Origin of the sequence: Streptosporangium sp. NPDC006930, assembly GCF_040635605.1 — a bacterium.
In the GTDB taxonomy this organism is placed as follows: Bacteria; Actinomycetota; Actinomycetes; order Streptosporangiales; family Streptosporangiaceae; genus Streptosporangium.
The window spans coordinates 1-41008 of the sequence record NZ_JBEYID010000040.1 but is presented as its reverse complement, the minus strand read 5'-3'; the positions used below and the strand labels follow the sequence as shown (position 1 = coordinate 41008).

General features: G+C 68.5%; 41 protein-coding genes, 1 tRNA gene and 1 riboswitch. Of the genes, 18 read left to right on the top strand and 24 right to left on the bottom strand.

Going from position 1 to position 41008, the window contains the following annotated elements; genetic code table 11:
• Both ABZ664_RS38325 and ABZ664_RS38320 read left to right on the top strand, forming a co-directional pair.
• A partial coding sequence (locus tag ABZ664_RS38325; protein WP_362521961.1) for a VCBS repeat-containing protein occupies positions 1-679 on the top strand: 679 nt, incomplete at its 5' end.
• 154 nt (positions 680-833) lie between these two features.
• Complete coding sequence (locus ABZ664_RS38320) at positions 834-2417, top strand: VCBS repeat-containing protein (protein ID WP_362521959.1); 1584 nt, start codon at positions 834-836, stop codon at positions 2415-2417.
• A gap of 144 nt (positions 2418-2561) precedes the next feature.
• Here the strand turns inward: ABZ664_RS38320 and ABZ664_RS38315 are convergent, their stop codons facing one another.
• Both ABZ664_RS38315 and ABZ664_RS38310 read right to left on the bottom strand, forming a co-directional pair.
• Complete coding sequence (locus tag ABZ664_RS38315; RefSeq protein ID WP_362521957.1) at positions 2562-2945, bottom strand: DUF427 domain-containing protein; 384 nt, start codon at positions 2943-2945, stop codon at positions 2562-2564.
• Positions 2946-3041: 96 nt separating this feature from the next.
• A complete protein-coding gene (locus ABZ664_RS38310; RefSeq protein WP_362521955.1) occupies positions 3042-3326 on the bottom strand; it encodes an antibiotic biosynthesis monooxygenase family protein in 285 nt (94 codons plus the stop codon).
• A 296-nt stretch (positions 3327-3622) separates the two neighbouring features.
• Between ABZ664_RS38310 and ABZ664_RS38305 the strand changes: the two genes are divergently transcribed.
• From ABZ664_RS38305 to ABZ664_RS38295, 3 genes are all read left to right on the top strand, one after another.
• Complete coding sequence (locus ABZ664_RS38305; RefSeq protein ID WP_350945225.1) at positions 3623-3940, top strand: hypothetical protein; 318 nt, start codon at positions 3623-3625, stop codon at positions 3938-3940.
• Positions 3941-4267: 327 nt separating this feature from the next.
• On the top strand, positions 4268-5014 hold the full coding sequence (locus ABZ664_RS38300) for a DUF4253 domain-containing protein (RefSeq protein ID WP_362521953.1): 747 nt from the start codon (positions 4268-4270) through the stop codon (positions 5012-5014).
• Between the two features lie 310 nt (positions 5015-5324).
• Positions 5325-5474: riboswitch (cyclic di-AMP (ydaO/yuaA leader) on the top strand.
• A 245-nt stretch (positions 5475-5719) separates the two neighbouring features.
• Positions 5720-6535: a hypothetical protein gene (locus ABZ664_RS38295; RefSeq protein WP_362521951.1), complete on the top strand. Its 816-nt coding sequence runs from the start codon at positions 5720-5722 to the stop codon at positions 6533-6535.
• Between the two features lie 159 nt (positions 6536-6694).
• Here ABZ664_RS38295 and ABZ664_RS38290 read toward each other — a convergent pair whose 3' ends face one another.
• From ABZ664_RS38290 to ABZ664_RS38265, 6 genes are all read right to left on the bottom strand, one after another.
• Positions 6695-7066 carry a hypothetical protein gene (locus ABZ664_RS38290; protein ID WP_362521949.1) on the bottom strand — a complete coding sequence of 124 codons (372 nt, stop codon included), beginning with the start codon at positions 7064-7066 and terminating at the stop codon, positions 6695-6697.
• A 12-nt stretch (positions 7067-7078) separates the two neighbouring features.
• Positions 7079-7465, bottom strand: coding sequence for a roadblock/LC7 domain-containing protein (locus ABZ664_RS38285; protein ID WP_362521947.1), 387 nt, complete (start codon positions 7463-7465; stop codon positions 7079-7081).
• Between the two features lie 52 nt (positions 7466-7517).
• Positions 7518-8411 (bottom strand): hypothetical protein, encoded by an 894-nt coding sequence (locus ABZ664_RS38280; RefSeq protein WP_362521945.1) that lies wholly within the window; start codon positions 8409-8411, stop codon positions 7518-7520.
• Positions 8412-8415: 4 nt separating this feature from the next.
• Positions 8416-8796 (bottom strand): roadblock/LC7 domain-containing protein, encoded by a 381-nt coding sequence (locus ABZ664_RS38275; RefSeq protein ID WP_362521943.1) that lies wholly within the window; start codon positions 8794-8796, stop codon positions 8416-8418.
• 152 nt (positions 8797-8948) lie between these two features.
• Complete coding sequence (locus tag ABZ664_RS38270; protein ID WP_362521941.1) at positions 8949-10160, bottom strand: DUF4032 domain-containing protein; 1212 nt, start codon at positions 10158-10160, stop codon at positions 8949-8951.
• A gap of 63 nt (positions 10161-10223) precedes the next feature.
• On the bottom strand, positions 10224-10871 hold the full coding sequence (locus ABZ664_RS38265) for a class II aldolase/adducin family protein (protein WP_362521939.1): 648 nt from the start codon (positions 10869-10871) through the stop codon (positions 10224-10226).
• Between the two features lie 331 nt (positions 10872-11202).
• Here ABZ664_RS38265 and ngcE point away from each other — a divergent pair, with 331 nt between their 5' ends.
• The 6 genes from ngcE to ABZ664_RS38235 all read left to right on the top strand — a co-directional run bounded on the left by ngcE (position 11203) and on the right by ABZ664_RS38235 (position 16184).
• Positions 11203-12654, top strand: a complete 1452-nt coding sequence (gene ngcE / locus ABZ664_RS38260) for an N-acetylglucosamine/diacetylchitobiose ABC transporter substrate-binding protein (RefSeq protein WP_362521937.1) — start codon at positions 11203-11205, stop codon at positions 12652-12654.
• A gap of 6 nt (positions 12655-12660) precedes the next feature.
• Positions 12661-13572 carry a sugar ABC transporter permease gene (locus tag ABZ664_RS38255; RefSeq protein ID WP_362521935.1) on the top strand — a complete coding sequence of 304 codons (912 nt, stop codon included), beginning with the start codon at positions 12661-12663 and terminating at the stop codon, positions 13570-13572.
• Complete coding sequence (locus ABZ664_RS38250) at positions 13572-14489, top strand: carbohydrate ABC transporter permease (protein WP_362521933.1); 918 nt, start codon at positions 13572-13574, stop codon at positions 14487-14489. The genes ABZ664_RS38255 and ABZ664_RS38250 overlap by 1 nt, the downstream gene beginning before the upstream one ends.
• A 108-nt stretch (positions 14490-14597) precedes the next feature.
• Complete coding sequence (locus ABZ664_RS38245; protein ID WP_362521931.1) at positions 14598-15200, top strand: hypothetical protein; 603 nt, start codon at positions 14598-14600, stop codon at positions 15198-15200.
• Entirely contained in the window at positions 15187-15477 is a 291-nt protein-coding gene (locus ABZ664_RS38240; protein ID WP_350945238.1) for a 4a-hydroxytetrahydrobiopterin dehydratase, read from the top strand. Before ABZ664_RS38245 ends, ABZ664_RS38240 begins: the two co-directional genes overlap by 14 nt.
• A 131-nt stretch (positions 15478-15608) precedes the next feature.
• Positions 15609-16184 (top strand): superoxide dismutase family protein, encoded by a 576-nt coding sequence (locus ABZ664_RS38235; RefSeq protein WP_362521928.1) that lies wholly within the window; start codon positions 15609-15611, stop codon positions 16182-16184.
• Between the two features lie 311 nt (positions 16185-16495).
• On the opposite strand, the gene ABZ664_RS38230 is transcribed toward ABZ664_RS38235, so the two are convergent.
• Both ABZ664_RS38230 and ABZ664_RS38225 read right to left on the bottom strand, forming a co-directional pair.
• Positions 16496-17626 carry an RNA-guided endonuclease TnpB family protein gene (locus ABZ664_RS38230; RefSeq protein ID WP_362521926.1) on the bottom strand — a complete coding sequence of 377 codons (1131 nt, stop codon included), beginning with the start codon at positions 17624-17626 and terminating at the stop codon, positions 16496-16498.
• A 147-nt stretch (positions 17627-17773) separates the two neighbouring features.
• Positions 17774-19222, bottom strand: coding sequence for a serine hydrolase (locus ABZ664_RS38225; protein WP_362521924.1), 1449 nt, complete (start codon positions 19220-19222; stop codon positions 17774-17776).
• A gap of 183 nt (positions 19223-19405) precedes the next feature.
• Here ABZ664_RS38225 and ABZ664_RS38220 point away from each other — a divergent pair, with 183 nt between their 5' ends.
• Complete coding sequence (locus ABZ664_RS38220; protein WP_362521921.1) at positions 19406-21232, top strand: histidine kinase; 1827 nt, start codon at positions 19406-19408, stop codon at positions 21230-21232.
• 127 nt (positions 21233-21359) lie between these two features.
• Here the strand turns inward: ABZ664_RS38220 and ABZ664_RS38215 are convergent, their stop codons facing one another.
• Complete coding sequence (locus ABZ664_RS38215; RefSeq protein ID WP_362521919.1) at positions 21360-22208, bottom strand: fused MFS/spermidine synthase; 849 nt, start codon at positions 22206-22208, stop codon at positions 21360-21362.
• 212 nt (positions 22209-22420) lie between these two features.
• Between ABZ664_RS38215 and ABZ664_RS38210 the strand changes: the two genes are divergently transcribed.
• The 3 genes from ABZ664_RS38210 (at position 22421) to lat (ending at position 25156) form a co-directional block, all read left to right on the top strand.
• The gene (locus ABZ664_RS38210) at positions 22421-23089 is read left to right on the top strand and encodes a hemolysin III family protein (RefSeq protein WP_362521917.1); all 669 of its coding nucleotides are present in this window, start codon (positions 22421-22423) and stop codon (positions 23087-23089) included.
• A 10-nt stretch (positions 23090-23099) separates the two neighbouring features.
• The gene (locus tag ABZ664_RS38205; RefSeq protein ID WP_362521915.1) at positions 23100-23480 is read left to right on the top strand and encodes a PPOX class F420-dependent oxidoreductase; all 381 of its coding nucleotides are present in this window, start codon (positions 23100-23102) and stop codon (positions 23478-23480) included.
• Between the two features lie 239 nt (positions 23481-23719).
• Positions 23720-25156, top strand: a complete 1437-nt coding sequence (gene lat / locus ABZ664_RS38200; RefSeq protein ID WP_362521913.1) for an L-lysine 6-transaminase — start codon at positions 23720-23722, stop codon at positions 25154-25156.
• 47 nt (positions 25157-25203) lie between these two features.
• Here lat and ABZ664_RS38195 read toward each other — a convergent pair whose 3' ends face one another.
• The 7 genes from ABZ664_RS38195 to ABZ664_RS38165 all read right to left on the bottom strand — a co-directional run bounded on the left by ABZ664_RS38195 (position 25204) and on the right by ABZ664_RS38165 (position 31822).
• Positions 25204-25458 carry a LuxR C-terminal-related transcriptional regulator gene (locus ABZ664_RS38195; protein WP_362521911.1) on the bottom strand — a complete coding sequence of 85 codons (255 nt, stop codon included), beginning with the start codon at positions 25456-25458 and terminating at the stop codon, positions 25204-25206.
• A gap of 153 nt (positions 25459-25611) precedes the next feature.
• Positions 25612-25687: transfer RNA gene (locus tag ABZ664_RS38190), tRNA-His, on the bottom strand.
• A gap of 76 nt (positions 25688-25763) precedes the next feature.
• Positions 25764-26366: an oligoribonuclease gene (gene orn / locus ABZ664_RS38185; protein ID WP_350945247.1), complete on the bottom strand. Its 603-nt coding sequence runs from the start codon at positions 26364-26366 to the stop codon at positions 25764-25766.
• Between the two features lie 22 nt (positions 26367-26388).
• Complete coding sequence (locus tag ABZ664_RS38180) at positions 26389-27531, bottom strand: DUF2510 domain-containing protein (RefSeq protein ID WP_362521908.1); 1143 nt, start codon at positions 27529-27531, stop codon at positions 26389-26391.
• A 55-nt stretch (positions 27532-27586) separates the two neighbouring features.
• Positions 27587-29038 (bottom strand): hypothetical protein, encoded by a 1452-nt coding sequence (locus ABZ664_RS38175; protein WP_362521906.1) that lies wholly within the window; start codon positions 29036-29038, stop codon positions 27587-27589.
• 34 nt (positions 29039-29072) lie between these two features.
• The gene (locus tag ABZ664_RS38170; RefSeq protein WP_362521904.1) at positions 29073-30791 is read right to left on the bottom strand and encodes a serine/threonine-protein kinase; all 1719 of its coding nucleotides are present in this window, start codon (positions 30789-30791) and stop codon (positions 29073-29075) included.
• A gap of 356 nt (positions 30792-31147) precedes the next feature.
• Positions 31148-31822, bottom strand: a complete 675-nt coding sequence (locus ABZ664_RS38165; protein WP_362521902.1) for a pyridoxamine 5'-phosphate oxidase family protein — start codon at positions 31820-31822, stop codon at positions 31148-31150.
• A gap of 67 nt (positions 31823-31889) precedes the next feature.
• On the opposite strand from ABZ664_RS38165, the gene ABZ664_RS38160 reads away from it, so the two are divergent.
• A complete protein-coding gene (locus ABZ664_RS38160) occupies positions 31890-33296 on the top strand; it encodes a PLP-dependent aminotransferase family protein (protein WP_362521900.1) in 1407 nt (468 codons plus the stop codon).
• Between the two features lie 129 nt (positions 33297-33425).
• Here ABZ664_RS38160 and ABZ664_RS38155 read toward each other — a convergent pair whose 3' ends face one another.
• Positions 33426-34508, bottom strand: coding sequence for a GNAT family N-acetyltransferase (locus ABZ664_RS38155; protein WP_362521898.1), 1083 nt, complete (start codon positions 34506-34508; stop codon positions 33426-33428).
• 195 nt (positions 34509-34703) lie between these two features.
• On the opposite strand from ABZ664_RS38155, the gene ABZ664_RS38150 reads away from it, so the two are divergent.
• Complete coding sequence (locus ABZ664_RS38150) at positions 34704-35729, top strand: phosphotransferase family protein (RefSeq protein WP_362521896.1); 1026 nt, start codon at positions 34704-34706, stop codon at positions 35727-35729.
• A 270-nt stretch (positions 35730-35999) separates the two neighbouring features.
• A complete protein-coding gene (locus ABZ664_RS38145; protein ID WP_362521894.1) occupies positions 36000-37382 on the top strand; it encodes a xylan 1,4-beta-xylosidase in 1383 nt (460 codons plus the stop codon).
• 9 nt (positions 37383-37391) lie between these two features.
• Here the strand turns inward: ABZ664_RS38145 and ABZ664_RS38140 are convergent, their stop codons facing one another.
• The 5 genes from ABZ664_RS38140 to ABZ664_RS38120 all read right to left on the bottom strand — a co-directional run bounded on the left by ABZ664_RS38140 (position 37392) and on the right by ABZ664_RS38120 (position 40574).
• Entirely contained in the window at positions 37392-37589 is a 198-nt protein-coding gene (locus ABZ664_RS38140) for a DUF397 domain-containing protein (RefSeq protein WP_362521892.1), read from the bottom strand.
• A 9-nt stretch (positions 37590-37598) separates the two neighbouring features.
• Positions 37599-38441: a helix-turn-helix transcriptional regulator gene (locus tag ABZ664_RS38135; protein WP_362521890.1), complete on the bottom strand. Its 843-nt coding sequence runs from the start codon at positions 38439-38441 to the stop codon at positions 37599-37601.
• A 556-nt stretch (positions 38442-38997) separates the two neighbouring features.
• Positions 38998-39849: a helix-turn-helix transcriptional regulator gene (locus tag ABZ664_RS38130; RefSeq protein ID WP_362521888.1), complete on the bottom strand. Its 852-nt coding sequence runs from the start codon at positions 39847-39849 to the stop codon at positions 38998-39000.
• A 4-nt stretch (positions 39850-39853) separates the two neighbouring features.
• Positions 39854-40372, bottom strand: a complete 519-nt coding sequence (locus tag ABZ664_RS38125; RefSeq protein WP_362521886.1) for a DUF6879 family protein — start codon at positions 40370-40372, stop codon at positions 39854-39856.
• Positions 40350-40574, bottom strand: a complete 225-nt coding sequence (locus ABZ664_RS38120) for a hypothetical protein (protein ID WP_362521884.1) — start codon at positions 40572-40574, stop codon at positions 40350-40352. Before ABZ664_RS38120 ends, ABZ664_RS38125 begins: the two co-directional genes overlap by 23 nt.
• Positions 40575-41008: the final 434 nt, after the last annotated feature.

Below are 41008 nucleotides of genomic sequence, written 5' to 3'. Positions count from 1 at the left end.
GGTGGTGGGTGATTTCACCGGTGACGGTAAGGCCGAGCCGGCGATGATGCGTGATGACGGTGATGGGTCGATGACGATCTGGCGGTGGTCGTCCAGCGGGTCGTCGTTCGCGCGTGCGGCGGATTATGAGTCCGGTGGGTGGACGATGTCGCAGGTCGGTGACCGGGTGGCCGCGGGTGATGTGGATGGTGACGGTTCCGAGGACATCGTGGCCGCGTATCAGAATTCCGACGGCACGTTCAGCTATCTCGTCTGGAAGAAGGGTGTGAGTTACGCGGGTAAGTGGTACACGTCGGGGCCGTTCGAGTTGGGTCCGGTGGATGGGCGTTTGGTGGTGGGTGATTTCACCGGTGACGGTAAGGCCGAGCCGGCGATGATGCGTGATGACGGTGATGGGTCGATGACGATCTGGCGGTGGTCGTCCAGCGGGTCGTCGTTCGCGCGTGCGGCCGATTATGAGTCCGGTGGGTGGACGATGTCGCAGGTCGGTGACCGGGTGGCCGCGGGTGATGTGGATGGTGACGGCTCCGAGGACATCGTGGCGGCGTATCAGAACTCCGACGGCACGTTCAGCTATCTCGTCTGGAAGAAGGGGCTGAGCTACGCCGGTAAGTGGTACACCTCCGGCCAGTTCCAGCTGGGTCCGGTCGCGGGCCGCCTCGTCCTCGGCGACTGGTAGCTCCTTTGGTATGTCCTCGGTTCGGGGACACGGGGCGGCCTTCCGGGCCGCCCCGCTCCCGGAACCGAATGAGTTCGACAACCCCCCTCGCTGTCGCAAGCAGAGAAAGAGAAGAGCCTTGCGAAGATCAGTGTCGTTAATTCTCCGTCGCGGCATGACCGTCATCGTCAGCGCGGCCCTCCTGGCGGCCGCACCATCCGTGGCCTCGGCCGCCCGGATTCCGAGCCCGGCACCGACGATTCCTCCGTCCGAGGCGTCGGCGGCGGTGGCGTACGAGACAGTTCCCTGCGATCCGAACGGTACGACCAGCGGCGATGCCGCTCTGGCCACTCGGCTGAACAGTCAGTTGAAGTCCGACATGCGCGGCTACATGTCCGCGTACCGCACCTCCTGCGCCCGGATGGTGGTCAACGCGGTCAAAGCCCGGGGTCTGTCCTCTCGCGCCGCGGTGATCGCCATCGCCACGGTGATCGTGGAGACCCACCTGCAGAACATCAGCGTCGAGGTCGACCACGACAGTCTGGGCCTGTTCCAGCAGCGGGCATCGTGGGGCAGTCGGGCTCAGCGGTTGAACCCGACCTGGGCCACCAACGCCTTCCTCGACAAGATGCTTCGGCTGTATCCGAACAACTCCTGGGCGACGGCCTCGATCGGTGAGGTCTGCCAGGCGGTGCAAGTATCGGCGTACCCGGACAAGTATCAGCTTCAGGCCGGGGACGCCCAGATCATCGTCAATGCGCTGTGGGCGCCGACCACTCGATCCGAGCCGGCGATGATGCGTGATGACGGTGATGGGTCGATGACGATCTGGCGGTGGTCGTCCAGCGGGTCGTCGTTCGCGCGTGCGGCGGATTATGAGTCCGGTGGGTGGACGATGTCGCAGGTCGGTGAGCGGGTCGCCGCGGGTGATGTGGATGGTGACGGTGCCGATGATGTGGTGGCGGCGTATCAGAATTCCGATGGCACGTTCAGTTTCCATGTGTGGAAGAAGGGTGTGAGTTACGCGGGTAAGTGGTACACGTCGGGGCCGTTCGAGTTGGGTCCGGTGGATGGGCGTTTGGTGGTGGGTGATTTCACCGGTGACGGTAAGGCCGAGCCGGCGATGATGCGTGATGACGGTGATGGGTCGATGACGATCTGGCGGTGGTCGTCCAATGGGTCGTCGTTCGCGCGTGCGGCGGATTATGAGTCCGGTGGGTGGACGATGTCGCAGGTCGGTGACCGGGTCGCTGCCGGTGATGTGGATGGTGACGGTTCCGAGGACATCGTGGCCGCGTATCAGAATTCCGACGGCACGTTCAGCTATCTCGTCTGGAAGAAGGGTGTGAGTTACGCGGGTAAGTGGTACACGTCGGGGCCGTTCGAGTTGGGTCCGGTGGATGGGCGTTTGGTGGTGGGTGATTTCACCGGTGACGGTAAGGCCGAGCCGGCGATGATGCGTGATGACGGTGATGGGTCGATGACGATCTGGCGGTGGTCGTCCAATGGGTCGTCGTTCGCGCGTGCGGCGGATTATGAGTCCGGTGGGTGGACGATGTCGCAGGTCGGTGACCGGGTGGCCGCGGGTGATGTGGATGGTGACGGCTCCGAGGACATCGTGGCCGCGTATCAGAACTCCGACGGCACGTTCAGCTATCTCGTCTGGAAGAAGGGGCTGAGCTACGCCGGTAAGTGGTACACCTCCGGCCAGTTCCAGCTGGGTCCGGTCGCGGGCCGCCTCGTCCTCGGCGACTGGTAGTCGATCACCTGTGACGCGACGGTGGGCGGCTGCGGGGTGCCGCCCACCGTTGGCCGTACGAGTCGAAGTGCCCGTCCCAGTGGTGATCGGAGGGTCGGGTACGAGAGCCGGACGTCTCCCGGCGGACTCAAGCCGAAAAGGCGCTCAGGCGGCCGGTTCCTCGACGATGGAGTCGACCCGGTCGGGATAGAAGGCGACGTGGTCCTTGATCTCGGCGACGGCCGGATACGGCGACTCGTAGAACCACACCGCGTCCACCGCCTGCTTCCCGTCCACCGTGACGGTGTAGTAACTCGCGTCGCCCTTGAAAGGACAGTAGGTGGCGGTGTCGGTCCGCTCCAGCAGCGAGCGGTCGACGTCGGCGATCGGGATGTACTGCACCGGCGGGTACGCCGCCTCCCGCAGTGTCAACGCGCTCCGCGAGTCGGCGACCACCCGGCCTGCCACCGAGACGACGATTCGGGCCGGGTTCGGCGTGATCGTGATCGGGTGACTGGGGCTGGGCTCCAGGATGGGCTTGTCGGTCATGACGAGACCCCTTTCTGTCATGTCCAGTCTGCCGGACCCCGGACCCCGGACCCTGGACCGCGTCGCCATCCCCCTCCCTGGTGGTGTCGACCCCGCTCAGGCGGGGCCGACGCCGGAGATCTGGTAGCGAGACACCTCGGCATCGCGGATCATCGTCTCCTGGTCGTCGCTCGGCCCGGAACCTCGGAAGGCGTCGAGGGTCTCCTCCGACTCCCACCGCTCGTAGACGTTGATCCGGCCGGTGTCGACGAGGTCGGCGCCAAGCGTGAAGTCGAGGCAGCCGGACGCGGCGCGGGCCTGCTCGATCACGCTCACGCATCCCTTGAGGTAGTCGTCACGGGCATCGGGGGCGACACGGATCCAGCCGGAGATAATGATCATGCCAGCAGGGTACGGCCCGCCACTGACAGAACCGGCTCCACGGGCACGCGTGCACCCTTTCCGTGTTGTCCTGGCCCCCACCGCCCCTCCTCGTCGGTCGCGTATATACGCGTATATAAAGGTGTCCGCCTTCCGCACCGGTCGCGCATTCCAGACGTCGATCCTTCCGCACCGGTCGCGCATCTCGGGCGTCGATCTTTCCGTGCCGTTCGCGCATATCAGGCGTCCGCCGGGCACGTAGGATTCGACGGCTGGGCAGGCGACGACGAGGACGACGAGGACGACGAGGACATGGTGTGAGCTTTGATCTCGGGGTCTGGTTTGCGGCCGGGCCGATCACCGCGCGGGAGGCCCTTCTTCGATATCTCGCCTGGGACGAGAGCGGAGCCGCACCCGGTGAGCCCCGCCCGGAGGTGGCGGCCTTCTACGAGGAGCTGACGGCGCTCTTCCCCGACCTGACCGTCGAGAACTACGGCGCCTCACCGTGGTCCGAGCCGCTCACCGTGGGCGAGGACTTCGTGCTGATGAACGCGGTCTTCCCACGGGCGGGGGAGGTGTGCCGCGTGGTCCTGGAGATGACGCGGCGCCACCCCCTGGTGCTCTTCGAGCCTTAGCTCTCCGGCTTCGTGGGCCCGCCCATTACCCCGAGACTCACGGCGCCCTCGCGAACGCGGCCTGTAGCCCCGAACGGTCTCGTTGAGCGTTGAGGGGTGGCACCCGCTCGGCCCTGTTCCCCTCTGTACCGATAATTTTTGCCTGGACCAGGGCAGAACTGTCCCTCGGGATGGTTGACAGGCCAAAATTGATCCGTGGTCAGGATCGGATCGGTAGAGATGAGCGATTGCGAGCGTGAGAGACTCCCGCCAGTTCTGGGCCAGCTGTTCGCCGATGGGGGAGAAGGAGCCCACGAAGGTGAGGGGGACGGGGGCAGGAGGCTTTCGGTGGAGTTGCCGCCGGGGGACGTGGTGTGGCCCGACCCCGGTTACGCTCAGCTCGCGGTCCGTCGCCGTCCGGCGTTCTGGCTGAGTGAGGTGACGGTCTCCGGCGAGTACTGGGCCCGGCTGAGGGCTCAGCACGAGCAGTCGGGCCTGTGGCCGGTTCTGCTGGAGGACTCCGTCCAGCCCTGGTCGGCCGGCCAGATCGCCCCTGACACCGCCGCTCAGATCGACAACTACAACGCCGCCGCGTTCATGGCCGAGGTGTGGTCCGACTGGATCGCGAGGGCGACCCTGGACCAGCTCGAACTTCTCGACCCCTACGGTCCCGAGTGTCCGGGCCCGGCGCCCGGGGGAAGGCTCGCCGCCGATCCCGGTGTGGTCGCCGACTGGTACGCCGGGTTGGTGGCCGAGCGCAGGACCCCGCTCGGGCTCGTCGCGGTGGAGCGCGGGGCCGACGCCCTGGCCGTGATGGGCTGGCAGGGCGCCCTGAACCACAACGAGTGGATGGTCCCGCTCGCGGCCGTCGTACGGAGCTGGGAGGAGAGGTTCGGGGTGCGGGTGGTCGGGATGGGTTTCAACACCCTCGACCTCAGCGTCGCCGCGCCTCCGACGACCTCCGAGCACGCCCTGCACGTCGCGGCGGAACACTGGACGTTCTGTCCCGACAGCATCATCCAGGGGGCGGGGACCCTCATCGACTACGCCGAGCAGATCAAGGGCAGGAACGCCTGGTCGTTCTGGTGGGACTGACCGGACGGGGATGACCCGGGGGCCCATCCCGGATCTCGGGGAGGAGCTTCGTCCGGCGGGACGGGCTGTCGGCCGCCGGTGGAGGCCCCCGCGCGGGTCCGGGGGCGGGGGTTCTCGCGGCGAATGACGGCATGGGGAAGGCGTTCTCGCTGGTAGGGCGGGTGCCGACCTGGCGGGGCGATCGATGGGGCTTCCTTGAAGCTTTTAGGTAGATCTTCTGGGTTTTTCGTGGTGTTTGCTTTGCTTTGTCCGATTTGGTGGGTAGTGTCCACTGTTATCGGTTGGCGACCTGCCCTTCACAAGAGGAGGCGGCCGGCCGACGTCGAATCCCGAGGGCCCGCAGGGCTCCGGAGCCGGGGAACCAATTTTCCGGGGTGAATCCGCCGCGAACGCGCGGCGGTAGGGCAACTCCACCGCCCGAACCCGTCAGCTAACCCGGTAGACGAGATGGAGAGGAGATCCCCTCATGGATCACCGCGTCACCACGTCGGTGGACCCACTGTCCGCACCGACCACCTGAACTTTCACGCCGCCCCCCGCCCCTCGACCCGCCGCGCCTGATCGCGGCATCTTCAGGACCGTGCTCCGCGTAGCGATCGGCTGATCCGACTACGCCACCTTTTCCGATGAGCGCGTCCCCGCCGGTGCACCCCTTCGGTGTTCGCACACGGCCGCCCCGTTCCCTCGTGAAAGAGCCCTTTCTCCATGCACCCCTCCTTTGGTATGCACAAGAACGACCTGAACAAGCCCCGTCCGGGCGAGCGACCCTCGTACAGGAACACCTCCCTCGGGCGCGGCCTCGCCGCGGCCCTCACGGCCGCGAGCCTTCTCCTCTCCGGCGGTGTCGCCCTGGCGCTTCCCGCCTCCGCGGCCCCCGCCTCCACCCGCCTCGCGAACGACCCCGCGGCCGCCGCGCCCGCCGGTACCGAGGCCGTTCTCCTCCAGGGTGCGACCACGGCCTCCTACTTCTGGGACGACTCCTCGGGCCGGGCCGGTGACACCGGACTGCCCGCCAGCGGCAAGCCGATGCAGAAGGGCATGATCGCCAGCCCGAGCTGGCCCCTGTTCACCGAGGGATACGTCCTCTACAAGGGCAAGAAGGCGAAGTTCTTCGTCGGCGACCGCGGCCCGGGTACCCCCTCCAACCGGGGCATCATGATCGACATCGACGCCAAGACCTTCGCCGACCTGACCGGCGGCACGTTCAACTCCCGCACACTCGGCGTGGACGGCAACGGGGGCATGGGCCACATCGACATCCAGTACGTCGTCACCAAGTGGGGCAACGGCACGGGGATCAAAAACCACCCCGTCGCGTTCTCCACCGGCGCGTGGAACCGCAGGGACACCAGCCCGGCCCAGCCGCCGACGACCGTCTTCGCGATGGCGAGGAAGCTGGGCATCGGCCTGCAGACCCAGCTGGTGAGTGCCGAGGCGCGGCCCTGGCTCGGCAAGCCCAAGGTCATGGTCGAGCACGTCTCCGAGCATGTCCCCGACGGCGTGGCCGCGGAGAAGAACTGACCCCGACGGCGCGACAGCCGGGAAGAACCGGCCTCCGCCACCGCCACCGTCCCCGGCGGCGTGGCGGCCCAGAAGAACCGACCCCTCCGTCACCGTCCCCGAGGTGCGGAGGGTTCCGGTGCGGTCCGCGCCTGTCGGGGCGCGAACCGCAGCGGAGGATCAGACTTCGAGCTTCTCCTCGATGCCGCGCAGGCTGTGCCGGGCGAGCGCGAGGTTGGCCCGGCTCCGGTCGAGGGCCAGGTAGAGGAACAGCCCTTTACCGCTCCGGCCCGAGATCGGGCGGATCACGTGATACTGCGTGCCGAGCGTGATGAGGATGTCCTCGATGCCGTCCTTGAGGCCGAGCGACTCCATGGTCCGCATCTTCGCCCTGACGACCTCGGTGTTACCCGCGGCCGCGACCTGGAGGTCGAGGTCCTTGGACCCGCCGAGCGCGCCGAGCGCCATTCCGCTGTTGTAGTCGACGACGACCGCGCCGATGGCGCCGTCGATCGCCATCATCTCCTTGAGCGAGATGTCCATGTTGCCCATTACTGTCTCCGATCACTGGGATATCGATGTGCGTGAGCTGACGGCGGCGAGTCTGTCCGCCGTTTTGCGGCCCTCCAGCCTGAGCAGCCCGAGATTGGTCCCCGGGCGTGCCAGGACTGTGAGAACGATCTTGGGTCCGGCGGCGTAGAACGCCGCGTAGCCGTTGGTTCCGGAGATCAGCGTCTCCTCGAAGGCGCCCTTGCCGGCGATGCCCGTCATCCGGCGGCTCAGGGCGAGCACCGCGGAGGAGAGCGCGCCCGTCTGCTCGATGTCGTTTCTCAGGTCGCTGGCTATCGTCAGGCCGTCGACACTGCACGCGATGCTCCCGTCCACGTCGGGTACGCGTTCTCGCAGCATCGCCATCTCACGGCGTATCTCCTCGCGCAGTTCCACCGGCATCCTCCTTCCGATCAACTTCAGCGTCCGTAGCCTTATCGGCATGTGACCGGGCTCAAGTCATTGCCTCCAATGCGTTCCTGAGCCGGATGAGCAGGTTGACGTCGGCCGGGTCCCCGTTCGCCCTGGGGATCCGCTCCGACGTCTCCACGGAGCCCGTCCCGGCCGCCGGGATCTCCGTGGCGCCCTTCGTCCGCCTGGGCAGCGGGTCCGGCGCGGCGGGGGCCTCGGCCGGACCGGGCTCCGGGACGCGGAGCAGCCCGGAGGAGGCGAGCTGTCGTACGGCGAGCAGTACCGAGTACGCGGGACGGCCCAGCTTGCGCGCCAGCTCGGCCGGGGTCGCGACGGAGTCGGCGCCGACGAGCACCTCCCACTGGAGCGCGCTCAGCACCACCCGGTGGGCGTCGATGCGCTCCACCGGGACGACCGGGAGCGTGTCCAGTTCCGCGGACGGCCAGATCTGTTCCAACTGCGCCTTCCTCCGCTCGCACTCCCGGAGCAGGCCGGTCGCGTCGAAGTACCACTGCGGTCCGAGCCAGTGCCGCTCTCCCCGCCGGAACCTGGGCCGGTGCCCGGTGGCCCGCAGCAGGAAGTACGCGGCGTCGAGCACCGTGCTGAGCACGCAGAACTCCAGCTCACCCCTGGTGAGCAGGCCCTGGACGATCAGCCGCTCGCCGCCCGTCGGCTGGGGCTCCCGCGACTCCCGCGGCTCGGGAAGGGGCGCGGGGTCCGGTCGCCTGCGGGTGGTGGCCTGCCTGACCTGCCGTACGGCGTGGGCGGATATGCCGCGGCAGGCGCCCAGCAGGTCCTCCAGCCGAGGGGCGGACGCGCTCTCGGCGTAGGTCACGCGGCCGTCGGTGAGGTAGATGACCCCCGCCTTGCCGAGCCGCAGGGATCCGGTGGCGTGGTCGCCGGCGAGCCCGCTGAGGATGTTCTCGACGCTGGGCATGGGCTCACGTCGATATCAGGCGGCCGGAAAGGGCCTGGAGGCGGTGGCGGGCCAGTGCCAGGTTCGAGCGTTCCAGATCGAGCCTGACGTAAATGACGAGCGGGCCGTCGAACGGCGTTTCCAGCGGCTTCAGTAAATGGTGTCCGCCGTCCGTGGTCACGATCATGTCGTTGATCCGGACCGTGCCGCCGGGCACGGTGACGGCGAGCCCGTCGAGCGTCGCGCGCAGGGTCTCGCTCAGCCCCGCGGCCGACCTCTCCACGTCGGTGTGACGGCTCGCACCGCCGGCGGCCACCGCGGTCCCGCTGGTCTGATCGATGAGGATCGCGTCCAGGGCCCCGGGGATGGCCATTACCTCGGTGAGACAGTCTTCGATTCCGAGCACGTGCTCTCCCTTGCCGACGACTTCGAACGTCGCCCGGTCAGCGTAGGGAAAACCCTCGGAAACCACTCTCTCCGACTGGGGGTTTCATGGGAGAAGGGGGAGGATTCACCACCCCGAGGGGAAGTTATGCACCCCGGATGGAAATCAACCCTTTAGTCCTCGGCGATGAGTGCCTTTTCGTCCGGCTTGAAAATGAGAATGTTCTTCACATAGGAATTCACCGCGGCGGGCAGGCCGACATCGGTCCCCGCCTCCTCCGACATGTACCAGCGGTGGTCGAGCACCTCATGGAAGAACTGCGCGGGCTCCAGCTTGCCCCGCATCTCCTGAGGGACGGCCTGCACCGTGGGCTGGAAGACCTCGGCAAGCCAGCGGTGGGCCACGATCGCCTCGTCCTCGTGGCGAAGACCGTGTGACACGCGGAAGGAGTCGAGGTCGTTGAGGAGGCGTCTGGCCTGGTTCTCCTCCACGTCCAGGCCGGTGAGCCGCAGCAGCCTGCGCTGGTGGTGCCCGGCGTCCACGACCTTGGGCCTGACGATGAGCCGCCCGGTGCCCGCCTTGCGGCGGACCATCATCTCCGCGACGTCGAACCCCAGGGAGTTCAGCCGGCGGATCCGCTGGTCGATCATGTGCCAGTCGACCTCTTCGATGATCTCGTCGGAGGTGAGCTCGCTCCACAGACGGTGGTAGCGGCGGCAGACCGAGTCGGCGACCTGCTCGGGGTCGATGGAGGAGTGCAGCAGCCCGCCCGCCTCCAGGTCGAGCATCTCGCCGAAGATGTTGGTGTGCGCCACCTCGATGTCGTACAGCCGCTGCCCCTCGCTGATCATGGGGTGCAGTTCGCCCGTCTCGGCGTCGACCAGATAGGCGGCGAAGGAGCCCGCGTCCCGGCGGAACAGGACGTTCGACAGCGAGCAGTCGCCCCAGTAGAAACCGCTGATGTGCAGCCGTACGAGCAGTACGGCGAGGGCGTCGAGCAGTCGGTTGAGCGTCTCTGGGCGGACCGTCCCCGACATGACCGCGCGGTAGGGCAGCGAGAACTGCAGGTGCTGGGTGATGAGCGCGGAGTCGAGCGGCTCGCCGTCCGAGCCGGTCCGCCCGGTGACCACGGCGACCGGCTCGACGGACGGGGTGTCCATCCGGCTCAGGTCCCACAGCAGGCGATACTCGCGCTTGGCGTAGTACTCGCTGATCTCCTTGATCGCGTACACCTTGCCCGACAGGCGGGCGAAGCGCACCACGTGCCGGGAGATGCCGCGGGGCAGGGAGACCAGGCGGTGCTCGGGCCACTGCTCCAGCGGGACGTCCCAGGGCAGGCGGATGAGGTCCGGATCGCTCGGCGCGCCGGTGAGCTGCAGGGGCATGGGGTCAGTCCTCGCGATGGGGAGTCCGGCGGTGTGCCGGACGGGCAGGTGGTCGCGCCGCGGTCAGTCCTCGCGGCGGGGAAAGGTGGGCGGGTCGAGGGCGCGCCGGACCACCGAGGCGAGCTGCTCCTCGGTGAGCACGCGGGGCTCGCCGACGCTCCTGGCCCGCACGTAGACCTCGCAGAGCCACTCCAGCAGCCTGGTCGCCTCGAAGGCGCCGTCCAGGTCGTCGCCGATCGTGACCCCGCCGTGGTTGGCCATCAGCGCGGCACGCCTGTCCTTGAGCGCGGCCCTGACGGAGGCGGCGAGCTCGGGGGTGCCGTAGGTGGCGTACTCGGCGACCCTCACGGTCCCGCCGAGCAGCAGGACGTTGTAGTGGATCGGCGGCAGCTCGCTCATGGTCGTGGCGACCACGGTGCCGAAGACGGAGTGGGTGTGCACGACGGCGCCGGCGTCGGTGGTCGCGTAGACCGCGAGGTGCATGGGGGTCTCCGACGACGGCCGCAGGTCGCCCTCGACGAGGTGTCCCTCGATGTCGACGACCGGGCAGGCCTCGGGCTCCAGCCGGTCGAGGGAGACGCCGCTGGGTGTCACGGCGACCAGGTCGCCCGCGCGGACGCTGAGATTTCCCGCGGTCCCGACGACCAGTCCGGTCGCGGCGGCCCGGTGGCCGTACTCACACAGCAGGCGGCGCTGCTCGGCCAGCAACATGTCGTTAAAAGTAGGGGGTTGCGGTACCGGGCGGCAAACCTTCATTATCTGGTCTAGACCGGTTGCCGCCTGTCGGCGGCCGGAGAGCAGGGTTCCTCTACCTCCCCAGAGGTCGTGCGTCAATGGTTCGTAGAGGAATTTAGACCGCTATGTGCTGTTTCGTTGCCAGATCGCACTTCCCTGGCGTTTGGTTTCTACCGGATATGTCGCGAGGACATCACGGCTCGGTCTAGACCGGATGCGAGCTCTTGACGGTGGACTCCAGGGGTACGTACCTTCGGGCAAACGTTTAGGAAACTTTCCTAATTGATCCCCCGTGCAGGAGGGTTACATGTCCACATCGGCCAGTACGCCCGGAGATATCACCCGGCGGCAGATGCTCCGCCGGATCGGCATGACCGCTCTGATCGCCGGCCCCGGCGCAGGGATGCTCACCGCCTGCGCCACCGCCGGCGGCCCGGCCCCCGCCGCCTCCGCGGCACCCTCCGCGAGCGGCGCGATCTCCGCGGCGAACCCGTTCGGCGTCGCCGCCGACGCGCCGCTCGAGGTCGTCATCTTCAAGGGCGGCCTGGGCGACAGCTACGCCACCGAGGTCCACGAGCCGCTGTACAAGAAGGCGTTCCCGCAGGCCCAGATCAAGCACGTCGCCACCCAGCAGATCGCCCAGACCCTGCAGCCGAGGTTCGCCGGCGGCGACGTCCCCGACATGATCGCCAACTCCGGCACCGACCTGATGGACAACGGCGCCCTGCAGCAGGAGGGCCAGCTCCTGGAGCTCACCGAGCTGTGGGACGCCCCCTCCATCGACGACCCGAGCAAGAAGGTGCGCGACATGGTCGCGCCGGGCACCGTCGAGTCCGGCCTCATCGGCGGCAAGCCCTACCTGATGAACTACGTCTTCTCCGCGTACGGCCTCTGGTACGACTCCGCGCTGTTCGAGAAGAACGGCTGGACCCCGCCGAAGACCTTCGACGAGTTCAAGACCTTCGCCGAGACGGCGAAGGCGGCGGGGATCACCCCCTTCGCGTACGCGGGCAAGAACGCCTCCTACTACATGTACTGGATGATCCTCATCTCCGCCGCGAAGATCGAGGGCAACCAGATCCTGATCGACGTCGACAACCTCGTCGACGGCGTCTGGCAGCGCGACGCGATGAAGCAGTCCGCCGCAGCCTGGGCCGAGATCGCCAAATACATGGACAAGTCCTTCGAGGGCCTCATCCACACCGAGGTTCAGCTCCGCCAGAACCAGGGCAAGATCGCGCTGTACCCGTCGGGCTCCTGGCTGGAGAACGAGCAGAAGGAACAGACCCCCGAGACCTTCAAGTACGCGCTGACGCCCACCCCCAGCGTCACCGCCGCCGACAAGATGCCCTTCGAGGCCATCCGCGCCGCGGCCGGCGAGGCCTACATCGTCCCCGCCAAGGCGAAGAACCCCAAGGGCGGCCTGGAGTATCTGCGCATCATGCTCTCCAAGGAGGGCGCGCGCGGCTTCACCGAGAAGTCGGGCAACATCACCGTCGTGACCGGTGCCGCCGACGGCCTGGAACTGTCGCCGGGCAACGCGAGCCTCAGCGCCGCGCAGACCGCCGCCGGCCAGAACATCGTCACCTTCAGCAGCTTCGAGAACTGGTACAAGGAGTTCGAGACCGAGCTGCGCAAGCAGACCAACGCCCTGATGTTCGGCCGCATCTCCGCCGACGAGTTCTGCGAGAAGATGCAGAAGGCAGCCGACAAGACCAAGGCGGACTCGTCCATCACCAAGCAGGAACGGCCGGTGTAGCTCCCGATGCGGCAGGGCAAGTATCCGTTCATCGTCGGCTTTCTCGCCGCGCCGGTCCTCCTCTACGTGGTCTTCGTGATCAGCCCGTACATCCAGGCTTTCCAGATCTCGATGACCAACTGGAAGGGCATCTCGGCGAACCCTCAGTTCGTCGGCCTGGAGAACTTCACCAGGCTCTTCGACGACGAGGCCTTCTGGGCCGCGGTGCGGCACCACGGTGTTCTGCTGCTCGTCATGCCGCTGGTCACGATCGTGATCGCCCTGTTCTTCGCCTTCCTGCTCAACCTGAGCGGCGGGCAGCGGGACGGGCGGATGACCGGGATCTGGGGTTCGAAGGTCTATCGTGTGATCTTCTTCCTGCCCCAGGTCCTGGCCGTCGCCATCGTCGGCGTGCTCTTCCAGGCGATCTACCGCCCGGACGGGACCGGCGTGATCAACGGCCTGCTCGGCAAGGTCGGCATCGAGCCGGTCGGCTGGCTCATCGACCCGGACATCGCCCTGCTGTCGATCATCGCGGTGATGGTCTGGCAGGCCGTCGGCTTCTACGTGGTCCTGTTCTCGGCCGGCATGTCCTCCATCCCCAAGGACGTGTTCGAGGCCGCCGCGCTCGACGGCGCGGGCCGGTTCACCCTGTTCTTCAGGATCACGATCCCGCTGCTGTGGGACACCATGCAGGTCGCCTGGGTCTATCTCGGTATCGCCGCGTTCGACGCCTTCGCCCTGGTCCAGGTCCTCTCGGTCGACCGCGGCGGGCCCGACAACTCCACGACGGTGCTCCCGCTGGAGATCTGGCGTACGGCGTTCAACTTCTCCAAGTTCGGCTACGCCTCGGCGATGGGCGTGGCGCTGTTCTTCATGACCATCACGTTCGCCGCCCTCACCCTGCGCGTGACCCGGCGCGAGAGGATCGAGTTCTGATGGCTGCGCCTCCCACGGACACGGCTCGCAAGCCCGACGCCACCCGCCCCGCCGCCCCCGCGCGCGCCGGGCGCCGCGTGAGAAACCCGCTCGGGGTCTTCGGCGCGCTCTCCCACGTCGCGCTGCTGGTCTGGGCGATCCTGATCATCGGTCCGATCCTCTGGACGTTCCTGTCCTCCTTCAAGACCAACACCGAGATCTTCGGGGACGCGATCACGCTCCCCGCCTCGTTCGGCTGGGACGCCTGGGGCCGGGCCTGGGAGAAGGCCCACATCGGCCAGTACATGCTGAACACCGTCTTCGTGGTGGCGTGCAGCACGGCGGGCACCATGCTGCTCGGCTCGATGGCCGCGTACGTGCTGGCGCGCTACACCTTCCCCGGCAACAGGTTCATCTACTTCCTGTTCGTCTCGGGGATGACCTTCCCGGTCTTCCTCGCGCTGGTCCCGCTCTTCTTCGTGGTGAGAAACCTCGGCCTGATCGACACCCACTTCGGGCTGATCCTCGTCTACATCGCCTACTCGCTGCCGTTCACCGTCTTCTTCCTGTCGGCGTTCTTCAAGACGCTGCCCACCTCGGTGGCCGAGGCGGCGATGATGGACGGCTGCTCGCACACCCGGACGTTCTTCCAGATCATGGTGCCGATGGCGAGGCCGGGGCTGATCAGCATCACGATCTTCAACATCCTGGGCCAGTGGAACCAGTATCTTCTGCCGATCGTGCTGCTGTCGGGCAACGTCGAGGACAAGTGGCTGATCACCCAGGGCGTCGCCAACATCTCCACCAGCGCCGGGTACGAGGCCGACTGGCCGGGACTGTTCGCCGCGCTGAGCATGGCCATCATCCCCGTCATGATCATCTACATCATCTTCCAGCGCCAGATCCAGTCGGGTCTGACCTCGGGCGCCGTCAAATGACCGGATCCGGTCAAATAAACGGTCTCGGCGAGTAATCCCGGGGGCGTCGTCAGGAGTCGTTCATATTCGGAACGACTCCTGACCCTTCTCCCGCGGAGAACCCGACACATGGCCCACCCCGACCAGGATTTCCCCTTCCCCTTCTTCGGTGCGGGGGAGGCGAGTTACTACATGTGGGCCGAGGTGCACGTACGCTTCGCCCGTCAGCCCAGCAGTTCCCAGCGCGCGGTCATCGTCGACACCGTTCCGGCGCCCCTGCGCGGGGCGCTCGACTGGTGCGAGGGCCGCCAGCTCATGGTGGCGAGCGGTCTGCTCCTGCACGGCACGGTGGTCCGCACCTACCCGGTCGCCGACGGCGAGTCAGACCGCATCGGCGACGACGGCTGGCTGTACGCCGCGCCCTCCCGGATCGCCGCGTTCAACGCCGACATCGAGCGATGGCTGCTCCGCATCAACCGCGAGTGCCCGATCCTGGCCGCCTACCGCGCCGAGGACCCCGACAGCGGGGGCACCCGCCTGTCGGGCTGGCACGAGTGGAGCCTCGCCGGGCTGCCCGAACTGCTGCCCGAGCTGGAGCCCCTCCTCGACCAGGCCAGCCACGCCACCTCCATGGCCCAGGGCATCATGGCCATGGCCAGGCGCGCCGGAAGCCTGCCCAGGCTTGGTGTCCTCGCCGGAGACATGATCTCCTGGGGGGATGAACCTGCTTGACGACTCCACGGTGGACGCTCGGCTGACCGGCCTGCCCGAGTGGCGGCGCGAGGGCGACGAGATCCGCCGCACGATCAACGCCACCGACTTCCCGACCGCGATCCGCATCGTGGACGAGATCGCGGTGGAGGCCGAGAAGCTCGACCACCACCCCGACATCGACATCCGCTGGCGCACCCTCCACCTGGCGCTCAGCACGCACAGCGCGGGCGGCCTGACGGAACTCGACTTCACCCTGGCCGCCCGCATCGACGAGATCGCCTCGGCCAACGCCTGAACCGCTCCCGCGCCGATCACATCCCGCGCTTCCTGGGCGGCGTGGCCGAGAGCGGTCAATACCGAGAGTGATCATATGATTACTCGATATGGTGGGCTCTGCTCTTCTCCGGCCGCTCAAGGAGATCGTGGATGCGCATCATGGGAGTTCTCGCCGCTGTGGCTCTGCTCTGCGCGGGCTGCGGTGATCAGGCCGCCGATCCCGCCGGGCGCGGCCCGGCCGTGGCGTCGGCCACCCCGGGCGCCCGCGAGATCCGTCTCATCGGGGGCGGCACGTTCACCGATCCCGCGCCGCGCGCCTCCGCCATCGTCTACGACACCCGGCTCGTGCCGCCGGGAGCCTGGGCACAGGTCAACATGGAGTCCGGGGCGGTGCTCGCCACCGCCACGGTCACCGTGAAGGGCATGCTCCCGGGGCGTACGTACGGGGCGCACCTGCACGTCAACCCGTGCGGCTTCGAACCGGAGGACGCCGGGCCGCACTACCAGCACTCCCACACCCACGCGAGCGCCGAGAACGAGGTCTGGCTCGACTTCACCACCGACGCACGGGGCGCCGCCACCGGCACCGCCACCCAGGGCTGGGCGCTCGTCCCCGGGCGGCTCCCCAGATCGCTCGTGATCCACGCCGAGCCCACCCGCAGCACGGGTCCGGAGGCCGGCGCGGCCGGTATCCGCGTCGCCTGCGTCACCCTCGTCGAGCGCTAAGCCTGTCAGCGGCCCCTGGGCCGGAGGCCACGGCGCCACCTTCCGGCCACGATGTCTCCGTTCCGTTGGGATGGTGCCGCCGTGTGAGTCAGCCTGGTCCATCACGCTATCGATCATGTAGGTGACGTTCTCGAAGCCTGGTGCGAGCACCAGAGATCCCTTCGGGCTAGCCCATCTGGTCCATCATGTTGACCTCTTCCCCATGGCTGAAGCCTGGGGACTCCGACCCTCACGGGTTGGGTTTCCTGCTTCGTTGGGCCGTGCCTTCGTCGCTTTCGCGGGTCGGGTCTTACCGGTCCTCCACAGGCGTTTCACCTCTCCGCCAGCCCGGCGGCGAGGATGTTCTTCGCGGCGTTAACATCCCGGTCATGGATCGCGCCACAGACGCACTCCCACGTCCGGACATTCAGCGGCATGGACCGAGCGATGACACCGCAAGCCGAGCACAGCTTCGAGGAGGGAAACCACCGGTCCACGACCAGCAGTTCCCGCCCATACCACTGTGCTTTGTACTCCAGCATGGTGCGTAGTTCCCGCCAGGAGGCGTCGCAGATGGCACGGGCCAGACTGTGGTTCTTCATCAGGTTGCGCACGGCAAGGTCCTCGATCGCGACCACTTGGTTCTCGCGGACGATCGAGGTGGTGATTTTGTGCAGGAAGTCACGGCGCCGATCACCGATGCGGGCATGCAGCCGGGCGAGGGTGAGTTTTGCCTTGCGTCGGTTGATTGACCCCTTCTTTTTTCGGGCTAGTGCTCGCTGGGCGCGGGCCAGCCTGCGCCGATCGGCACGCTCGTGGCGCGGGTTGGCGACCTTGCCGTCCGTGTCGCTTACCCCCGGGATCGGACGGGAAAGCGTGACCAGCGCGGTGATTCCGGCGTCGAGCCCGATCGCCTCGCCGGTCGGGTTCAGGGGGTGGATCGTGTCCTGGCACAGGATGGAGACAAACCAGCGGCCCGCCGCATCCTTGCTCACCGTCACCGTGGACGGCCGCGCGCCCTCGGGAAGGGGGCGTGACCACACGACGTTCAGCGGCCCGTTGATCTTCGCCAAAGTGATCTGACCGTCGTGGTATTTGAACGCCGAGCGGGTGTATTCGGCCGAGGCCCGGGACTTCTTGCGGGACTTGAACGTCGGATACCTGGCGCGTTTGGCGAAGAAGTTCGCGAACGCCGCCTGAAGATGGCGCAGCGCCTGCTGCAGGGGCACCGACGATACCTCGTTCAAGAACGCCAGCTCGTCGGTGCGCTTCCACGCTGTCAGCGCCGCTGAGGACTCCACGAAGGAGATACGGCGGCCTTCGAGGGCATAGGCGCGGCTGCGCTCTCGGAGCGCCTGGTTGTACACCAAGCGCACGCAGCCGAACGTCCGAGCGAGCTCTTCGGCCTGCTCGGGGGTCGGGTAAAAGCGGAATTTGAAGGCCCGCTTCACGGTCAGCGCCATGCCTCGTATCCTGCACACCCAATTAGAGCTCGCGCAGGTGTTCGACTCCCTAACCTGTGACCCCAGGCCGCGTTTTCTGTCTCCACCCGAAAGCGGGGTCTCCACACTGGAGGTATCTAGCGGGGCCACTCAGCCATCCCTAAGGGGCTACTTTCCGCGGGCCAGTGCGAAGCCGCCTCGGCTCAGCGAGATCAGCTCGGAGATCGCGCCCCGCTCGTCCAGCGCGCCGGCGGGGTCGCTGGTCAGCGCGGTCACGACGTAGGTCCTCCCGGTGGCCGAGCGTGCCATGTACGACAGGTCGAGGACCCCCAGCTCCGAACCGCCCTTGGCCCAGACCACCGGCCACTTCTTCTTGTCGAGCCCGATCCCGACGTCGTTGGCCGACATCACCGCGCTCACCTGCTTGCCCCCCAGCTTGAGGAGCCCGGCGTAGGCGCGGCAGACGTCACGGGGCGAGCCGAACCACTCCAGAGTGTCGATCTCCCTGGGCTTCTGCCAGAGCACGATGTCCGACAGCGACTGTCCGGCGACCGTGTTCTTGAGGTAGGCGCGCTTGCCCGCGGTGTCGAGCGCCAGGTAGGCGCGGGCCTGCGCCGGGTGGTTCACGCCCTTGAGCAGGAAGACCTCGCGCGTGGTGAGGAAGGGGATGTTCCGGGTGGCGTGGCTCGACCACTGCCGTACCTTCGCCTCCACCGCCTTGCGGCCGACCGTGTGGATCAGGATGTCGGTGGCGGTGTTGTCGCTGATCGAGATCATCAGCTTGGCGGCCTCCTTCACCGTGGTGGTGCTGCCGTCTGGACGGCCCGTCAGTCCGTCCTCACCCAGGCTCTTCCACTCGGGCTTGATCGTGAGCTTGGTGTTCCAGTTCAGCTTGCCGTCGCGGACCTTCTCGGCCACGGCGCCCAGCACGTACAGCTTGAAGATCGAGCCCAACGGCCGGACCGTGTCCGGCGCCACGGCGTGCGCGACGTCGCACCTGCCCCGCGAGTCGATCTCGGCGGAGAGGAAGCCCACGCGCGGTGCGACCTCGCGGAGCCGGGCGTCGAGCTGCTTCCAGTTTTTGGGAGCGGCGGGTACGGAGGGCTCCGGAGGCGTCAGCCCGAACAGGTTGATCTTCCCGTCGCCGTCCACACCGAGCTGCAGGACGAACGCCTGCTCGCCGATCGCCCCGGTCCCGGCCAGCGCGGACGGCGTCTCCTTGGTCAGCTTCTCCAGGCGGAACCCCTTCGCCGCCTGCAGGAAGGCGTTGACGCCGTTGACCGTGAGCGACGAGAGGTAGCCGGAGTTGAGATGCTCCCCGAGCTCGCTCTCCGAGAGCGGTGCCCGGTCGGGCGCGCCGAGGAACCAGCGCAACTGCCGGCCGGCGGGGCTGTCGGGGATCTCCGGCTCGGCGAGAACGCCTCGGGCCATGACCGCTCCCGACGTGGTCGTCTCGGCCGTGACCGCCCCTGCGGTGACCGCGGAGGTGGCCGCTCCCGTGGTGACCACCTCCGTGACCGCCGACGCGGGGACGGCCAGTGGCAGGGCCGTCGCTGGAACGGCCGCGACGGCGACGGCGACGGCGAGCAGGCGCTTCGATCGGAACGGCAACCGCATGAGGTTCTCCTTGGCTGGTCTCCGGCGTTGCGGCCATCTCCCCGATGGCCCTCATCCGAAACTAGAAAGCGCTCCCCGCTCACGACACCCGGTGGTCCTCCGTCTCGCGGGTGCGGCGAACCACACCGGATATGCGGACAACCCCCTGGACGGCGGAGCCGGTGGCAGGTCACCCTACGTCCCATGACGTCCACGGCCTCCCGCACCGTCCCGGCACCCGCGTCGTCGCCGGGGCCGTCGACGTCCACCACCCCGGCCCGCGCCCTCGCCACGTCGATGGCCGCGGTGTCGGTTGCCGGGATCGTCGCGGGTTGCCTGCTGGCGGCCCGCATGTCCGTGCCGTTCAGCGAGTGGCTGTTCATCGCGGTCTGCACGGCCCTGCCGTCGGTCGGCCTGCTCATCGCGGTGCGGCGCCCCGACAACCCCTACGGCTGGCTGCTGCTCGCCGCCGCCTGCTGCCTGGGCCTCGGCTGCCTCGGGGTGGGCGTCCTGACGACGTACGGAGAAGGGAGTGGCCCTCTGGCCGTGGCCGCCGTGCTGCTGACCTCGGCGCTTCCCGTCTTCTACGGTCTGAGCTGGGTCTTCGTCCCGCTGATCTTCCCCGACGGCAGGTTGCCCTCGGCGCGCTGGCGCCCGGTCGCCTGGATCGCCGCAGTGGCGATCTTCCTGCACTGGCTGGGCATCCTGCTGAGCCCGGACGAGGTCTACGCGTTTCTCCCGTACGGCAACCCGCTGGGGCTCGAAGGCATGGCTGGGCTGTTCGCCGCGCTGGTGGGCGGGTTCGGGCAGCTGGCGGTCTTCATCGTGTCACTGTCGGTGCTGGTCTCCCTCGTCCTGCGCGGGCGGCGCGGACCCCGTGCCGAGCGACGCCTGCTCCGCTGGATGGCCTTCGGGGTGGCGGCGGGTCTGAGCGGTTCCGTGCTGACGATGATCTTCGGGCAGGCCGGGCAGGGAAGCCATGCGCTGAGCTGGCTCGGCGTCGTGACGGCGGTGGCGGCGCTGCCCGCGGTGATCACCACGGCTGTGTTCCGCCACAACCTGCTCGACATCAAGGTGGGGATCAAGGGCTCCAGACTCTTCCTGATCTTCGACCTCAGGCCCACGGTGGACGAACTCCTGACAGAGCTCGGGCCGGGCCTGGAGGAGGTGGAGCCCGTGAAGCAGCTGGGAAGGCTGGCGGAGGCCGTACGAGCGGGCCTGGAGACGCGGTGGGCCGCCGTGACGCTCGCGGACGGCACGCGGGTGGTGGCGGGCAGGGAGGACGGCGAGGCCGTGCTCACCGTCCCGGCGGGGCTGGGGCACATCGCCTGCGGACCCAAGGTCGTAGGGCGCCTCAACGCGGAGGACCGCAGGCTGCTCGTCTCGCTCGCGGTGCCGATCGGGCTGGCGATCCAGAGCGCGGGGCTGGCGGCACGCCTGGTCAACGCCCAGGAGGCCGAGCGGCGGCGGATCGAGCGCAACATCCACGACGGGGCACAGCAGCAACTCGTCGCGCTGATCGCGGGGCTGGAGCTGGCCCGCGCCACCGGCGGCGGCTCCGACAGCTTGACGCTCCTGCGCGAGCAGGCCCGCCAGACCCTCGCCGACCTGCGGGAGCTGGCGGCGGGCATCCACCCGTCCGTGCTCAGCCAGGGTGGTCTGGCCGAGGCGGTCGAGGAACGCTGTTCGCGGCTGCCGGTGGCCACGACCGTGACGGTCGATCCCGCGCTTCGCTCGCGGCGCTTTCCCGACGAGATCGAGGGAGCCGTGTACTTCACGGTCAGCGAGGCCATCGCCAACGCGCTCAAGCACGCCGACGCCTCCAGGATCGAGGCGCGGCTGGCCTGGTCGGGCGGGCGCCTGCGGGCCGTGGTCTCCGACGACGGCAGGGGCTTCGAGCGGGGCGGGTCCGGCCACGGGGGCCTGGGCGCGCTCGCCGACCGGATGGCCGCGCTCGGCGGCGGCCTCGACGTCTCCTCGACGCCCGGCGAGGGCACCCTGGTCAGCGCCTGGGTTCCCGTCCCGGACTGAGGTGCGGAACGGAGGCCGGGGCGACGCGTTCGGCCCGTGCGTCGGGCTGACGGGCCGAGGTTACGGGCCGGACGGACAGCCGGACCGGTGCGCCGGAGGGAGGGGGCAGAACAGGCTGGGAGCCGAGTCAGCCGAAGACCGCGGGCGGGGGGACGGGGATGACCACGGCGTCGCCGTCGTGCAGGGGGCGGGCTCCGGCGATGAAGTTGACGATGTCCTCGCCGTACACGCAGCGGGCCTGCGTGAGGCCGCCCGCGGCCCTGCGGGTGAGGCCGGAGACGGGCAGGGGCAGGCGGGAGGCGGCGACGATGAGGTTGCCGAAGCGCCGTCCCCGCATGACGCCGGGTTCGGCGAGCAGCACGACCTGGGGGAAGGTGGTGCGGACGGTGGCGAGCACCCGGCGGGTGAAGGCGAGCCCCTTGCCGTCCGCGACGTTGATCAGCACGGTGCCGTCCGTGCGCAGGACGCGGGCGACGTCCCCCATGTACTCGGAGGTGGCGAGCTCGATCGGCATCGTGGCGCCGCTGAAGGCGTCCAGCACGAGCAGGTCGGCGGAGGCGTCGCCGAGTCCGGTGGTGGCGGTGCGGCCGTCGAGGATCCTGACCTTGAGCCGGGGCACCGACTTCAGCCGGAGCTGGTCCCTGACGAGCTGGACGAGCCCTTCGTCCGGCTCGGCGACGATCTGCCGGGACCCCGGGCGGGTCTCCGCGACGTAGCGGGGCAGGGTGCAGGCGCAGCCGCCCACGTGCACGGCGTCCAGCGGGCCCTCGCGGAGGAGGTCGACGACGTCGGCCATCAGCCGGACGTACTCGAAGTCGAGGTAGGTGGCGTCGTCGAGGTCGACGTACGACTGCGGTACGCCGTCCTTGGAGATCACCCAGCCGGAGGGCCGGTCGAGGTCCTGCAGGAGATCGACCTCGCCGAAGGTCACCGGATACCGTCCCGGCATCGGCTCCCGCGCTTCCCGCCTGCCCATCGGTTCGGTCCTCTTTTCCCTGATGTGAACCCGTAGGTTCCTGATGCGAACCCGAGGGGAAACCATATGCGCAGTGGCGACCGGTTGGCGTCCGGGTAGGGCGGATCACCACCTCGTACGGTCTGGCGTGCGGCGCCTTGCTCTCGTCGGGTCGACGTTCGTGTAGGACAGATCACAACCTACGAACGCGTAACTTACGCTACCGTAGGTTCATGGCCACGTCCCTCACGGAAACGCTCACAGAGTCCGTCAAGCCGCGCCTGCGCGGCTGGTTGCACGCCGGGACGCTGCCCGTGGCGCTCGTCGCGGGCTTCGTCCTCGTCGCGCTGGGCCCCACCCCGGAGGCGAGGCTCGCCGCCGTCGTCTATGCGATCACCTCCGGCCTGCTCTTCGGCATCTCGGCCACCTACCACCGGGGGAAGCTCTCCCCGCGCCTGGAGGAGGTGCTGCGGCGCCTCGACCACGCCAACATCTACCTGATCATCGCGGGCACCTACACCCCGTTCGCGCTGCTCGCCCTGGAGGGTGTGGCGGGCGCGGTGGTGCTCGGCGTGATCTGGAGCGGCGCGATCGCCGGGGTCCTCTTCCGGGTGCTGTGGACCGGCGCTCCCCGGTGGCTCTCGACCGCGCTCTACATCGGCCTCGGCTGGACGGCCGTCTTCGTGCTGCCCCAGCTCGTGGAGGGGGCGGGGATGGTCGCGGTGGCCCTGCTCTTTCTGGGCGGGGTGCTCTACACGGCGGGCGGGATCGTGTACGGCATGCGCAGGCCCGACCCCTCTCCCGGCTGGTTCGGCTTCCACGAGGTCTTCCACGCCTTCACCGTCGCCGCCTACCTGGCGCAGTACGTGGCGGTGTCCCTGGTGGTCTACGCGGCGGCGTAGCCTGCCGTGCATGACGCGCATCCAGGATCTGGGCACCGAGAAGTACGTGTCCGTGACCACCTTCAAGAAGAGCGGCGCCGCGGTGCCGACGCCGGTGTGGGCCGCCTCGGACGGTGACTCCCTGCTCATCTGGACCGCCGGCTCCTCAGGTAAGGCCAAGAGGATCCGTAACAATCCGGAGGTCGTCGTGGCGGCGTGTGACGTGCGGGGCAACACGCGGGGGGAGGGGGTCAGGGGCGTCGCGCGGGAGTTGCCGGCCGAGGAGAGGGAGCGGGTCCGGGGGCTGATCATCGCGAAGTACGGGTTCCTCGCCCGGTTGATCATGATCGGCAGCAGGTTCCGCAGGGGCGCCGACGGCACCGTCGGCATCCGCATTTCTCCGCCGAGCTGACCTGGCCCACCCCGCGGCAGGTTGATTTGACCGATCTGTGGTCTCGGAAGGGGCGGTCTCCGGGAAGGGAGACGGTCATCGGGAGGGGCTTGGACCGCGCGGTCCCGGCGCCCGGACATTCGCGTCCAGGGCGTCGGGGGACCGAAAAATCTTCACAAGAACCGTCTCCAGAGCGTAATGTCTCCGTGTGGATACGTAAATAGCGGGGGATCATCTCTTCGGATCACCGTGGAGGGGACATGGACGTTCATGGCCGTCTCGCCCGTCACCTGCTCGTCGACGGCTATCGGCTCGTACTGGACCTGGAACGGAGCCGGGGGTCCCGGCTCGTCGACGCCCGCACCGGCCGGAGCTACATCGACTTCTACTCCTTCTTCGCCTCGGCCCCGCTCGGGGTGAACCCGTTCGACGACGATCCGGAGTTCCTGGCTCTGCTCGGCAGGGTCGCCGCGAACAAGCCCGCCAACTCCGACCTCTACACCACTCACCTCGCCGACTTCGCCGAGACGTTCGCCCGGGTGCTCGGTGATCCCGAGCTGCCGCACCTGTTCTTCGTGGAAGGCGGCGCCCTCGCCGTGGAGAACGCGCTCAAGTGCGCCTTCGACTGGAAGAGCCGTCTCAACGGCGCGCGGGGGCACTCGCGGGAACTCGGCACCAGGGTCCTCCACCTCACCCGGGCCTTCCACGGGCGCAGCGGCTACACCCTCTCGCTGACGAACACCGACCCGATCAAGACCGACCGCTTCCCGAGGTTCGACTGGCCCAGGATCGAGGTGCCCGCGATCCACCTCGGCGACGTCGAGGCGGCCGAGGAGCGGTCCCTGGCCGCGGCGCGGGCGGCCTTCGAACGCCACCCCCACGACATCGCCTGCTTCATCGCCGAGCCCATTCAGGGAGAGGGCGGCGACAACCACATGCGGGCGGAGTTCCTGCTCGCCATGGAACGGCTCTGCCACGAGCACGACGCCCTCTTCGTCCTGGACGAGGTGCAGACCGGCGCGGGGACCACCGGAACCCCCTGGGCGTACCAGCAGCTGGGCCTGCGTCCCGACGTCGTGGCCTTCGCCAAGAAGGTCCAGGTGGGCGGGATCATGGCGGGCCGCAGGGTGGACACGGTGCCGGGCAACGTGTTCCAGGTCAGCGGCAGGATCAACTCCACCTGGGGCGGCGGGCTGGTCGACATGGTCCGCTCCCGCCGGATGTTGGAGATCGTGGAGCGCGACGGCCTGATCCCGCGTGCGGGAAGGCTCGGCACCGAGCTCCTCGCAGGGCTGGTGGAGATCCAGGAGCGTTTCCCCGACCTGGCGGAGAACGCGCGTGGACGCGGCCTGATGTGCGCCTTCGACCTGCCGGACGCCGTGAAGCGCGATCTCCTGGTGGCCCGCCTGCGGGAGGAGGAGGGCGTGCTCGTCCTGCCCTGCGGAGAGCGGTCGGTACGGTTGCGTCCGGCGCTCTCGATCACCTCGGAGGAGCTGAGGGAGGGCACGTCCGCCATCGCCCGAGCCCTGGAGACGTGTTCCGCCGCCTGCGGCTCACCGCCTGGCCCCGTACTCGCGCACACGGCCCCGGCCGACCCGCAGGGCGGTCGCCGTGGCGTCGAGAGCCTCGCGCCCGTACTCGCGCACGTGACCCCGATCGACACGGGGCCACTGGATCGCGGAGCCGGTCCGCGATGACGCCGCACGTGTGAAGGACGGACCCGAGGGGCCCGTGCCGGCGGGCGCTAGTGGCGCTGCGACTCCTCGTGCGCGGCCCGTTCCAGCCACAGGTCGATCGCGGTGACCCGCGAGTCGACGCCGAGCTTGGCGTATATCCGGTTCACGTGGTTCTTCACGGTTTTCTCGCTCAGGAACAGGTGCTGGGCGATCTGCCCGTTGGAGCGCCCCATCGCGATCAATTCCATGACCTCGGTCTCACGCCTGCTCAGACCCGTAACGGCTCTGGGCTCCGCGTCGAACGGGGCATCGTCGACTCTCATCCGGCCTCCGTGGCTGAAACACGGTCAGGTCGCCGAAACCCCCGGTCCTAACGGCGTTGCGATAGCAGCGAGCATAACCTGCAATATCCACTTTTGGTGGGTAATGGGGCCGGAAATGCGGAACGGCCGGTCCCTAAGGACCGGCCGTTCCGATGGGGTGAGCGAGGGGACTTGAACCCCCGACATCTAGGACCACAACCTAGCGCTCTGCCAACTGAGCTACGCCCACCATCGCCGCCGTGGCAGCACATGAAAAGTGTAGCGGTCTTTGGGAGTCGTTTCGTACCGGGTTTCTCGTGAAACGTTCAAGGCCTGCGCGTGGACACGCTTTCGGCCAACTCCCTCGCGGTGGCGGAATCGGGGCCCGGCTGGGACACGAAGACCGCCGCGCGGTAGTAGCGCAGCTCCCGGATGCTCTCGACGATGTCGGCGAGCGCCCGGTGGCCGCCCTGCTTCTCCGGTGAGGCGAAGTAGACCCGGGGGTACCAGCGGCGGGCCAGTTCCTTCACCGAGGAGACGTCGATCATCCGGTAGTGCAGGAACCCGTCCACGGCGGGCATGTCGCGGGCGAGGAAGGAACGGTCCGTGGAGATGGAGTTGCCGCACAGCGGGGCCTTCTTCGGCTCCCGGATGTGGCCCCTGATGTATTCGAGCACCATGGACTCGGCCTCGGCCAGCGTGACGCCGCCCTCCAGCGCCTCCAGCAGGCCGGAGGCGGTGTGCATCTCCCGCACCACCTCCGACATCTGCTCAAGGGACTCGGGTGGGGGCTTGATGACCACGTCCACCCCCTCGTCAAGCTGGTTCAGCTCGCCGTCGGTGACCACGCAGGCCACCTCGACAAGCGCGTCACGGCCAAGGTCGAGCCCGGTCATCTCACAGTCGATCCAGACCAGCAGGTCACTCATAGCCCTCAGGGTAGTACTCACTTCAGGGCAGCTTGAATGACTTGATCACCTTGTCTACTGCAGATATGTCTAGATTGTCCGGTATGGAGATGTAGGCCAGCGCCGGACGGGTGTTCTCACCACGATCGACGATCAAGAACGCGGCCCGCTCCCGCTTCCACTTCCAGTCGTTGATCTCGGACTGCTCGGAGAAGTCCAGGTCGAAGACGAGCAGCCAGGCGTCCTTGCCGCTCACCTTGACGGCCTTGTCCTCGACGATGTTCCGCTTGTGCGGAGGGCTGTAGAAGGCGGGCTCCACGACCTGCAGCAGCGTCGCGGCGGCCGAACGCAGGCTGCCGACACCCTGGTAGCCGTACTGGTCGGGAAGCTCACCGGTGAGCACGTTGCCGAGCCAGTCGCCGCCCCTGCCGTCGAAGTTCTCCTGGGCGACGGCGATGGCCGCGCTGTTCCAGACGAACCCGAGCCCGCCGCCGACGGTGGGAGGCACCTCCCAGGGCCCCTCGGGCATCTCGAACGACAGGCCGGTCACCGGGTCCGTGACGCGCCCGTCCACCGCCTGGGGCGGCGCGCTTCCCGAGGGTGCGGGCGTCGCCTCGGGAGTCGGCTCGGTGGGCTCCAGGCTCGCCGTGGGGGGTGGTGTCCGGGGCGCGGGAGACCTGCCCGCGGTGTTCGTGCCGTCGGGGTTCATCAGGTACATCGCGGCGACCACGATCACGATCACGAGGATCAGCGCGCCTCCGCCTCCCAGGATCCACGGGAGGGGGCTGCTCTTGCGTGGTGGAGGCCCGGACGGGTAGCCGCCGTGCGGCGGGACGGGCATCTGCGCCGTGTTGCCGTTCGGCGGCCCGCCGCCCCACGGTGGCTGTTCCGTGCCCGCCGACCCGGGGGTGGCCTGCTGGGCCCACTGGCCGGTGGGCCCACCACCGTGCGCCCCTTCCCGCGCGGGAGGCGGGCCCGCCTGCCGGGAGTCGGGCCCCGTCGGGTGCTGCCGGCCCGTCGGGTACTGCTGGAAGGAGGGGCCGGTCCGCGGCCCCTCCGCCGTGCCCTGTCCGGCGGGAACGTCCGCCTGATGGGTGGCGTCGGTCCACTGGTTGCCGTCCCACCACCGCAACAGCGGTGAGCCGTAGGGATCGGGGTACCAGCCGGAGGGGGTCTGCGTGGTCATGGCCGCCAGAGTAGTAAGAACGGCTTTGTGCCGCATTGTGGACCTTGGTGATCAATCATGAACATTTGTAGGCGAAGGTAGCCTTGTCCTGGATCTTCTTCCCCTCGGGTACCGGAGAGAGCAGCATCAGGGTGGCGGTTCCCTTGAAATTTCCCTCTCCCTTGACCGTCCACTCCAGGCTCACCTCGTGCGAGGTCGTCCCGGACGGGATCTGGTCGGTCTGCGCGATCGGCTTCTTACGATCGCTCCGCTTCCACTGGTAGCGCACCTCGCCGCCCGCGCCGTTGGTGGACAGCACGCCGGTGATCTTTACCGTGGTGTCGCACCCCTGCGTCTTCTTCGGGGCGCTGACGTCCACCTTCGTCACCTCCAAAGGCGTCGCCGAACCCCGGAACAGCCAGAGCGCCAGCGCGCCCACGACCATCAGCGCGAGGATCACCGAGGCGAGGATCGTACGGCCGCGTCTGCGGCGCGCGCGGGGGGCCGCGCCCGCGTCGAGCCTGCCGGAGGGCGGTTCGGTCTGCTGCTGGTCCCTTCCGGCCCGCCAGAGCTGGGCTGCCGTGGTCTCGGAAGGCACCCCGGGACCGAACCGCATGACCACCTCCTCGGCCCCCCGCCGGTCACCCCCGGGGGCCCACTCGCCGGTCCCCTGGGCGCGCGGCTCATCGGCCCTCGGGACATGCAGCAGGGTCGCGATCTCCCCCTCGTCCGGGGCCGACCGTACGGGGGCCGCGGGACCGCCCGGCACGGACGCCTCGTGCGCCGGCCACAGGTGCAGGGTCTCCACGAGCCTGTCGCGGGTGGTGAACCCGGACGGCAGCACATCGCGCCCGGCGAGCAGCGCGTCGCGCGCGGAGGCGAGCCCTCTGGTGGAGGCCGTCGCCGCAGCCCTCTCCAGCAGCCCCGCGGCCCCGCGATCGGCCGAGGCCCAGGTCGCGGCGAGCCCTCGGGCGAGCGACGCCCAGGCCGCCACGTCACGTTCCGGTGCGGAAGGGCGGCCGAGAAGGGCATCGGCCAGCCCTCGCCCGGTGAGCAGCGCCGACCCGTCCGAGGCGATCACCACGGTGCCCGGGTGAACCTGTCCGTGGGCGAGCCCGGAGGCGTGCACGGCCAGCAGTGTTTGCGCGGTCTCCACCAGGACGGTGGCCGCGCTGCCCGCGTCGGGCCGGGACGATCCGGGCGAGAAGGCCGGTCCGGCCGAGAGCAGGTCGCCCACCGTCGGATCGACCGGTTCCGAGGTGATCAGCCAGACCTCGTCCCTCGCCGTGATGAGGTCGGCGATCGGGACCAGCCCGGTCACGCCGCTTCGCGCGAGCCCGCGGTCGGCGAGCACGGCCGCGACCAGCCGCTCGCGCGCCGCGGGATCGGCGACCAGTCGCGGGTCGAATCTGAGCGCGCCGACCGGCCGGCCGTCGGGCGCGACGGCCGACGACCAGACTCCCAGGTCGTCCGTCCGGGTACGGCCGGTCAGCCGGAACCCGGCGATGTCTCCGCGATCGGTGCTCATGGGGTGATATTCATGATCGCGATCGTTCCCCTGTCTACCGGCGTCTCCGGTGCCGTCCTGACATGCCGCGCTTGACGGCCAGTGTGAACGGTACGACACCGCTCGTCACCAGGCCCAGTGCGAGAAACGCCGCGGGGGCCGTCTCGACCGGCGGCAAAGGCGAGCTGGAGAGGGTGGGAGGCGGCTCGGTGCCCGGCGATGAGGGGTCCGTCCGGGTGGGGGAGGGGTCCGAGCTGGGGGTCGGCTCCGCCGACGTCCGCGTGGGAGAGGACGTCGGCCGGGTCGGGCGGGTCGTGGGCTGGGTGGGGGCGGTCGTCGGACGGGTCGGGGTGGCCGACGGCGGCGTGGTCGTGGGACGGTCGGGGTCGCGGGGGCCGTCCAGGGTGGTGCTCTCCTCCGGGGTGGGCTCCGTGGACGGCAGCCGCGTCGGGGTCCTCGTCGGCCGGGTGGTGGGCCTCCTGGTGGGCCTCGCCGACGCTGTGGGCGTCGCGGCCGCCGACGTCGCGGTGGGCGCCACGGGCGGAAGACCGGAGGTGGCCGTGATGCTCGGGGTCGGCGTCGGGGTGGGCGTGCCCGCGGACGGAGACTCCTCCACCGGCTCGTCGAGCTCGTCGGGGTCGTCCTCGGGGGCGAGCGTCTCCAGCGGGTCGGAGGGGGAGGGGCTGTGCGAGGTGACGGCACCCTGCGACTGGATCTCCGTGGGGTCGCCGGAGCCGACCAGCACCGCGGTCAGCCCGCCGATCACCGCGATGCAACCGACGCCGACGAGGATCTTGATGCCCAGCCTGCTGACCGAGGAGGTTCTCGTCCCGCCGAGGTCGCCGCCGTCGAGCTCGGTCATGGCCAGCGAGGTGTCGGCTCCGGGGACGGGCACCTCCATCGGGAACATCCCGGCGAGTAGCCCGGCGACCGCGGCCAGGCGACGCCGGCCGCGGTCCTGCCAGTCGGGGCCGTAGGCCTCGGCGGCCACCGCCTCGAGTTCGGTGAGGAACGCGCTCGCGGTCGGCGGCCGGTCGGCGGGGTGCTTGGCCAGGCCGCGCTCGACCAGCCCCTGCAGGGCGGAGGGCACCTCCTCGACCGGAGGCGGCATGACCTGGTGCTGGCGGGCCAGCGCGGCGACGTTCGTGGCGCGGAAGGGGCGGGTGCCGGTCAGGCATTCGAAGAACACGACGGTGGCGGCGTAGACGTCGGTGGCGGGTCCCGCGGGCCCGCCCACCCACTGCTCGGGGGCCATGTAGGGCGGCGTGCCCGCCGGGAGGTCGCCGTCGCCGGAACGGACCGCGATGCCGAAGTCGACGAGCTTGCTCCTCCCGTCGGCCTCCACCATCACGTTCTCCGGCTTGAAGTCGCGATGCACCACGCCCGCCGAGTGCGCGGAGGCGAGCCCCAGGAGCGAGCCCTTGAGCACGAGCAGCGCCGCCTCGGGACCGGTCGGCCCCTCGGAGCGCAGCAGCGCGCGCAGGGGGACGCCGTTGATCAGCTCCATGACGATGGCCGCGCCGTCGCCGGTCTCGACGTAGTCGTACAGCCGGGCGGAGTGCGGGCTGCTCAGGGCGTTGAGCAGCCTCGCCTCGTGCCGGAAGCGCGCCACGAACCCGACGTCGCTCCTGAGCTCGTCGGACAGATACTTGATCGCGACCATGATGTCGTCGGCGTCGTGCCGAGCCATCACCACACGCCCGGCCGCACCGGCGCCCAACTCGCGGATCTCGGTGTATCCGGGGACTCGCCAGGCCGATGGCGTGCCGTACATAACGGTCTCCTCAGTTGTCTGGGCCCCCACCCATAACAGACGGACCGCAGCTTAGCGATAGATAACAGCATTCCGCTCATTAACCGTGGATCAGTCTCACAGGATGGGGCTGATCAGTGGTTATTCACCGCGGCCGGCCCGGCCAGGCAGCCTTGGTGGCAGGACCGAAATCCCGGTTGATCCCCGTTTTCGGTGCTACGCCGCGGTTCACCGTCGGCCTCGCGACGGCCCGCCGGGCGCGGGCGACCTTCGCCTCCGCCGACGCGGTGGAGGAGCCGGTCGCCGGTGCCGGCGGCGATGCGGGTGCGGGGGCGGACAGGGAAGGCTTTCGAAGCGCTCCCCACGGGCTAAACGGGCTAAAGCGGAGGGTTCACGCCCGGCATCTCCGACGGGGCGGGCATGGTCCTCGACGTGATGTGCTCGGGCACGGCCAGGTCCACGGTGAGGGCGGGGTCGGGCTCGGGGGCTCCCCAGGACTGGTGAAGCGGCAGGACCCCGGCCCAGATCGGCAGCTCGTAGTCCTCGTCCTCGTCGACCGGCGGGCCCTGGCGCACCTTCACCGACGCCTCCTCAAGGGACAGGGCGAGCACCATGGTCGCGGCGAGCTCCTTGCGGGTGGGCTTGCGGGCGGCCTCCCACTGGCCGGGGGCGAGCTGCTCGGTGATCGCCCGCAGCGCGGCGAGGTGCTCCTCGGGGTCCTCCACCCGGCGGACGTGGCCGTAGACCATGGCGCAGCGGTAGTTGACCGAGTGGTTGAAGGACGAGCGGGCCAGCACGATGCCGTCCAGGTGGGTCACCGTGACGCAGACCTCGTCCGCGTCGCGCAGGGAGGTCGCGCCGGTGGAACCGTGCAGGTAGAGGGTGTCGTCTATCCGGCCGTAACCGGTGGGTACGACCATGGGGAAGCCTCGGCTCACGACGCCCAGGTGGCAGACCAGTCCGGCGTCCAGCACCGCGTACAGGTCCGCACGGGAGGTCCTGGCCTTGTCCTTCGCGCGGTTGAGGGTGGTACGGGGAGTCGTAGAGAGCATGACCCTAACCTAGAAAGAAGTGGATACCGAGAACACGTCCACTCTAATGCTCTTACAGGAGACCACTTTGCCACGCCCTTCCGTCGACCTGCCTGTCTCGGTGGACCGTGAGGCGGGCACGGCGCTCGCCGTCCAGCTCGGCGACAGCCTCAGGGACGCCATGCGCGGCGGCGCCCTCACCTCGGGGGAGCGCCTGCCCTCCACCCGCGCCCTCGCCCGCCAGCTCGCGGTGAGCCGCACCGTCGTCACCGAGGCCTACCAGCAGCTGTACGCGGAGGGCTGGGTCGAAGGACGCCACGGCTCCGGCACCTACGTGGCCGAGATGGCGTTTCCCGCCGTGGGGGAGAAGGGGCGGCGGGCCCCCGTCCCCGTCCCGGTCGAAGGGGACGACCACGGGGGGTGGAGCGGCTACCGGAGCGAGAGCGGGCGGGGCGTGATCGACCTGCGCCCGGGGCGGCCGTGGGTCCACGACTACGACAGGGCGGCCTGGCGCAGGGCCTGGCGGAGAGCGGCCGACCTGCCGCCGGTGAGCGACCCCGACCCGCGCGGCCTGCCGAGGCTGCGCGCCGCGCTGGCCGAGCACCTCCGCAGGACCAGGGCCATCCCCGTCGGACCGGAGAACGTGATGGTCACCCGGGGCACCGGCAACGGGCTCGACCTGGTCGCCGCCACCCTTCTACGGCCCGGTGACCGGGCGGGCGTGGAGGAACCGGGCTACCGCGTCGCCAGGAACGTCTTCGCGGGGCGGGGCGCCGAGATCGTGCCCTGCCCGGTCGACGAGGACGGTGTCGTCGTGGACGGACTCCCCGGCGACCTGCGCGTCCTGCACACCACCCCCGCCCACCAGTACCCCCTCGGCGGGCGCCTGCCCATCCCGCGCAGGGAGCGCCTCCTCGCCTGGGCCCGCCGCACCGGCGCGATCGTCGTGGAGGACGACTACGACGCCGAGTTCCGCTACGACGTCGCCCCGCTGCCCGCCCTTTACGGCCTCGACCCCGCGTCGGTGGTGCTGCTGGGCAGCCTGAGCAAGATCCTGACGCCGGACATCGGCGTCGGCTGGCTGGTCGCCCGCCAGAGCCTCGTCGAAGCCCTCGCCGTGACCAGGGACGCCCTCGCCGACCGCACGAGCGGTCCGGCACAGCAGGCGGTGGCGGTGCTTCTGGAGAAGGGGGATCTGGACCGGCACCTGCGCCGGACGCGTCTGGAGTACGCGCGCCGCCGCGCCGTGGTCGTCGAGATCCTCGGTCCCAGGGTCATGGGCGACACCGCGGGCCTGCACGTCATGGTGGAGTTGCCCGAGCACACGGTCGCGCCCCTGGTCGAGGCCGCCCGTGCCCGGGGGGTGCTGCTCGACTCGATGGCCCGCCACTACCACGGTCCGCGGCTGCGGCACGGACTGGTGATCGGCTACGGCTCCGCGTCGCGAGCCGACGTCAGGCGGGGCGTCTCGGTGGTCGCCGAACTGATCGGTTGACCGGCCTTTCGAGTGGGTGGGCCGACCGGCCGTCAGGGGAGGGCGGACGGACCGTGTGATCGGCCGCCCGAACCCGAAGGGCGGGTGCCGCCGTGGCGTGGGACCGTTCCCAAACCACGGCGGGACGGATCACGCCTGTATGGACGTCCGCAGGCGGCCGTACGTCTTGAGCGCGCGGTCGGCGGTGGTGCGCAGGAGCGGGCTCGCCAGGACCGTGCCACGTGCCTTGCGTACCGGTACCCGCAGCATCCAGTGGACCCCGGCGCCGGGGCTCAGCCTGGCGATCCTGCCCTCGGCGACCTCGTACTCGCCGTTCTTGAGCTTCTCCTTGTACTCCTTCTCGCCGCGGCCCATGTCGATGACCTGGATTCCGGCGTCGGCGGCCTTCTCGGCCATGGCGAGGTGGTGGATCAGGCCGGGGGAGTACTTCGCGAAGGCGGTGTCGTAGGCGGGGAACCAGCCCGCGAGGGTCGTGCCGGTGCGCAGCCCGAAGTGCCCGGCGACCGGCCGCCCGTCCGCGTACAGCATGTCGAGGACCCCGCCGAAGTGCTCGGTGTCGGTGGCGAGGAAGCGTTCGACCAGCTCCACGATCCACGGCTTGGCGAACCTGTCGGTGCGGCCGGTGCGGCGGTACTGCTCGGTCTTCCAGCCGAGCAGCGTGCGCAGCGGCGCCAGGTCGGTGGTGGCGTAGTCGTGCCGGAGCGGCCCGACGTCGCGCTGGAGCTTGCGGCTCTTGTACGCCGTCGAGCGGTAGGTCTTGCCGGAGGTCACCTTGATCGTCTCGATGTACGAGTCGTGGCCGTCACGCAGGTCGATGATCGGCGAGGGGTGCCTGCTGTGTCCCGCCTGAAGCAGTGGCTGCCCGGAGACCAGGTGGTCGAACTCGTAGACGGCGAGGCCGCACGCTCTGATCAGCCGCTGCGCGTCGATCTCCACGTCCTTGGCGTGCACCAGTCCCTGCGCGTCGGTCAGGCCCGCGGCGACGGGCATGCCGATGCCCATCGGGTGGCGCTCGAAGGGGAAGAATCCCACCGTGTCCGTCCCGTCGTGCAGCACCGCTACCCGGACGCGTTCCTGGAGCGCGCCGACGGTCACGGTGAACTCCGGCGACAGGAACGGGGTGTCGAAGGCGGGGTCGGCGCTCTGAAGGACTCTCCATCGGTCGATGTCGGCCGGTCCAAGATCACGGGGCTGAACAACTGAGACGCGCATGAGCTCCTACTGGGATGTGCGGGGTCCCCTACGTCATCCCGAAGGATGCCGTAAAGCTCAAGCATGCTGGTAGGGACGTAATGTAACGATAAAGGACGGAACTGAGGGCAGGCTGTGTGCATCGCAACGTTTCGGAATCTCATTGAAAGACCCCGGCTGGCGCCGCCGGCCCGAGTGACGTTCTAATTAGTGGCTATGAGCACCCCTGGCATCGACTGGTCACACCTTGTCGGATGGATCGCGGCCAATGTCCCCGGCATCGGTGAGCCTACCGGGGTCTCCCTGATCACGGGCGGCAGATCCAACCTGACGTACGTCGTGGAGACCCCCGAACGCCGGCTGGTGCTGCGCCGCCCGCCGCTGGGGCACGTACTGCCGACCGCCCACGACATGAGGCGCGAGTGGCGGGTGATCTCGGCGCTCGCGCCGACCTCCGTCCCCGTGCCCGAGCCGGTCGCCTTCTGCGAGGACCCCGGGGTGATCGGGGCGCCCTTCTACCTCATGGGACACGTGGACGGCGTGGCCGTGCGGACCCAGGAGGACGCCTGGGCACTCACCCCCGGGCAGACGCGGCGGCTGTCGGAGCGCCTGGCCGAGGTGCTCGCCTCGATCCACGCCGTCGACTACGAAAGGGCGGGGCTGGGGGACTTCGGGCGTCCCGAGGGATACATGGCCCGCCAGCTGGAGCGCTGGGGGCAGCAGTGGGAGCGGTCGAAGACCGCCGAACTGCCCGCGTACGACCGCCTGGTGGCCCGCCTGCGCGAGCGCCTGCCCGCGCGGTCCGCCTCGACGCTCGTCCACGGCGACTACCGGCTCGACAACACGCTCGTGCGGCTGTCCCCGGATCCCGACATCCTCGCCGTCGTCGACTGGGAGATGTCCACGCTCGGCGATCCCCTCGCCGATCTCGGCCTCACCCTCACCTACTGGCAGGACCCCGGCGACGAGGAGCGCGCCTCGGTCCCGGTCGCGGCGGGCGTCACCGTGGCCCCCGGCTTCCTCACCGCCCGCGAGTTCGCCGCCCACTACGCGAAGGTCTCCGGCGCGGACCTGTCCGACCTGGACTTCTACGTGGCCTTCGGCAACTACAAACTCGCCGTCATCGTGGAGGGCATCCACGCCAGGTTCAAGCAGGGCAAGACCGTCGGCGAGGGCTTCGAGGAGATCGGCGCCGCCGTTCCCACGCTCGTCGAGCGGGCTTTGCGGGTCCTGGGAGACTGACCGACAGCTCACCACGTATTTAGCGGGTCCCCGGAGACTCACCGACAGGTCCGCTCGCAGGGGGCCCGCGGTCGCCGGGCCCGGCGACGGCCCGGCGGCTGGAGAGCGGGCGGGAACTACGGTAGAAGTTTCAAGCGTTGTGCAAGCCACCCTGGATACGCTGACGGCATGGCCGGTAACGCTTGCCTGTGAACCATGCCGAGGCACCGTCACGGTCCGCTGCCGCTGTGGAACGCTACATTCGTTGACCTGCGAGGATTGAGGAATTCGGTGATACCGACTAACGGACGGCACCAGCGACGGCGCCCGGCCTGGCCGGTCGCACTGGGAGCCATGGTCGTGACGGTGGTGCTCGTGGTCGGCATCATCGCCTACGCCGCGAAGCCGGACGTTCCCCGCGGACAGGCCATGACCGCGGCTCCGACGGAGCCGGCACCCGTGCTGGAGTCGCCCCCCTCCCTTGAGGAGTGGCCGCGTTGGGGCATCACCCACACGGAGTTCAGCGCCGACAACGAGGGCAGTGACGTCACCGAGGCCGCCTCCCACATGCTGAGCCGGGTCCCGATGCTGCAGAACCAGCACATCATGGGCTGGGGCGCGGGCAATCCCGAGCCTGCGCCGGGTAAGAACGACTTCCGCGACCTCGACCGCAGGGTGAGACTCATGGCCGGCTCCGAGGCCGTCCCGATCATCACGCTGTGCTGCGCGCCCGACTGGATGAAGGGCGGCAGCTCCGGCAGGACCGACTGGACGCAACTGGAGACCGCACCCCGGCGCGAGCACTTCGACGACTACGCCAGGCTCGCCGTGACCGTCGCCAAGCGCTACCCCACCGTCAAGCACTTCATGGTCTGGAACGAGCTGAAGGGATTCTGGAACACCCCCCAGAACCGCTGGGACATCGAGGGCTACACCGAGCTGTACAACAAGGTCTACGCCGCGCTGAAGGCCGTCGACAAGGACATCAAGGTCGGCGGCCCCTACGTTTCCGTCGGCAGCACCACCGTCCCCGAGCGGGGTGCGGAGATCCAGGGACCGTGGGGGAGCATCGTCCAGCGCGACCTGGAGGCGGTCAGCTACTGGATCGAGAACAAGGACGGCGCCGACTTCATCGTCGTCGACGGAGCCTCGGTCACGAAGGAGGCGGGGGCCTTCCCCGACGAGTTCACCGCCCTGGGCAAGTTCGGCGCCCTCACCAGGTGGCTCCAGGAGAAGAGCGGAAACCTGCCGGTCTGGTGGGCCGAATGGTACGTCGAACCCACCAACAGCGACTGGGAGGAGGATCGCCGCATCGCCGTCCACACGGCCGCGATGATGGAGTTCGCCACCAGCGGCGTCACCACCTCGCTCTTCTGGAACCCTCAGCGCAAGTCCATTAACGCGAACCAGGCGTGCCCCGGCTGCCTGTGGCATCCGACCACCGGCGTCGAGATGCCCATGGCGGGCATCATGAGCGGCTTCACCAAGTGGTTCCCCCTCGGGGTCACGCTGGAGACGGTCACCTCATCCAACACGCAGGTGCGGGTCCTGGCCCAGGAGCGCCAGCTCGTGATGGTCAACACCACCGACGCGCCCGTCACCACCGTCGTGGACGGCAAGGAGTTCCAGCTCAGGCCGTACGAGGTCAGATGGAGCGACCGCACCGGAGCCTAGGCGGCGCGCCTAGTCGAACTCGCCGTCCCTGACGCCGCCGATGAAGGTGTTCCACTGCTCCGGGGTGAATCTCAGGACGGGGCCGTCGGGGTTCTTGGAGTCCCGTACGGCCTGACCGCCGCCGGGAAGGGGCGCGACCTCGACACAGTTGTCGCCCGAGCCGGAACAAGAACTCTTTCGCCACGTGAAGGGCTGGGGGAGATTCATGATTACCTCTTAACGGAGCTGATCTACCAGGTTGGACAGGTATGCCACGGACGAGTCTGGGCCGAGTGCGGACGAGCGTATGAGATCGAAGAGAAGCCTGTAGTGCTCAAGCTCTTCGGAAGTCTCCAGGTATAGGTCACTTGTCGCGGTCTCAATATAAACAATGCTCGGATCATTCTGATCCGGGAAATTCAATATGGTGAATGCGCCGTCCATGGCGGCATGGGCTCCGGTCGAGTCTGGTAGAACTTGCAGGTAGATGTTTGGCCTGGCACTCATTTCGATGATATGCCGCAACTGCTGGCACATCACCGACGGACTACCCACCGTTTTGGTCAGTGCGGCTTCATCGATCACAGCCCACAGTGTAGGTGGGGTCTCGCTGTGCAGGACGGCTTGCCTCGCCAGTCGCGCCTCTACACGGCGACGAATTTGGGCATCCTCCATCACCCGGCCACCCTTGAACATCGCCGTGGCGTAATCCTCGGTCTGAAGCAGACCGGGTACGCGGAGATCCTCGTAGGTGTTGATCAAAGATGTCTCTGCTTCGAATCCAGCTAGAGAACCACGCCAAATGTCTTGATAGTTGGCCCACCACCCCTTCTCGCGTGACTGGCGAGCCAGCGTCAGGACAGCCTCGCGTTGTGCTGGGTCCGTTACCGAGTACAGGTCCAGAAGAGCCCGAATGTTCCCCAGGTCGGGCCTGGTCCACTTGTTGGCCTCCATTTTGTTGAGGCGACCGCGTGACCATTCCAATCGACGTCCTGCCTCTTCGACGCTGAGCCCCGTCCGTTCGCGAAGGCGGATGAGTTCGGCGGATAGACGGCGTCGGCGGACTGTGGGACTCGCCATGATTCCCTCTCTTGTTTCGAAAATAGGACATTTTATCGCATTGAAACTATCGCCTTGAAAGTATCTATGCGATCAGTCACTATCAAGAGAGTACTCGTAACCCTGCGTGAGAGGGGGTGGTTGTGGGCGATCGCGAGCAGCGCATAGAGAGCACCTCGGCCGTCCACGCGCGTGGCGTGCCGTCCATCGAGATCGAGGCAGGGAAGATCCACGGCGGACCTTTGCTCATGATTCAGGTCGACGATCGATATACCTGCGGCCTGTCTGGCACGCGGCCGGATGCACCCGACGTGTGGCCTGGTTACAGGCGCTCGTTTCTGCAGCAACGAACGTAAAAAATTTCCGGCGTCCTCGGGCATGGTGACGCAACCACCAGCCCGAGGACTGGATCAGGAACACGGACGACGTACTTCCGGCAGGAGTCGTCGAACAGATCACCGCGCCGGTCGCCCATGTCTGGGTCGACGTGCTGTGCAACCCGTCCTGCCCGCCGGGCGGCCATAAGCCGTACCCGAGCTGAGGACGACGTCACCGTGCCGGGCGGTCCTGGGGCCAGTCAGTCGTCCAGGGCGGCCACCGCCGACGTGATGAGGTTGCGGGCCGCCTTGCCGTACACCGCGAGCTCCGCCATCTTCGTGAACACCTTGCCGTACATGGCGATCTCGTGGGGCTGCGTGATCCTCAGATGCCCCGACACCAGTTCCACGGTGACCTCATCGTCGTCGAACATGAAGAACGACTCCGTGGGCCACATGCGGGAGCGGTCGGCCCCGAGGGGGATGATGCCGAGCGACACGGACGGCATCGCGCTCGCGGTGAGCAGGTGACCGAGCTGGGCGGCCATCACCTCACCGCCACCGATGGGAGCGCGGAGAACGCTCTCCTCCAGCGTGACCGCGAATCGATGGTCGCCCTCCTGGACCACCCGCTGCTTGTCCAGGCGCACCTGTACTGCCTCGGTCACGTCGTCGGGGAGATTCCGGCGCAGCATGAGCGCCGTGAGCACCGCCGCTATGTAGGGGCCGGTCTGCAACGGCCCCGGGATCAGCTTGGATGAGTAAATTCGGAATTGCCGTGTCCGCTCCCACAGAGGAAGCACCGCCTCTTGAGCCTGGCGCAGCCCGTTGCGTTCCATGTGTCGCCACTCGACGAACATGCCCTCGATCGTCTCCAGCGAGGCCACCAGTTCGTTCGTCTGCTCCGGCGCACCGCAGCAGCGACACCAGATGCGGATGTCGGCCGTGGCCGGGCGCCGGCGGGCATGCTCGATGCGGCTCACCTTTGAGGCGTGCCAGCCTGCCAGCCGCGCGAGATCACGACCGGACAGGCCGGCTTCTTGCCGAAGGTGGCGGAGTCTCGCCGCCAGGAGTTCGAGCGCCTGCTGAGCGCTGGAGGACGTCGGGCGCACGGGCTCAGGCCGGCCGATAGTCCTCGTGCGGGGTGGCACGCTGCCATACGGCCTCGAATGCCTCCGCCTGCTGCTTGACCACGATGGGATCGGTGATGAGCTCCTCTCCCACCTTGTCGCCCACCCCGCTGAAGTAATGAACGAGCAGCGTGCTGCCGTCGAACAGCCAGAAGTCGTTCGCGGGCAACATCAGGTCCGTGGCCTTTCGGCGGGGCAGCCATCGCACATGCTCCCCTGCCCGTATGTTCGGGACGGTGACGTCGTACTCGTACTGGATATAGGGGCTGATCGGCTCCGATACGACGCGCGCTCGCTGCACTTCAACGCCCCGGCTTACAGCATCGACGATGTTCTGCAGCCATGGCCGCCACCACGAGGAACGGTCATCCAGGTCGATCCTGTGCCCGGATTGCCAGGCGCTGAGGCCGGGATCGTTCAGGGTGTAGCCGTCGCGCATCTCCAGGTGCCAGGCAGAGCGCTGACAGGCGGCCAGGAGTTGCTTAAGCGTTGCTGCTGCCGCCACCGGTTACCTCCGGGAAGAACTGCATCATGCGCTTGGGGAAGCGGATCAACGTTTCGCCCTCGGGCATGTCGCCCACATGCTGGAGAGTGGCGGTGTCGGTGATGGTGAAGCCCTGCAGGATGTAGTCGTCGCCGTCCTCCCAGACGGTTGGCGAGTCGCCGTCGGGGCTGTCGGGATCCTTGCCGAGGAACCGGAGTGCCATGGGATGCCTCCCGCTGGGGATGGAGTGCCTGTGTGCCGTAGCTTGCGCCCGGTCGTGCTCTGACCTCAACACGATTGCCAGAAATTGCCAATCGCCATCCGCTTTGACGCGGTACGGGCTTGGCGCGCGCAAGGTGCGGCAACAACATTGAGCTGCTCAGACCGGCATCAATACCTTGCCGGCATGGACAGTTACGGGTCCGCAACCCCACATCGCACACCGGTCCGGGCGTCACGATCAGACCATGGCCAGATGCGGGCCGCAGACGATTGAGCACGAATGGCAGGAGCAGGAGCCCACGTTCGAGTGGGAGCCGTACACGCCGTCCGGCGGCATACTTGAGGTTCCCCCGGTTTCCCGGAGAGTTTCCTATGTGGTTTCGGTCAGCTCGGTGTGGCTGCTGACGGTGTCGGGTAGATCGTGTTGTCGGGCGT

What these genes read in the sequence shown, in the direction of transcription:
- ABZ664_RS38180 (WP_362521908.1), bottom strand. Translation starts at nt 27,531, where the DNA reads ATGACCACGCAGACCCCCTCCGGCTGGTACCCCGATCCCTACGGCTCA.
- ABZ664_RS38175 (WP_362521906.1), bottom strand. Translation starts at nt 29,038, where the DNA reads ATGAGCACCGATCGCGGAGACATCGCCGGGTTCCGGCTGACCGGCCGT.
- ABZ664_RS38165 (WP_362521902.1), bottom strand. Translation starts at nt 31,822, where the DNA reads ATGCTCTCTACGACTCCCCGTACCACCCTCAACCGCGCGAAGGACAAG.
- ABZ664_RS38150 (WP_362521896.1), top strand. Translation starts at nt 34,704, where the DNA reads ATGAGCACCCCTGGCATCGACTGGTCACACCTTGTCGGATGGATCGCG.
- ABZ664_RS38215 (WP_362521919.1), bottom strand. Translation starts at nt 22,208, where the DNA reads ATGGGCAGGCGGGAAGCGCGGGAGCCGATGCCGGGACGGTATCCGGTG.
- lat (WP_362521913.1), top strand. Translation starts at nt 23,720, where the DNA reads ATGGACGTTCATGGCCGTCTCGCCCGTCACCTGCTCGTCGACGGCTAT.
- orn (WP_350945247.1), bottom strand. Translation starts at nt 26,366, where the DNA reads ATGAGTGACCTGCTGGTCTGGATCGACTGTGAGATGACCGGGCTCGAC.
- ABZ664_RS38120 (WP_362521884.1), bottom strand. Translation starts at nt 40,574, where the DNA reads ATGGCACTCCGGTTCCTCGGCAAGGATCCCGACAGCCCCGACGGCGAC.
- ABZ664_RS38290 (WP_362521949.1), bottom strand. Translation starts at nt 7,066, where the DNA reads ATGGGCAACATGGACATCTCGCTCAAGGAGATGATGGCGATCGACGGC.
- ABZ664_RS38205 (WP_362521915.1), top strand. Translation starts at nt 23,100, where the DNA reads ATGACGCGCATCCAGGATCTGGGCACCGAGAAGTACGTGTCCGTGACC.
- ABZ664_RS38240 (WP_350945238.1), top strand. Translation starts at nt 15,187, where the DNA reads ATGAACCTGCTTGACGACTCCACGGTGGACGCTCGGCTGACCGGCCTG.
- ABZ664_RS38285 (WP_362521947.1), bottom strand. Translation starts at nt 7,465, where the DNA reads ATGCCGGTGGAACTGCGCGAGGAGATACGCCGTGAGATGGCGATGCTG.
- ABZ664_RS38295 (WP_362521951.1), top strand. Translation starts at nt 5,720, where the DNA reads ATGCACCCCTCCTTTGGTATGCACAAGAACGACCTGAACAAGCCCCGT.
- ABZ664_RS38310 (WP_362521955.1), bottom strand. Translation starts at nt 3,326, where the DNA reads ATGATCATTATCTCCGGCTGGATCCGTGTCGCCCCCGATGCCCGTGAC.
- ABZ664_RS38230 (WP_362521926.1), bottom strand. Translation starts at nt 17,626, where the DNA reads ATGGCGCTGACCGTGAAGCGGGCCTTCAAATTCCGCTTTTACCCGACC.
- ABZ664_RS38280 (WP_362521945.1), bottom strand. Translation starts at nt 8,411, where the DNA reads ATGCCCAGCGTCGAGAACATCCTCAGCGGGCTCGCCGGCGACCACGCC.
- ABZ664_RS38195 (WP_362521911.1), bottom strand. Translation starts at nt 25,458, where the DNA reads ATGAGAGTCGACGATGCCCCGTTCGACGCGGAGCCCAGAGCCGTTACG.
- ABZ664_RS38250 (WP_362521933.1), top strand. Translation starts at nt 13,572, where the DNA reads ATGGCTGCGCCTCCCACGGACACGGCTCGCAAGCCCGACGCCACCCGC.
- ABZ664_RS38225 (WP_362521924.1), bottom strand. Translation starts at nt 19,222, where the DNA reads ATGCGGTTGCCGTTCCGATCGAAGCGCCTGCTCGCCGTCGCCGTCGCC.
- ABZ664_RS38170 (WP_362521904.1), bottom strand. Translation starts at nt 30,791, where the DNA reads ATGTACGGCACGCCATCGGCCTGGCGAGTCCCCGGATACACCGAGATC.
- ngcE (WP_362521937.1), top strand. Translation starts at nt 11,203, where the DNA reads ATGTCCACATCGGCCAGTACGCCCGGAGATATCACCCGGCGGCAGATG.
- ABZ664_RS38135 (WP_362521890.1), bottom strand. Translation starts at nt 38,441, where the DNA reads ATGGCGAGTCCCACAGTCCGCCGACGCCGTCTATCCGCCGAACTCATC.
- ABZ664_RS38315 (WP_362521957.1), bottom strand. Translation starts at nt 2,945, where the DNA reads ATGACCGACAAGCCCATCCTGGAGCCCAGCCCCAGTCACCCGATCACG.
- ABZ664_RS38140 (WP_362521892.1), bottom strand. Translation starts at nt 37,589, where the DNA reads ATGAATCTCCCCCAGCCCTTCACGTGGCGAAAGAGTTCTTGTTCCGGC.
- ABZ664_RS38320 (WP_362521959.1), top strand. Translation starts at nt 834, where the DNA reads ATGACCGTCATCGTCAGCGCGGCCCTCCTGGCGGCCGCACCATCCGTG.
- ABZ664_RS38255 (WP_362521935.1), top strand. Translation starts at nt 12,661, where the DNA reads ATGCGGCAGGGCAAGTATCCGTTCATCGTCGGCTTTCTCGCCGCGCCG.
- ABZ664_RS38155 (WP_362521898.1), bottom strand. Translation starts at nt 34,508, where the DNA reads ATGCGCGTCTCAGTTGTTCAGCCCCGTGATCTTGGACCGGCCGACATC.
- ABZ664_RS38220 (WP_362521921.1), top strand. Translation starts at nt 19,406, where the DNA reads ATGACGTCCACGGCCTCCCGCACCGTCCCGGCACCCGCGTCGTCGCCG.
- ABZ664_RS38270 (WP_362521941.1), bottom strand. Translation starts at nt 10,160, where the DNA reads ATGCCCCTGCAGCTCACCGGCGCGCCGAGCGATCCGGACCTCATCCGC.
- ABZ664_RS38235 (WP_362521928.1), top strand. Translation starts at nt 15,609, where the DNA reads ATGCGCATCATGGGAGTTCTCGCCGCTGTGGCTCTGCTCTGCGCGGGC.
- ABZ664_RS38245 (WP_362521931.1), top strand. Translation starts at nt 14,598, where the DNA reads ATGGCCCACCCCGACCAGGATTTCCCCTTCCCCTTCTTCGGTGCGGGG.
- ABZ664_RS38265 (WP_362521939.1), bottom strand. Translation starts at nt 10,871, where the DNA reads ATGTTGCTGGCCGAGCAGCGCCGCCTGCTGTGTGAGTACGGCCACCGG.
- ABZ664_RS38210 (WP_362521917.1), top strand. Translation starts at nt 22,421, where the DNA reads ATGGCCACGTCCCTCACGGAAACGCTCACAGAGTCCGTCAAGCCGCGC.